At 30.1% G+C, this 57,671-nt stretch carries 55 protein-coding genes and 2 tRNA genes (2 of these 57 only partly in view); 30 read left to right on the top strand and 27 right to left on the bottom strand.

Annotation, left to right across the window (positions count from 1 at the left end; genetic code table 11):
* The 12 genes from ACOQN8_RS03725 to ACOQN8_RS03670 form a co-directional block, all read left to right on the top strand.
* Positions 1 to 1,304, top strand: the 3' portion of a protein-coding gene (locus ACOQN8_RS03725) for an SDR family oxidoreductase (protein ID WP_420551657.1). It extends 109 nt beyond the left edge of the window; 1,304 of the gene's 1,413 nt are visible here — the last part of the coding sequence; the start codon falls outside the window, past its left edge; it ends in the stop codon at positions 1,302 to 1,304.
* A gap of 81 nt (positions 1,305 to 1,385) precedes the next feature.
* The gene (locus ACOQN8_RS03720) at positions 1,386 to 2,846 is read left to right on the top strand and encodes a cryptochrome/deoxyribodipyrimidine photo-lyase family protein (protein ID WP_420551656.1); all 1,461 of its coding nucleotides are present in this window, start codon (positions 1,386 to 1,388) and stop codon (positions 2,844 to 2,846) included.
* Position 2,847: 1 nt separating this feature from the next.
* A complete protein-coding gene (locus tag ACOQN8_RS03715) occupies positions 2,848 to 3,267 on the top strand; it encodes a hypothetical protein (protein WP_420551655.1) in 420 nt (139 codons plus the stop codon).
* Positions 3,264 to 3,530 carry a TIGR03643 family protein gene (locus ACOQN8_RS03710; RefSeq protein ID WP_150899923.1) on the top strand — a complete coding sequence of 89 codons (267 nt, stop codon included), beginning with the start codon at positions 3,264 to 3,266 and terminating at the stop codon, positions 3,528 to 3,530. Before ACOQN8_RS03715 ends, ACOQN8_RS03710 begins: the two co-directional genes overlap by 4 nt.
* A gap of 2 nt (positions 3,531 to 3,532) precedes the next feature.
* Positions 3,533 to 3,949, top strand: coding sequence for a 6-pyruvoyl trahydropterin synthase family protein (locus tag ACOQN8_RS03705; protein WP_150899924.1), 417 nt, complete (start codon positions 3,533 to 3,535; stop codon positions 3,947 to 3,949).
* Complete coding sequence (gene folE / locus ACOQN8_RS03700; RefSeq protein WP_420551654.1) at positions 3,912 to 4,607, top strand: GTP cyclohydrolase I FolE; 696 nt, start codon at positions 3,912 to 3,914, stop codon at positions 4,605 to 4,607. The genes ACOQN8_RS03705 and folE overlap by 38 nt, the downstream gene beginning before the upstream one ends.
* Positions 4,604 to 4,828, top strand: coding sequence for a hypothetical protein (locus ACOQN8_RS03695; protein WP_150899926.1), 225 nt, complete (start codon positions 4,604 to 4,606; stop codon positions 4,826 to 4,828). Before folE ends, ACOQN8_RS03695 begins: the two co-directional genes overlap by 4 nt.
* On the top strand, positions 4,825 to 5,502 hold the full coding sequence (locus ACOQN8_RS03690; protein ID WP_420551653.1) for an SDR family NAD(P)-dependent oxidoreductase: 678 nt from the start codon (positions 4,825 to 4,827) through the stop codon (positions 5,500 to 5,502). Before ACOQN8_RS03695 ends, ACOQN8_RS03690 begins: the two co-directional genes overlap by 4 nt.
* A gap of 11 nt (positions 5,503 to 5,513) precedes the next feature.
* Positions 5,514 to 6,038: a CIA30 family protein gene (locus ACOQN8_RS03685; protein WP_420551652.1), complete on the top strand. Its 525-nt coding sequence runs from the start codon at positions 5,514 to 5,516 to the stop codon at positions 6,036 to 6,038.
* The gene (locus ACOQN8_RS03680) at positions 6,039 to 6,581 is read left to right on the top strand and encodes a glutathione peroxidase (RefSeq protein ID WP_370630554.1); all 543 of its coding nucleotides are present in this window, start codon (positions 6,039 to 6,041) and stop codon (positions 6,579 to 6,581) included.
* A 1-nt stretch (position 6,582) separates the two neighbouring features.
* Positions 6,583 to 7,068 (top strand): SRPBCC family protein, encoded by a 486-nt coding sequence (locus ACOQN8_RS03675; RefSeq protein ID WP_420551651.1) that lies wholly within the window; start codon positions 6,583 to 6,585, stop codon positions 7,066 to 7,068.
* A complete protein-coding gene (locus ACOQN8_RS03670; protein ID WP_420551650.1) occupies positions 7,058 to 8,353 on the top strand; it encodes a cryptochrome/photolyase family protein in 1,296 nt (431 codons plus the stop codon). Before ACOQN8_RS03675 ends, ACOQN8_RS03670 begins: the two co-directional genes overlap by 11 nt.
* 100 nt (positions 8,354 to 8,453) lie before the next feature.
* Here the strand turns inward: ACOQN8_RS03670 and alaS are convergent, their stop codons facing one another.
* A complete protein-coding gene (gene alaS / locus ACOQN8_RS03665; protein WP_299118310.1) occupies positions 8,454 to 11,069 on the bottom strand; it encodes an alanine--tRNA ligase in 2,616 nt (871 codons plus the stop codon).
* A 153-nt stretch (positions 11,070 to 11,222) separates the two neighbouring features.
* Here alaS and ACOQN8_RS03660 point away from each other — a divergent pair, with 153 nt between their 5' ends.
* From ACOQN8_RS03660 to ACOQN8_RS03650, 3 genes are all read left to right on the top strand, one after another.
* Positions 11,223 to 12,191, top strand: coding sequence for a M23 family metallopeptidase (locus tag ACOQN8_RS03660; protein WP_150899934.1), 969 nt, complete (start codon positions 11,223 to 11,225; stop codon positions 12,189 to 12,191).
* Positions 12,192 to 12,211: 20 nt separating this feature from the next.
* On the top strand, positions 12,212 to 12,541 hold the full coding sequence (locus ACOQN8_RS03655; RefSeq protein WP_150899935.1) for a MerR family transcriptional regulator: 330 nt from the start codon (positions 12,212 to 12,214) through the stop codon (positions 12,539 to 12,541).
* 98 nt (positions 12,542 to 12,639) lie between these two features.
* Positions 12,640 to 13,500 carry a hypothetical protein gene (locus tag ACOQN8_RS03650; RefSeq protein WP_420551649.1) on the top strand — a complete coding sequence of 287 codons (861 nt, stop codon included), beginning with the start codon at positions 12,640 to 12,642 and terminating at the stop codon, positions 13,498 to 13,500.
* Here ACOQN8_RS03650 and ACOQN8_RS03645 read toward each other — a convergent pair.
* The 17 genes from ACOQN8_RS03645 to msrB form a co-directional block, all read right to left on the bottom strand.
* Positions 13,483 to 13,854, bottom strand: coding sequence for a DUF423 domain-containing protein (locus tag ACOQN8_RS03645; protein ID WP_420551648.1), 372 nt, complete (start codon positions 13,852 to 13,854; stop codon positions 13,483 to 13,485). The two genes, ACOQN8_RS03650 and ACOQN8_RS03645, sit on opposite strands and share 18 nt — an antisense overlap.
* A gap of 64 nt (positions 13,855 to 13,918) precedes the next feature.
* Complete coding sequence (locus ACOQN8_RS03640; protein ID WP_420551647.1) at positions 13,919 to 17,623, bottom strand: ShlB/FhaC/HecB family hemolysin secretion/activation protein; 3,705 nt, start codon at positions 17,621 to 17,623, stop codon at positions 13,919 to 13,921.
* A 95-nt stretch (positions 17,624 to 17,718) separates the two neighbouring features.
* A complete protein-coding gene (locus tag ACOQN8_RS03635) occupies positions 17,719 to 18,297 on the bottom strand; it encodes a nucleotidyltransferase family protein (RefSeq protein WP_420551646.1) in 579 nt (192 codons plus the stop codon).
* A 4-nt stretch (positions 18,298 to 18,301) separates the two neighbouring features.
* Positions 18,302 to 19,321 (bottom strand): XdhC family protein, encoded by a 1,020-nt coding sequence (locus ACOQN8_RS03630; protein WP_420551645.1) that lies wholly within the window; start codon positions 19,319 to 19,321, stop codon positions 18,302 to 18,304.
* Positions 19,322 to 19,347: 26 nt separating this feature from the next.
* Entirely contained in the window at positions 19,348 to 20,478 is a 1,131-nt protein-coding gene (locus ACOQN8_RS03625) for an MBL fold metallo-hydrolase (protein WP_420551644.1), read from the bottom strand.
* A 3-nt stretch (positions 20,479 to 20,481) separates the two neighbouring features.
* Positions 20,482 to 21,153: an NAD-dependent epimerase/dehydratase family protein gene (locus ACOQN8_RS03620; RefSeq protein ID WP_420551643.1), complete on the bottom strand. Its 672-nt coding sequence runs from the start codon at positions 21,151 to 21,153 to the stop codon at positions 20,482 to 20,484.
* 5 nt (positions 21,154 to 21,158) lie between these two features.
* Positions 21,159 to 22,067, bottom strand: a complete 909-nt coding sequence (locus ACOQN8_RS03615) for a helix-turn-helix domain-containing protein (RefSeq protein ID WP_420551642.1) — start codon at positions 22,065 to 22,067, stop codon at positions 21,159 to 21,161.
* Positions 22,068 to 22,117: 50 nt separating this feature from the next.
* Positions 22,118 to 22,894: an SDR family NAD(P)-dependent oxidoreductase gene (locus tag ACOQN8_RS03610; protein WP_420551641.1), complete on the bottom strand. Its 777-nt coding sequence runs from the start codon at positions 22,892 to 22,894 to the stop codon at positions 22,118 to 22,120.
* A 100-nt stretch (positions 22,895 to 22,994) separates the two neighbouring features.
* Positions 22,995 to 23,600: an SRPBCC family protein gene (locus ACOQN8_RS03605; RefSeq protein ID WP_420551640.1), complete on the bottom strand. Its 606-nt coding sequence runs from the start codon at positions 23,598 to 23,600 to the stop codon at positions 22,995 to 22,997.
* A gap of 182 nt (positions 23,601 to 23,782) precedes the next feature.
* A complete protein-coding gene (locus ACOQN8_RS03600) occupies positions 23,783 to 25,348 on the bottom strand; it encodes a protein adenylyltransferase SelO (protein ID WP_420551639.1) in 1,566 nt (521 codons plus the stop codon).
* A complete protein-coding gene (locus tag ACOQN8_RS03595; protein ID WP_420551638.1) occupies positions 25,338 to 26,195 on the bottom strand; it encodes an alpha/beta fold hydrolase in 858 nt (285 codons plus the stop codon). Before ACOQN8_RS03595 ends, ACOQN8_RS03600 begins: the two co-directional genes overlap by 11 nt.
* Positions 26,196 to 26,200: 5 nt before the next feature.
* On the bottom strand, positions 26,201 to 26,470 hold the full coding sequence (locus ACOQN8_RS03590) for a hypothetical protein (protein WP_150899947.1): 270 nt from the start codon (positions 26,468 to 26,470) through the stop codon (positions 26,201 to 26,203).
* A gap of 6 nt (positions 26,471 to 26,476) precedes the next feature.
* Complete coding sequence (locus ACOQN8_RS03585) at positions 26,477 to 27,700, bottom strand: bifunctional alpha/beta hydrolase/OsmC family protein (RefSeq protein ID WP_420551637.1); 1,224 nt, start codon at positions 27,698 to 27,700, stop codon at positions 26,477 to 26,479.
* Positions 27,697 to 28,218 (bottom strand): peptide-methionine (S)-S-oxide reductase, encoded by a 522-nt coding sequence (locus ACOQN8_RS03580; RefSeq protein WP_420551636.1) that lies wholly within the window; start codon positions 28,216 to 28,218, stop codon positions 27,697 to 27,699. Before ACOQN8_RS03580 ends, ACOQN8_RS03585 begins: the two co-directional genes overlap by 4 nt.
* A complete protein-coding gene (locus ACOQN8_RS03575; RefSeq protein ID WP_420551635.1) occupies positions 28,197 to 28,436 on the bottom strand; it encodes a glutaredoxin family protein in 240 nt (79 codons plus the stop codon). Before ACOQN8_RS03575 ends, ACOQN8_RS03580 begins: the two co-directional genes overlap by 22 nt.
* 1 nt (position 28,437) lies before the next feature.
* A complete protein-coding gene (gene msrA / locus ACOQN8_RS03570; RefSeq protein ID WP_150899951.1) occupies positions 28,438 to 28,977 on the bottom strand; it encodes a peptide-methionine (S)-S-oxide reductase MsrA in 540 nt (179 codons plus the stop codon).
* Entirely contained in the window at positions 28,967 to 29,428 is a 462-nt protein-coding gene (msrB, locus tag ACOQN8_RS03565; protein ID WP_150899952.1) for a peptide-methionine (R)-S-oxide reductase MsrB, read from the bottom strand. Before msrB ends, msrA begins: the two co-directional genes overlap by 11 nt.
* A 189-nt stretch (positions 29,429 to 29,617) precedes the next feature.
* On the opposite strand from msrB, the gene ACOQN8_RS03560 reads away from it, so the two are divergent.
* Positions 29,618 to 30,823: a Pycsar system effector family protein gene (locus ACOQN8_RS03560; RefSeq protein WP_420551634.1), complete on the top strand. Its 1,206-nt coding sequence runs from the start codon at positions 29,618 to 29,620 to the stop codon at positions 30,821 to 30,823.
* A gap of 16 nt (positions 30,824 to 30,839) precedes the next feature.
* Here the strand turns inward: ACOQN8_RS03560 and ACOQN8_RS03555 are convergent, their stop codons facing one another.
* From ACOQN8_RS03555 to der, 3 genes are all read right to left on the bottom strand, one after another.
* Positions 30,840 to 33,230, bottom strand: a complete 2,391-nt coding sequence (locus ACOQN8_RS03555; RefSeq protein WP_420551633.1) for a GAF domain-containing protein — start codon at positions 33,228 to 33,230, stop codon at positions 30,840 to 30,842.
* A 143-nt stretch (positions 33,231 to 33,373) separates the two neighbouring features.
* Positions 33,374 to 36,148: an outer membrane beta-barrel protein gene (locus ACOQN8_RS03550; protein ID WP_420551632.1), complete on the bottom strand. Its 2,775-nt coding sequence runs from the start codon at positions 36,146 to 36,148 to the stop codon at positions 33,374 to 33,376.
* Positions 36,149 to 36,225: 77 nt separating this feature from the next.
* Positions 36,226 to 37,530 carry a ribosome biogenesis GTPase Der gene (gene der, locus ACOQN8_RS03545; RefSeq protein WP_272151547.1) on the bottom strand — a complete coding sequence of 435 codons (1,305 nt, stop codon included), beginning with the start codon at positions 37,528 to 37,530 and terminating at the stop codon, positions 36,226 to 36,228.
* Positions 37,531 to 37,633: 103 nt separating this feature from the next.
* Here der and ACOQN8_RS03540 point away from each other — a divergent pair, with 103 nt between their 5' ends.
* On the top strand, positions 37,634 to 38,143 hold the full coding sequence (locus ACOQN8_RS03540; RefSeq protein WP_420551631.1) for a GTP-binding protein: 510 nt from the start codon (positions 37,634 to 37,636) through the stop codon (positions 38,141 to 38,143).
* Here ACOQN8_RS03540 and era read toward each other — a convergent pair.
* On the bottom strand, positions 38,140 to 39,021 hold the full coding sequence (era, locus tag ACOQN8_RS03535; protein WP_235273537.1) for a GTPase Era: 882 nt from the start codon (positions 39,019 to 39,021) through the stop codon (positions 38,140 to 38,142). The two genes, ACOQN8_RS03540 and era, sit on opposite strands and share 4 nt — an antisense overlap.
* 142 nt (positions 39,022 to 39,163) lie before the next feature.
* On the opposite strand from era, the gene ACOQN8_RS03530 reads away from it, so the two are divergent.
* Both ACOQN8_RS03530 and ACOQN8_RS03525 read left to right on the top strand, forming a co-directional pair.
* Positions 39,164 to 39,236 (top strand) — tRNA-Met (locus ACOQN8_RS03530).
* Positions 39,237 to 39,494: 258 nt separating this feature from the next.
* Positions 39,495 to 40,175, top strand: coding sequence for a hypothetical protein (locus ACOQN8_RS03525; protein ID WP_420551630.1), 681 nt, complete (start codon positions 39,495 to 39,497; stop codon positions 40,173 to 40,175).
* A 139-nt stretch (positions 40,176 to 40,314) separates the two neighbouring features.
* Here the strand turns inward: ACOQN8_RS03525 and ACOQN8_RS03520 are convergent, their stop codons facing one another.
* Together ACOQN8_RS03520 and ACOQN8_RS03515 are read right to left on the bottom strand one after the other, a co-directional pair.
* Positions 40,315 to 40,470, bottom strand: coding sequence for a hypothetical protein (locus ACOQN8_RS03520; protein WP_420551629.1), 156 nt, complete (start codon positions 40,468 to 40,470; stop codon positions 40,315 to 40,317).
* Positions 40,471 to 40,637: 167 nt separating this feature from the next.
* A complete protein-coding gene (locus ACOQN8_RS03515; protein WP_420552804.1) occupies positions 40,638 to 40,790 on the bottom strand; it encodes a hypothetical protein in 153 nt (50 codons plus the stop codon).
* Between the two features lie 290 nt (positions 40,791 to 41,080).
* Between ACOQN8_RS03515 and ACOQN8_RS03510 the strand changes: the two genes are divergently transcribed.
* Complete coding sequence (locus tag ACOQN8_RS03510) at positions 41,081 to 41,836, top strand: energy transducer TonB (protein ID WP_272151739.1); 756 nt, start codon at positions 41,081 to 41,083, stop codon at positions 41,834 to 41,836.
* 32 nt (positions 41,837 to 41,868) lie between these two features.
* Entirely contained in the window at positions 41,869 to 44,787 is a 2,919-nt protein-coding gene (locus ACOQN8_RS03505; protein ID WP_420551628.1) for a TonB-dependent receptor domain-containing protein, read from the top strand.
* Positions 44,788 to 45,003: 216 nt separating this feature from the next.
* Here ACOQN8_RS03505 and ACOQN8_RS03500 read toward each other — a convergent pair whose 3' ends face one another.
* Positions 45,004 to 46,572, bottom strand: a complete 1,569-nt coding sequence (locus tag ACOQN8_RS03500) for a BspA family leucine-rich repeat surface protein (RefSeq protein WP_420551627.1) — start codon at positions 46,570 to 46,572, stop codon at positions 45,004 to 45,006.
* 196 nt (positions 46,573 to 46,768) lie between these two features.
* Here ACOQN8_RS03500 and ACOQN8_RS03495 point away from each other — a divergent pair, with 196 nt between their 5' ends.
* Both ACOQN8_RS03495 and ACOQN8_RS03490 read left to right on the top strand, forming a co-directional pair.
* Positions 46,769 to 48,676 carry a tetratricopeptide repeat-containing sensor histidine kinase gene (locus tag ACOQN8_RS03495; protein ID WP_420551626.1) on the top strand — a complete coding sequence of 636 codons (1,908 nt, stop codon included), beginning with the start codon at positions 46,769 to 46,771 and terminating at the stop codon, positions 48,674 to 48,676.
* Position 48,677: 1 nt separating this feature from the next.
* Complete coding sequence (locus ACOQN8_RS03490; RefSeq protein ID WP_420551625.1) at positions 48,678 to 49,316, top strand: response regulator; 639 nt, start codon at positions 48,678 to 48,680, stop codon at positions 49,314 to 49,316.
* A 70-nt stretch (positions 49,317 to 49,386) separates the two neighbouring features.
* Here ACOQN8_RS03490 and ACOQN8_RS03485 read toward each other — a convergent pair whose 3' ends face one another.
* Positions 49,387 to 50,796: an MBL fold metallo-hydrolase gene (locus ACOQN8_RS03485; RefSeq protein WP_420551624.1), complete on the bottom strand. Its 1,410-nt coding sequence runs from the start codon at positions 50,794 to 50,796 to the stop codon at positions 49,387 to 49,389.
* 119 nt (positions 50,797 to 50,915) lie between these two features.
* Here ACOQN8_RS03485 and ACOQN8_RS03480 point away from each other — a divergent pair, with 119 nt between their 5' ends.
* The 3 genes from ACOQN8_RS03480 to ACOQN8_RS03470 all read left to right on the top strand — a co-directional run bounded on the left by ACOQN8_RS03480 (position 50,916) and on the right by ACOQN8_RS03470 (position 53,082).
* A complete protein-coding gene (locus tag ACOQN8_RS03480; protein WP_420551623.1) occupies positions 50,916 to 51,878 on the top strand; it encodes an isopenicillin N synthase family dioxygenase in 963 nt (320 codons plus the stop codon).
* A gap of 34 nt (positions 51,879 to 51,912) precedes the next feature.
* Positions 51,913 to 52,866, top strand: a complete 954-nt coding sequence (locus ACOQN8_RS03475) for a sterol desaturase family protein (RefSeq protein WP_420551622.1) — start codon at positions 51,913 to 51,915, stop codon at positions 52,864 to 52,866.
* A gap of 143 nt (positions 52,867 to 53,009) precedes the next feature.
* Positions 53,010 to 53,082 (top strand) — tRNA-Met (locus ACOQN8_RS03470).
* Between the two features lie 57 nt (positions 53,083 to 53,139).
* Here ACOQN8_RS03470 and ACOQN8_RS03465 read toward each other — a convergent pair.
* Positions 53,140 to 53,385, bottom strand: a complete 246-nt coding sequence (locus ACOQN8_RS03465) for a hypothetical protein (protein ID WP_420551621.1) — start codon at positions 53,383 to 53,385, stop codon at positions 53,140 to 53,142.
* A 229-nt stretch (positions 53,386 to 53,614) separates the two neighbouring features.
* Here ACOQN8_RS03465 and ACOQN8_RS03460 point away from each other — a divergent pair, with 229 nt between their 5' ends.
* The 4 genes from ACOQN8_RS03460 to ACOQN8_RS03445 all read left to right on the top strand — a co-directional run.
* On the top strand, positions 53,615 to 54,241 hold the full coding sequence (locus ACOQN8_RS03460; protein ID WP_420551620.1) for a hypothetical protein: 627 nt from the start codon (positions 53,615 to 53,617) through the stop codon (positions 54,239 to 54,241).
* A gap of 81 nt (positions 54,242 to 54,322) precedes the next feature.
* Positions 54,323 to 55,549: a T9SS type B sorting domain-containing protein gene (locus tag ACOQN8_RS03455; protein ID WP_420551619.1), complete on the top strand. Its 1,227-nt coding sequence runs from the start codon at positions 54,323 to 54,325 to the stop codon at positions 55,547 to 55,549.
* 6 nt (positions 55,550 to 55,555) lie between these two features.
* The gene (locus ACOQN8_RS03450; RefSeq protein WP_420551618.1) at positions 55,556 to 56,473 is read left to right on the top strand and encodes a PorP/SprF family type IX secretion system membrane protein; all 918 of its coding nucleotides are present in this window, start codon (positions 55,556 to 55,558) and stop codon (positions 56,471 to 56,473) included.
* A 15-nt stretch (positions 56,474 to 56,488) separates the two neighbouring features.
* Positions 56,489 to 57,671, top strand: the 5' portion of a protein-coding gene (locus tag ACOQN8_RS03445; RefSeq protein WP_420551617.1) for an OmpA family protein. The gene runs 746 nt beyond the window's last position; only the first 1,183 of its 1,929 coding nucleotides appear in the window; the start codon lies at positions 56,489 to 56,491; the stop codon falls past the right edge of the window.

The raw sequence follows: 57,671 nt of genomic DNA, 5'->3' as shown, positions 1-57,671 counted from the left end.
TTCCTTTAGAGCTAAAAACTAAAAAAGAAATAGATTTTGTTGAAATAGATTTTCTAAAGCCTGAAAATCAATTACCAAAAGATATAGATGCAGCATATTATTTAATACATTCAATGTCTACCAGTAGTGACGATTTTGAAAGTTTAGAAGAAACATGTGCTAAAAACTTTAAAGATTTGGTAGAAAAAACAACATGTAAGCAGGTCATATATTTAAGCGGAATAGTAAATGACAATTCGCTTTCAAAGCACTTGCAGTCAAGATACAAAGTAGAACAAATATTAAGTAGTAAAGAATATGGTTTAACCACGTTTAGAGCGGGTATAGTAGTTGGAAGTGGAAGTGCTTCTTTTGAAATTATAAGAGATTTGGTAGAGAAACTTCCTATAATGGTCGCTCCAAGATGGTTACATACAAAAACACAACCTATAGCAATAAGAGATGTGTTATCATATTTAACAAAATCGCTTTTTAATGAAAAAGTGTATAATAAGTCATACGATATTTTTGGGCCTGAAGTGTTAACGTATAAGGAAATGCTGTTGCAGTTTGCAGAAGTAAGAAAGTTAAAGCGTATCATTATTACCTTACCAGTGTTAACTCCCAAATTATCATCATATTGGTTATATTTTGTTACTTCAACTTCGTTTAATTTAGCTAAGACTTTGGTAGATAGTATGAAAGTAGAAGTGATTGGGAGAGAAAGTAATATAAATGAAATAATAAATGTAAAACCAATTACTTATAAAGAAGCAGTTGATAGAGCTTTTGAGAAAATAGCCCAAAATTCAATGATTTCTAGTTGGAAAGATGCAAAAATAAGTGGTGTTTTTAAAAAAGAATATAGCGACTATATCGAGTTGCCTCATTTTGGATGCTTTAAAGATGTTAGGAGTAGGTATGTTAAAGATGAGCCAGAAACATTACATAAAATTTGGAGCATAGGAGGAAAAACGGGCTGGTATAGATTTAATACTTTATGGAAGATTAGAGGTTATATTGATAAGGTTTTTGGAGGAGTGGGGTTAAGAAGAGGTCGCAGACATCCTACAGAACTAGAACCTGGCGATGCACTTGATTTTTGGAGAGTATTATTAGCGGATCAACAGAATAAAAGATTGTTGCTTTTTGCAGAAATGAAATTACCAGGAGAAGCTTGGCTAGAGTATAAAATAGTGAAGAATAAATTATATCAAAGAGCGGTATTTAGACCTAAAGGAATATTAGGTAGAATGTATTGGTTTTTAGTACTGCCTTTTCATGGTTTTATTTTTAGAGGTTTAATAAATCATCTATCTAAATAGGTATATTTTTTTGAGTGTTAATTTTTTGTTTAAGAGTTTTTTAGTTATCTTAAACAAAATAAAAATTAAAGAGTTTAAATATTGGATAATAAAGAGAAAATAGTAGTAGTTTGGTTTAAGAGAGACCTTCGTTTACAAGATAACGAAGCAGTTTATAATGCTCTTAATTCTGATAAAAAAGTGCTATTTGTTTATCTTTTTGAAAATAGTCTTTTGAGTGATGAGCATTATTCAGAAAGACATTGGAACTTTATTAAAGAATCGATAAGAGATCTTAACTCTGAATTGTTGAAATACAATACAAGAGTTCTATCAGTGAAATCGGATGTGATTCCTTTTTTTAGGTATTTAAAATCACAAAAAAATATTACAGAAGTTTATTCGCATTTAGAAACAGGAATTTTAAAAACCTACAATAGAGATAAGTCATTTAAAAGATTTTGTGTAAACAATTTGATAGAATGGAAAGAGAATATCCATAATGGAGTATTTCGAGGTAGAAAAAATAGAGAGCATTGGAAAGAAGATTGGGAGTCATATATGGAAAAAGAAACCTTTTCTTTTACACCAACAAATGCAGATTTTATAAGAAGTGAAGAAATTGACCTTTTAACAAAAAACTTAAAAGAAGTAGACTTAAGTACGGAAAAGAGCAATTTTCAAGTAGGAGGTAGAGTTACTGGCATAAAATATATGCATAGCTTTTTCAATAATCGTTATAAAAATTATGCAAGACATATATCAAAGCCTAATGAAGCAAGGGAAAGTTGTAGTCGATTATCGCCATATATAGCGTGGGGAAATCTTTCAGTAAGAGAAGTTTTTCAACAAGTAAAAACAATAAGACCAAAAGTGCAAAATAAAAGAGCTTTAGATGCATTCGCTTCTCGATTGCGATGGCAAGCACATTTTATACAAAAGTTTGAAATGGAGTGTGTCATGGAAAGAGAAAGTATAAATAAAGGATTTCGAAAATTAAAAAAAGATGTAACAGAAAAATATGTAAAAGGTTGGAAAGAAGGTAAAACAGGAATCCCTTTTATAGATGCTTGTATGCGTTGTTTAATAACTACGGGGTATTTAAATTTTAGAATGCGAGCAATGTTGGTGTCCTTTTTTACACATAATTTATGGCAGCCATGGCAAGAAGCATCTAAATATTTATCAAAGTTATTTTTAGACTTCGAACCGGGAATTCATTTTCCTCAACTGCAAATGCAGGCAGGTGAAACAGGTATCAATACTATTAGAATTTATAATCCAATAAAAAACGGATTAGAACATGATCCAGATGCCATATTTATAAGTAAATGGGTGCCGGAGTTAGCAGATTTACCATTAATGTTCAAACATCAACCTTTTAAAATGACCGAATTGGAGCAAAAACTTTACGGTTTTAGTTTAGGAAAAGATTATCCAAAGCCAATAGTAGATGTAGAGGCATCAAGAAAAAAAGCATCGGATATTATCTGGGGATTAAAAAAAGATCCAGACGTAATAAGAGAAAGCTTAAGAATTATAAACAAACACATAATTAAATAATATGCTGTTCAATATAACATACGCGGATAAAGATGATTTGGCAGAAATCAATTCATTAGTAGGAAAACCTATGAGTTTTATCCAGTCGCTAAAGTTAAGAGGAGTAGGTTCGGGAAGAATGATTGTAGAGGAAGTAAGTACTAATCTCCAAAAAATATTAACCAAAGTGAATGAATTAGACTACGGTAGCATAGAGTTAAGACCTAATGGAGTAATAGTTTATATAACAAAGCAAATGAGAAGGTTTTGTTTGGTAGTGCCTTACTATAAGTTAGTAGTGTTTAATGATACATTTTTTAGTATTCACTCAGACAATAGTTTTATAAGGTTTCGTAAGGACATAAAATTTAAAGAAAATAAAAAGTTTATAGATAAAATGATGAATTTGAAGGGAGTAAAAACACAAAATCATTTTTTATGAATGAAAGAATGTTAGATAGAATAATAGAGATGGCTTGGGAAGATAGAACCACATTTGATGCAATTCAATATCAATTTGGTTTAAAAGAACAAGAAGTGATTGTTTTAATGAGACAACAACTTAAACCATCAAGTTTTAGATTATGGAGAAAGAGAGTTCAAGGAAGAAAAACAAAGCATGAACTTAAAAGAACCTTTATAAAAGGAAGGTTTAAATGTAGTAGGCAAAGGAATATTAGTAATAATAAGGTTTCGAAACGATAATTATGTTAAAACATAAACTAGGAATTACAAGAAAAGAACATTTTAATGCAGCACATAGACTGCATAACCCAAATTGGACTTTAGAAAAAAATAAAGAAGTTTTCGGAAAGTGTAATAATCCGAATTTCCATGGGCATAATTATGAATTGGAAGTAACAATAATTGGAGAAATTGATGAGGATACAGGTTATGTAATAGATACAAAAAAGTTATCTAAGCATATAAAAGAAGAAATATTAGAGCCGTTTGATCATAAGAATTTAAACATAGAAGTAGAAGAATTTAAAAAGTTGAATCCTACGGTAGAAAACATAGCAATAGTAATTTACAATAAGTTGCGAAGCGTACTTCGTAACGATTTAGAAATTAAAATTAAACTTTATGAAACACCAAGAAACTTTGTTGAATATCCCTACTAAAAGCAATTTTACAGGATTGAGTGTTGAAGAAATAGGTGATGATCATTTATACTTAGGAATAGAAACACCAATGGTGCCAGATGCTTTTTTGATTTCTAATGAAGAAAAGAAGGAAAAAATAGCAGGTTTGTTCAAGGAAATAATGGAAACTATGGGATTAGATTTGTCTGACGATTCTTTAAAAGGAACTCCCAAAAGAGTTGCTAAAATGTATATTGAAGAGATTTTTTCAGGACTAAATCCAGCTAACAAACCTAAGATAGCGTTATTTGATAACAAGTATCAATATAACCAAATGTTGGTTGAGAAGAATATTAGTTTTTATTCAAATTGTGAGCATCATTTTGTACCCATAATGGGAAAAGCACATGTAGCTTATATTTCATCAGGGAAGGTAATAGGGCTTTCTAAACTAAATAGAATCGTGCAATATTATGCTAAAAGACCTCAAGTACAAGAACGGCTTACTAACCAAATAGCAAGAGATTTACAAGAAATACTAGAAACAGAAGATGTAGCGGTTATTATAGAAGCAAAACATCTATGTGTCTCATCAAGAGGAGTAAAAGACGATTCTTCAGAAACAGTAACCTGTTTTTATGGAGGTAGTTTTAATACATCAAAGAAAATTGTTGAACTTCAAAATTATTTAAAATGAGTACAGTAAATTTAATTCAAGAAGCATTAGATTTTGAAAAAAATCATAAGAAGTTAAGAACTAGAAATGATAAAATTTTAGCATCAAGAAAAGCGAAAGAAATCATTTTATCAATAAATGAAATCTATAAAAAAACGAAAGATAAAAGCTTGATGGATATCATGAAACGCCTAACATTAATTAAACAAAAGGTAGAAAAAAGATTAAAAGGTAGGTTATGAAAACAATTGTAGTAGTAGGAGGAAGTAAGGGTATTGGAAAAGCAATAGTAGATAGTTTAAAAGAGACTACAAAAATTATTAATATAAGTAGAACTTCTACAGAAACACATTCCAATATTATAAACTATGAATGTGATATTACAACAGATGAGTTACCTGTATTGGAAGAAATACATGGTTTAGTTTATTGCCCTGGAAGCATCAATTTAAAACCATTTAAACGCTTAACTCTTGATGATTTTCAAAATGATTTTAATATCAATGTAAAAGGGGCAATAAAAACCATAAAAGCTTATGAAGACGTATTGTCTAAAAATAACAGTAGTGTAGTTTTTTTTAGCACAGTAGCGTCAAAATTAGGAATGCCTTTTCATGCTAGTGTTGCATGTAGTAAATCGGCAATAGAAGGATTAACAAAGTCCTTAGCGGCAGAATATGCTACAAAAATTCGCTTTAATGCAATAGCACCTACAATAACCGATACAACTTTAGCGGCAAGATTGTTAAGGAATGAAAAGCAACAAGAAATAATGAAAGAAAGGCATCCGTTGAAGAAAATATTAGAACCAACGGAGGTGGCAGATTTAGCTTGCTTTTTACTATCGAATAAAACAGCAGGAATAACTGGACAAATAATTCCGATAGATGCAGGAATAGTAAGTGTAAAAATTTAAAATAAGAAAAAATGAAGTGGTTAATATTAATAAGTGTTTTTTTCTTTGTTAGTGACGAAATTGTGGTTTTTGATAAAGCACAAAATTCTCAAAAATGGTATATCACAAACGATGTGGTTATGGGAGGATTATCGAAATCATCAATGGAGGTAAACAAAGAAGGTAAAGCAGTTTTTTCAGGAGAAGTGTCGACAGAAAATAACGGTGGATTTGCAATGACTAGATTACCTTTAGCTATCAATTTAGATGGTAAAAAATCAAAAATTGTGCTAAATTTAAAAGGTGATGGTAAAGAATATCAGTTAAGGTTGAAAGCAAGTAGAAGTCAACGTTTTTGGTATGTGCATAAGTTTAAAACTACTACCGAAAACCAAGAAATAGAATTACCTTTAGCAGACTTTTATCCGTCATTTAGAGGATATACATTAGATTTAGCGAATTTTTCTGGAGATCAGTTAAAGGAAATGGCAATACTTATAGGAAATAAAAAGAATGAATCATTCAATCTAGAAATAGAAAAAATAACCATCAGGTAAATGAAATTATTAAAAATAACAATACTTATGACACTATTTAGTTTTTTAGGAAATGCACAAACAAAAGAACCTAAAGAATCTTTGTATACGCTAAAAATAGAAGGAATATCAGGAGATGATTTGAATTTAAAGCAATACAAAGGAAAAAAGATATTGTTTGTTAATGTAGCTTCTAAATGTGGGTTTACAAATCAATATGATGGATTGCAAGAGTTGTATACAAAGTATAAAGATAAACTAGTGGTTATAGGATTACCATGTAATCAATTTGGCGCTCAAGAACCAGGTACACAAACAGAAATACAATCATTTTGTAGGTTAAATTATGGAGTCGATTTTCCTATGACAGAAAAAATAGAAGTAAAAGGAGAAAATCAACATCCAATTTATCAATGGCTTACACAAAAGTCTAAAAACGGAAAAATGAATTCTTCAGTAAAATGGAATTTTCAAAAATACCTTGTAGATGAAGAAGGTAGGTTGATAGATGTGTTTTATTCTATAACAAAACCTATGAGTAGTAAAATAACTAAACTGTTGTAAAGTGGTTCAATTCAAAAAACACTCAGGAATATATACTTTAACTACAGTACAGGTTTTAGATGTTTCTCTTGAAAAAGCATGGAGTTTTTTTAGTGCTCCTCAAAATTTAGAAAAGATAACACCATCACATATGGGGTTTCAAATAACATCTGAAGTAGATAAAAAAGCGTATGCAGGGCAAATTATAACTTATAAAGTAGGAATTTTACCAGGCCTAAAGTCTAGTTGGGTTACTGAAATAACACAAGTTAAAGACGAACAGTTTTTTATAGACGAACAGCGTTTTGGTCCTTATAAAATGTGGCATCACGAGCATTGGTTTGAAGAATTGTCAGAAGGAAAAACATTAATGAAAGACAAAATTTCGTATAAAATTCCATTTGGATTTTTAGGACACATAGCGCAAAGTGTTTTTATAAAAAGACAACTTAAAAATATTTTCGAACACAGATACAGTACTTTAGAAAAGTTGTTTAATGGAAAATAAGATAGTTGTTTTTTGGTTTCGTAGAGATTTACGATTGAATGATAATAAGGCGTTAAGTATAGCGCTTAGTTCAGGTTATAAAGTACTACCTATTTTTATTTTTGATGAAGATATTCTTGATAAGTTACCTAAGGATGATGCTCGTGTAAACTTTATTCATCAAGAGTTAAAAAATATAGATGAAACATTAAAACTGCATCAATCATCATTGTTGGTTTTAAAAGGAAAACCAATAGATGTTTGGCAAAAATTAATTGAAGAATATGAGGTAGCAAAGGTTTTTACAAATAAAGATTACGAACCTTATGCAATACATCGAGATGCTCAAGTACAGTCCTTTTTAAAAGAGAAAGGAATAGAGTTTAATTCGTTTAAAGATCAAGTAATTTTTGAAAAAGATGAGGTTGTTAAAGAAGACGGAACTCCTTATACCGTGTACACGCCTTATAAAAATAAATGGTTAAAGGCTTTTAAGGAAGAAGAACATACACAAGAATATAAACTTGAGTTTTCTAATTTTTTAGAGATTTCAAAAGCGTTTCCTGCTATAGAAACTATTGGGTTTAAAGAGAGTACTATAAAGGTAAAGCCTTATAGCTTAACCCAAATAGCCACTTATGATGAAACTAGAGATTTTCCTTCAAAAAACACGACTTCTTATGCTTCGCCACACTTGCGTTTTGGAACAGTAAGCGTAAGAAAAATGGTGAAAAAAGCACTTCAGTTAAATAGTACCTTTTTAAATGAATTGATTTGGCGTGAGTTTTTTATGCAAATTCTCTATCATTTCCCAAAAGTAGTTACTCATAATTTTAAGCAAAAGTATGATGCAGTTCCATGGAGAAATAACAAAGAGGATTTTGAAAAATGGTGTAAAGGAGAAACAGGATATCCAATGGTAGATGCAGGAATGCGAGAACTGAATGAAACAGGGTATATGCACAATAGAGTACGCATGATAACTGCTGGTTTTTTATGTAAGCATTTACTTATCGATTGGCGTTGGGGAGAAGCATATTTTGCAGAAAAACTATTAGATTATGATTTGTCTGCAAATAATGGGAATTGGCAATGGGCAGCAGGAACTGGATGTGATGCAGCTCCTTATTTTAGAGTTTTTAATCCATCAGAACAATTAAAAAAGTTTGATAAAAACTTAGTGTATGTGAAAAAATGGGTAAAAGATTTTGAAGAGCTTACCTATCCACAACCAATGGTAGCACACAAATTTGCAAGAGAAAGAGCAATTAGCACTTATAAAGAAGCCTTAGCAAGAGTTTTATGAGGCTTTACTTTTTGAAAATAATATTTTGATTCTTTTAAATAAAAAAGGTTCAAAGAAATACAAACTTTGAACCTTTTTTAATGATTTTATAAACTAGTAATTACACTACATATTCTTTAGCTTTATCTAATACTTTAGGTAAGCCTCCTGGGTTTTTACCACCAGCAGTAGCAAAGAAATTTTGTCCACCACCACCACCGTGGATATATTTTCCTAATTCACGAACTACTTTACCAGCATCATAACCACGCTCATTTGCTAACTCTTTAGAAATATAACAAGTTAACATTGCTTTTTCTGGAGTAGCTGAAGTAGCAAATAATAAGAATAGGTTTTTGTGTTCGCCACCTAATTCAAACATTAGGTTTTTAATACTATTTTGATCTAAATCTACTTTAGTAGCTAAGAACTGAACACCATTAACTTCCTCTAATTGATTTTTAATGTCGCCTTTCATGTTTTTAGCTTTGTCCTTTAAAAGCTGTTCTATTTGTTTTTTTAAGGCAGTATTTTCAGTTTGTAAGTTGTTTACAGACTTAGCAACATCTTTAGGGTTTTTTAATAACTGTTTTACAGCAGTAAAATTACGTTCAACATCTTCAAAGTATTCTCCAACAGCTACATTAGTAATTGCTTCAATACGTCTAATACCAGCAGCAACAGCTCCTTCTGATTTTATTTTGAAATACCAAATGTCACCTGTTTGTTGTACGTGAGTACCTCCACATAATTCCATTGATTGTCCAAACTTAATAGCACGAACACTATCTCCATACTTTTCACCGAACAATGCTATTGCACCTTCATCAATAGCTTGTTGCATAGGAATACTTCTTCTTTCTATTAAAGGTAAGTTTTCACGAATACGAGCATTTACAAATTCTTCAATTTCTTGTAGTTGATCTTTGTCTACTTTTGAGAAGTGAGAAAAGTCAAAACGTAAATAATCTGGGCTAACTAACGATCCTTTTTGCTCTACATGTGTTCCTAAAATAGAACGTAATGCTTGATGTAATAAATGCGTAGCAGTATGATTACTTGCAGATAAACGTCTAAATTCATCATTTACAACAGCCTTAAACGTTTCATTTAAGTTTTTAGGAAGGTTTTTAGTAAAGTGAATAATTACGTTGTTTTCTTTTTTAGTATCTACTACATAAATAACATCACCATTAGAAAACTCAATATAACCTTTATCACCAACTTGTCCACCACCTTCTGGGTAGAACGGAGTCATGTTGAATACCAATTGGTATTGATCTCCATCTTTTTTGGTAGTAACTTTTCTATAACGAGTTAGTTTTACATCAACACTAAGTGTATCGTAACCAACAAATTCTTCAACTTCATCTTCAATTAATACAATCCAATCACCAGTTTCACTTGCTGATGCAGCACGAGAACGATCTTTCTGAGCTTTCATTCCTGCATTGAATTCCTCTTCATTAATCTCGTATCCTTTCTCACGAGCAATAAGCTGTGTTAAGTCTAACGGGAAACCATAAGTATCATATAACTCAAAAGCTTTTTTACCAGAAACCGTTTTACCTTCAGTTGTTTCAATTACTCTATCTAGTAATAATAAACCTTGATCTAAAGTTCTTAAAAAAGAAGCTTCCTCTTCTTTAATTACATTATGAACTAATGAATATTGTTTTCTAATTTCAGGAAAAGCATCTCCCATTTGGTGAGATAAAGTTTCCGCTAACTTGTATATAAATGGTTCTTTTTTGTTTAAGAAAGTAAATCCATAACGAATAGCTCTACGTAAAATTCTTCTAATTACATAACCAGCACCATTATTGCTAGGTAATTGACCATCGGCAATAGCAAAGGCTACGGCACGAACGTGATCTGAAATTACACGAATTGCAATGTCTATTTTTTCATCTTTACCGTAAGAAATTCCAGTAATTGTTTCAACTTCTCTAATTAACGGTGTAAATACATCTGTATCATAATTAGATTGAACATTTTGTAAAACCATACATAAACGCTCAAATCCCATACCTGTATCAATATGCTTTGCAGGTAAATCTTCTAATGAACCATTAGCTTTACGGTTGAATTGCATGAAAACTAAGTTCCATATTTCAACAACTTGAGGATGGTCTTCGTTAACTAATGTTTTACCATCAATTTTAGCTTTTTCTTCAGCCGAACGAATATCAACATGAATTTCTGAACATGGACCACAAGGACCTTGATCACCCATTTCCCAGAAATTATCTTTTTTATTTCCCATTAAGATACGATCTTCAGAAATGTATTGTTTCCATAAATCGTATGCTTCTTGATCCATTTTAGTACCGTCTTTTTCGTCACCTTCAAAAACAGTTACATATAAAATGTCTTTATCTATTTTATAAACTTCGGTTAATAATTCCCAAGCCCAAGCAATTGCTTCTTTTTTAAAGTAATCACCAAAACTCCAGTTTCCTAACATTTCAAACATGGTGTGGTGATAAGTGTCATAACCAACCTCTTCCAAGTCGTTGTGCTTACCAGAAACACGTAAACATTTTTGAGAATCTGAGATTCGATTATTTTTTGGAGTGGCATTCCCTAAGAAAAACTCTTTAAAAGGCGCCATACCAGAGTTGGTAAACATTAAAGTAGGATCGTTCTTTAACACCATAGGTGCCGAAGGAACGATGTCGTGTTGTTTTGATTTAAAAAATTCTAAAAATTTAGCTCTAATATCCTGAGATTTCATACAACTCTAGTATCTTAATTCTGTTAAATTATCATTAAAAAACCGCTTTAGAAAAGAAGTTTTAAAACATTTTGTAAATTTGTGAGTTTCTAAACATAACCCCTTAAAACAAGTTGCTCGTTTAAAGAGCACAAAAATAGTACATTTAGCATTATGGCGAAAGTAAAATATTATTACGACCCAGAGACTTTATCATATCGAAAAATAGAAGCTAAAAAAAGCGAAACTTATAAGAAATCTTTTTTAGGAATTATAAGTGCTTTATTAATTGCATTTTTCGGTTTTATTGGGTTTAGCCAATTCTTAATGTCGCCTAAAGAAAGAGCTCAAAAGAGGGAGTTAGATAATTTAAAATTACATTATGAGTTACTTTCAAAGAAAATGGAAGAGAGTTCTAATGTTTTAAGAGAGTTACAAGAACGCGATAATAATATTTATAGAACTTATTTTGAAGCAAGTCCTATTCCAGAAGAACAGCGTAAAGCAGGGTTTGGTGGAGTAAATAGATATAAACATTTAGAAGGATTTGATAATTCTGAAATGGTAAAAAATGTGACTAAAGATTTAGATGTATTAGCAAAGCAAATGGTGGTACAATCTAAATCCTTAGATGAAATTGTTTCTTTAGCAAAAGAAAAAGAAAAAATGTTGGCTTCGATACCAGCTATTCAACCTGTGAAAAATGAGGATTTAAAAAGAATGGCTTCTGGTTATGGAATGCGTTTGCACCCAATATTAAAATCTTGGAGAATGCACAACGGTATGGATTTTACTGCACCAACTGGTACTCCAATTTTTGCTTCTGGAAATGGTAAGATTAAAAAAGCACATCGTAGTTCTACTTTTGGAAAAGTAGTTTATATAGATCATGGATATGGTTACGAAACTATTTATGCACACATGAGTAAGATTGTAGCTAAGAAAGGACAGAAAGTAAAACGTGGCGATTTAATCGGTTATGTTGGAAATACTGGGCGTTCTGCTGCTCCTCACTTACATTATGAAGTACACAAAAATGGGAGAGCTGTAAATCCTATTTATTATTACTATGGCGATTTAACTCCTGAAGAGTTCGTAGCAATGCAAAAAGCATCTCAACAAAAAGGACAATCTTACGATTAATCATTAATTGGCTATGAATAATGTATATTGATTTACCTGATAAAAGATATTATAAGATTGGAGAAGTAGCCAAAGCTTTTGGAGTAAATGTTTCTTTAATACGTTTTTGGGATAATGAATTTGAAGTAATTAAACCTAAAAAGAATGCAAAAGGGAATAGGTTATTTACCAAAGAAGATGTTGAAAACTTCAAATTAATATACAATTTAGTCAAAGAAAGAGGTTTTACTTTAGATGGTGCGAGGCAAAAACTAAAGAAAAATCCTAAAGAGGTTGTTAATAACCACGAAATTATTAGTCGATTAGAAGCGGTTAAAGCTGAATTGCAAAAAATCAAGAATCAATTATAATAAAAAATAGAAAATGTAGTTGCTTACTTTAAGTAATTAGATTGTTGTGTTTTTCTAACTCATACAATTTAGAAATTGTTAATTCAACTCATTTTATAATGATAAAAAAAAGCCTAATTCTACTATCATTTTTGTTAATTGCTAGTTGTCAAAATTTTGGACAGTTAAAAGTATTAGCCAGTTTACCCGATATTTTAGAAGAAGTTTCTGGAGTTCAAAAAATTAAGAATTCAGATTTATTATGGATGCTTAATGATAGTGGGAATGCTCCTGTTATTTACGGTGTTGATACCAAAGGAAATATTATAAGAGAAATAGTTGTAAACGCTAAAAACCACGATTGGGAAGATCTTACTTCTGATGATGAAGGGAACTTGTATATTGCTGATTTTGGTAATAATGGTAACAAGAGAAAGAATTTAAAAATCTTGAAAATTAAGAATGAAGATTTATTAAATAATGATGAGGTTGATGTTGAAAAAATAAAGTTCTCATATCCTAATCAGGAAAAGTTTCCACCTAAAAAGAAGAAACGTTTTTTTGATGCTGAAAGCTTGTTGTATAAAGATGGTTCGTTATACATTTTTACTAAAAGCAGAGTAAAAGGAAACTACGGAGAAACTAGTTTATATAAAATTCCAGCAGTAAAAGGACGTTACACAGCAAAATATGTTTCATCTTTTGAAGCTTGTAGCGATTTTCATTGTTGGATTACTTCCGCAGCAATATCACCAGATGGGAAAAAGATTGTTTTGTTAAATCACCAATCGGTTTATGTATTTACAAATTTTACAGGTGATAATTTTATGTCAGGAGATGTAAAAGAATTTCCTTTAGGACATGTTTCTCAAAAAGAGAGTGTTGCTTTTAAAGATAACAATACCCTCTTTATTGCTGATGAGAGAGACCATTTAGAAGGAGGAATGTTGTATGAGTTTAGCTTAAATAAAGCTCAATAACATCATTGCCCAACCAACAATTAATAATAAGCCGCCTAAAGGAGTAATTGGCCCTAAAAACTTCATTTTTTTACCTTTTGCATCAGACAATACCAAACCGTAAATGCTAAAAGAAAAAAGGATGATTCCTAAAATAAAAGACCAACCCATTAATTGATTTGGAGTAGAAAAGTTTGTACCTACAAAAAGCAATACAATTGCATGATACATTTGATATTTTACTCCAGTTTCAAACGATTTTAATTGATCGTCTGATAATATCTTTTTTAAAGCATGTGCTCCAAAAGCACCAAGAATTACAGCTAACATTCCGAAAATAGCTCCAGAAATTAATATAGTTTGTTGTGTTATCATAAGAAGAAAAAAGACTTTACGAATGCAATGTAAAGTCTTTATATTTTAAGTTAATAATTACGAATTAAAAAGAGAATCCAATTCCGAAGGCAAATCTGTCTTCGTTAGAGTTTCCTTGGAAATATGAGATATTCATGGTGAATAAATCGATACCACTTAACCAAACAGATCCACCATAACTTGTATGCCAAGTAGTAGAGTTTGGAGAGTATGGAGACCAAACACGTCCATAATCAAATCCTCCAGTGATTCCTATTTTCATTGGTATAATACCAGTGTTTAAGCGTCCAAAACGTAAACGTAAATCATTTGAATGGTAAAAGCTTTCTGTACCAGTAAAACGTTGACGATTAAAACCTCTTAAGCTTTTATCTCCACCTAAAGTTGCTCCTTGGTAAAATTCAAATCTATTTCCAATATTGATGTGAGTTCCAATTTCTGAAGCAAAAACTAAAGAACGGTTTTGTACTAAGTTTTGATAAAAAGCTAATGAACTTTTAATGTATCCAAAACGTCTATCAAAATCATCCGACTTTGTTTTAGCTCCAATAGATGCTTCAAAATTCATTCCTTTCGTAGGAAAACTAGCATTATCTACTCGATTGTGGGTAAAGCTTAATTCACCACCTAAGAAATAATTTGTATCGAAAATATTAATTGGTGATTGATTAAAATTGGTAATATTTCTATTTGGAGTGTTTTGAATTTCATAACCTTCAACAGAAGCTGATAGTTTTACAATACTACCACCTCTAAGCCTTCTTAATAATGAAGGAGTAAAGCTTAATTCGCTTCTTTTTACTCTATAAAAATCTAAATCCTCATCCATGTCTCCAGTAGGCATTAAGAATGAAGAGTCATTCCCCCATCCAAAGAAGTTGATAGAATAATTGTCGCTAGTAACTTTTGCTTTTAAATGTAAACTCCAGTTTCCAATAAATTCAGTAAACTCTCCATTGTATTCTACATCATAACCACTTGTTGATGAGTAATAATTTGCAGAAACTATATGTTGACTTCCAAATGGGCGTTTTTTAAATCCTTGTTTGGTATATGTAAGCGTAGCTCCGAAAAAGAAACCATCATCAGGGTTACTTCCTATATTAGGGAAAACTACGGTTGTGTTATTGTTAATATCACGGTGATTGTACGTGTTTTTGAAATAATTATCAGAACGTAAATCGGCAGTTTCAGAACTTGGATTTACCGTGTTTTTCTTCGATTTGTAATCGTAGATTTTTGTTTTCTTGCTCCATCCAGAAACTTTAGAATCATCTGTATAAACATCATGATCTTGTCCTCCAATGATTCGTAGTAAAATACCATCATTTACATCTCCTGAAATTAAAAATTCATCATCACCATTTAAACCATATAATTGTACTTCTTTAGTTTCTTTTGTTTTAAATGTACGATTGTAAATTTCGTTATCTTTTCTAAATACAGTTACATTGGTTTCATCATCATTTAAACGTTTGATAATAAATTTATCTTTTTTATCAGTTCCAACTACATAAACAATTTTTGCTTGTTTTTCGTAATAACGTTTAGCTATATCTTTTAACTTGTTTCTACGTGCTTTTATTTTAGCTATGGTTTCTTCACCATCAATATCATAAATAGATTTAGGTAATTGTTTAATAGCATTTTCAATTACTTCATCGGTTAAGTTCTTTTGAATGTAATCGGCTTGTTTATACCAATCGTCTAGAGTTAATTTATTTAAAAATTCAGCATCAAAGAATCGAGGGTAATTGTTGTACCATTTCATGTCTTTAATATCATCTTCAAAAGTTTGCATGTTTTTTACTAAAGGAGCAAACTGTTGAAAAAGTGGAATCATAACTCCATCAAATTTAGAAAAAGGTTGATCTCTATCTCTTGGAATAGGGCGATAAAAAGTTTTTCCATCATCAGTTTTAAAAGAAGCCCAGCGCCATTGGTCTTCGTGCCTATCCCAGTCACCAATAATCATGTCAAACAAACGAGAACGTATAGCCCAATCTTGATCTACTGAGTGTTTACCATTCTTTCTTATTTTCTCTAAAACATCAAAGGTGTTTACTATTTTCTTTGAGTTTCCAAAGTTGTCTAATTCGCTCCTATCTCCAGCAGGACGTTCTTCTAGTAAGTATAAACTTCCTCCAAAAATATCATTGTATTGCCCTAAAATTGGTTGTTTAGGCATGTAATATAACTTAGGATTGGTATGGTAAATATTTACCGATTTAGCCATATCTGGAATAACAAATGCTGCATAAGGATGCGACATGGTAAAGATATCCTGAACTACATCTACTAAAAATGTACCTTTTAAAATACCACCCATAATACGACTTCCATCTTTTACAATAGATCGTAAAACATATTGTTTACCATCTGGATTTTCTAATCGTAGTGAGTTGGTTTGGTTTCCTCCACCTCTTCGAATTGGTTTTAAACCACCGTAAACTTTGTCAAGTTCTAAAACAGGAACTTTTACCTTTTTGCCATATTTTTCTCTATGTAAATCTCCCCACATAAATTTATGGAAGCCACTTACTTCTGTACTTTCTTTATCATAAATAGATGTTTCTACGAATTCTTTGTGAGCGTCATATTCTGGGAAGCTATTATACTCTTGTGTTTTTTTAGGTTTTATAATTTCCTTGCTAAATAATAATTTGTTTCCATCTTTTTCATTTGCCGAATAAAATTCAACAATAGCAGAACCATCTGTATAATAATTTAAAATAGCATATCCATGATTTCCATAAGTAAATTGAGCTCCATAGTTTGCTAAGGCAGCTGACTCTTTTGAACCTGAACCGCTAATTATTTGTTTGAATTTCCCGTAATTAAGAATGTTTTCGTCTACTGGGTTGTCTTCAATATATTGTAAATTGTGTTCATGACCAGATACAAAAACAATATTTTGTCTAAAATCACCAGCAATAGTTTGTAGTTGTTTTACAAAATCAGTGTAGTTTTTATTAAAAATATCGGTTTGAATTCCTACATGAGTACGTAATCCGTTTTTTAATGTTCCTAAAATAGGAAATGGTTTCATATGGTCTTTAAAAGAATAACTTCCTCCATGAGGTCCATTACTAAACATTGGGTGATGCATTGCTACCACAACATTTTTGTAACGGTTCTTTTTAAATAACCCCCAAACTTCATCAATAAAACGTTCACGTGTTTTAATATCACAGTCTTCGTTAATAGTAGGGTGTTTGTCCCAATCGGCAATAAACCAACGGCTATCAATAATAATTAATGTTATATCGTCGTTTATTTCAACCTTTTTTAAGCCACAACCATCTTCTGGTAAAAAAGAATTTTTACCTAAGGCTTTTTCTACTATTTTTTCTTGACGCTTTAATCCTTTTAATCCGTTGTACCAATCGTGATTCCCAGGGATAAAAATTGGTTTCCCTTTGAAGTCTTTTACAGCATCAATTTGTGTTTGTATTCTATGTTCAGCTAAGGCTCTTTCTTTACTACTTTTTTTAGGTACTCCATAAGGATATACATTATCACCCAAAAATAAAGCTGTCGAATTTTTATCTGATTTGTTTAAGGCTTCTTGAAAGTAGGTTAATGACGGGATTGTTTTTCCCATTTCTGCATTACCTGCATCTCCAATCAAATAAAAGGAATGTGCTATTTTTTTATTGGTAGTTACTGTTTTTGGAGCTGTCTTATCAGCATACTTTGCATTGTAAGAAGCACAACCAATCAGCAACATAATTGTTATAAAATATAGAAATGATTTTACTGAATTCATGGTTCGGTGTTTAGTAGTGTAAATTTACCTCTTTTTTACCATTAGAGCTACAAAGTGGCTATAAAATAAACGGTTTTAGTAGCTTGTTTTAAATGCTAAGAATCGATTAAGTTTTTATAATCTTTAAGTGTATCAATATCAATCAAATTAGTTGGAGGCATTTTAATAATTGCAGAAAGATTTTCTTTTAAAAAAATCTTTGCACCATTGTCTCCTTTTAATGTTTTTAAATCATTAAAATATGCTTTTGGAAAAACTACAGGAACTCCTGCTTTTTCATTATAGTTTGAAGCTATAATTTTTTCTGGATTTTCAGAGGATATTTTGATTAACTCATTAAGATATTCGCTTGTAATATTTGGTTGATCTACCAACATAATCAATACATTGTCATAGTTTTCTTCAACTTGAAGTATGCCTGCAATTATACTTGAGCTTAGCCCTTTTTTATAATTCGGATTTGTAATAATAGGAACTTCGTTTTTCTGTACTATTTTCTCTAAAGTTTTTTTATTAGCTCCCAAAACACAAAAAACACTATTAGCATTTGATTGTGTTGCGGTTTTAAGAGACCAACCTAAAAGAGTTGTTTTTTTATATGGGAGTGCTTGTTTTATAGTTCCCATTCTTGATGAACTTCCTGCTGCTAATAAGATAATTGCGGTTTTTTGCATATAGTTAACTATGAATTCGACCTGTTACTTTTTTTAATGAGAACACCTCTTTTTTACGAATTACTGATAGTATTTCTGCTAAAATAGACAAGGCTATTTCTTCGGGTGTTTCTGCGCCAATGTTTAATCCGGCTGGGGTATGGATTTTTTCAAGGAAATTGTCGGATACTTCAGGAGAAAATTCAAACAGCTCATTGAATAGTTTTTCTCGTCGTTTGGCTGCTCCTAAAATTCCTATATAAACAGGGTTTTGTTCTTGTAGTTTAATTAACCAACGTAGGTCGTATGTGAAATTATGATTCATAATAACCACAGCTGTATCTTGGTTAATGTTTTTCAAATCGATAACTTCTGGAGTTTGTGCTATTACCGATTTTGCTCCTGGAAAATCAGATAATTGTTTTGGGTCTTTAATTGATGTAACTACATCAACTTCCCAGCTTAGTTGTACAGCTTGTTTGCATAGTTTTACAGCATCGTGTTCTCCTCCAATAATTAATAAACGAAATAAGGGAGATAAGGTTTGAGAGAATACTTGTAAATCTTTAAAGTTTGCAGGTTCATTTCCTTCAAAAAAAGAAAAATTTTTATTGTTTTGAAATTTAATTATAGAACTAAAATTACCATATGCTTCATCTTCTTTTTTATAAAAAGATTGAATATTAAATGATTCTCTATTTTCTAAACTGTTGGTAAATACATTTATAAATTCTGAAGAAATTTTGAAAGGCTCTAGTAGTATATATAAAATACCTTCACAACCTAATCGATAGCGACCATCGTAAGTTATTATTTTAGATACTCCAGTTTCAAAAACTGTTTGTGCTCTTCTTTGTACTTCCTTTTCTACACAACCACCACTTACTGCACCTATCATGTTTCCATCGGAAGAAAGTAACATCCTAACACCAGGTTTTCTATAGGAAGATCCATCTAAATCAACTACAGTAGCCAAAACATTATGAATGTTGTTTTGTTGGTTTCGTATAGTTTGTTGAATAATTTCTTTGAATTCGTATGTCATAAGCCATCAATTTACAAAAAGTATTTTTATTCGTTATTCCACCATGTTGAATACGCTTTAATTTTATCTTCAATTATGATTGGTTCACCTATTTTAGGAACAACTAAAGGTAAGTTGAGCTCCGCTGCTTTTTTTGAAACCCTTATAACAGGATCGTTCCAATCGTGCATAGCTAAACGAAAAGCTCCCCAGTGAATAGGCATCATTTTTTTTGCTTGTACATCTATTCCTGCCTGTACAGTTTCTTCTGGCATCATATGTATTTCAGGCCACATTTTATTGTATTGTCCACATTCCATTAAGGCTAAGTCAAAAGGACCATATTTGTTTCCAATTTCTTTAAAATGCGAATTGTAACCGCTATCTCCACTGAAAAATAAATTATCTGTTTCAGTTTTAATAACCCAAGAACTCCATAATGTACTTCCGTTATTTTCGAATCTTCTTCCCGAAAAATGTTGGGAAGGAGTACAAACAAATTTTATGTTTTTATAATCAATTTCTTGCCACCAATCTAGTTCAGTAATTTTATTATCAGGTATTCCCCAAGCTTTTAAATGTGTACTAACTCCTAAAGGAACGATATAATGTGCTACTTTATTTTTTAAACGTTTAATAGATTCATAATCTAAATGATCGTAATGATCGTGTGAAATTAGAATAACGTCTATTTTGGGAAGCTGTTCAATTTCAATTGGAATTTCTTTATTAAATCTTCGCTGTGCATCTCTTGAAATAGGAGAAGGCATTTCTGTGAGCATTGGATCTATTAGAATGTTTTTATTATTGGTTTGTAATAAAAATGCTGAATGTCCAAACCAAAGAAGTCTAGTTGCTTCTTTATAATTAGCAATATTAGTAGAATCAGCTTTTAATATTGGAAGTTCTTTTTTAGGTTTAGCATTCGGAAATTTTTCAAACAACATTTGTTTTAAAATACCTATGGTTTTGTCAAATGTCATTTTTTGCTCTATCCCTCCAATATTATGAAATTTACCGTTTTTATAGTTTTTAGATTTTACATATTCTGCTTGCAATTCTTTTGAAACATTTCCTCCAAATACTGGATTAAAATTAACAAATAGTAGGTATGCAATTATAAAAATTGCAATTATTGAAATAACTGCGATTGTCATTTTTTTTAAAAGTTTTTTCATGAGTTAAGAAAGCTTTTCAGCTAAGACATTTATGTCTTTATTTTCTAAATGTTTTAAGGTTTGTGTATGATGTAAAGAGTTTATCATCGCTAAACCGATTTTTGTAGTAGTTGTAATGTTTTTTGATTTTTTCATTAAACCAAAAAAAGGAGTTAGAAGTATATAAATAATACTATACCAGTTGGTTCTCGATTTGATTCCTTTTTCTGGAATGATGGCTCCAGGGCGAAATGCATAAGCATCTTTAAATCCTTTGTTAAAAATATAATTTTCAGTTTTCCCTTTTACACGAGCCCACATACTACTTCCATTTTCTGAGCTATCTGTTCCAGCACCAGAAACGTAATTGAAAACCATATTTGGATTTATTTTATGCAAAACATCAGCAAAAACCTTGACAATATTGAATGTAATTTGTGTGTATTTTTCTTCGTTCATTCCTACGGAAGAAATCCCCATACAAAAGAAACAAGCATCATAGCCTATCAATTTATCTTTGATAGATGTTAGTTGTGAAAAGTCTTTTAGTAAAACTTCTTCTAACTTTGAGTGTTGGATATTTAAAGTAGAACGATTAATAACCAATACTTTTTCAATATTGACATCATCTAAACATTCTAATAATACGCCTTTTCCTACCATACCGGTAGATCCCGTAATAATTACTCTTTTCATGATTTTTAATTTTGAGATCTGTATTTTGCGGGGCTTGTTCCTGTTTGTTTTTTAAAAAGTTTGCTGAAATGTTGTGGGTATTCAAAACCTAAATCGTAAGCAATTTCACTAACAGAATCTGTTGTGCCTAATAGTTTATTTTTTGCTTTGTTTACTACAAAAGCATAAATATGATCTTTAGCACTTTTCCCTGTTTCTTTTTTTAATAAATCACTTAAATAGTTTGGAGACATGTTTAATTGTTCGCCACAATACTTTACCGATGGAAGTCCCAGTTTTGAAGGTTTGTCTGATGAAAAATATTCACGAAGTAATATTGCGAGTTCTGTTACATGATCTTGATGAAGATTGGTACGAACATAAAATTGACGGTCGTAATAACGATTACAATAATCTAAAATAAGTTCAAGGGTAGATATAATTAACTTCTGACTATGCTTATCGATATTCTGATTAATTTCTAATTCAATTTTTTGTACTAAGTCGGTTAATATATCTTTTTCCTCTTCAGATAAGTGTAGTGCTTCGTGTACTTCGTAATCAAAAAATGAATATTGATTTATCGTTTTACCTAATTCAGATTTCCTAATTAAGTCTGGGTGGAATATTAGGGTCCATCCTTTAGCATCCTTGGCTACTTTTTTTTCTTCTATTGAAACTACTTGATTAGGTTTAGAGAAAACCATTGTTCCTTCTTGAAAGTCATAATTGTTACGTCCATATCCCATTACACCTTCAATACCATCTTTTAGAGATACTGTAAATAGATCAGAATTATATTTAATACCATAAAATTGACTAAAATCTGGGAAATCTTTAGCCCACATAATGGCAATTAATGGGTGTTTCGGAGCTGGTGAACCAAAGGTTTTATTAATTTCAGTAATAGATTTTATATGAATTATTTCTTTCATGTCTCTTTAAACGCTAATCAAGTTTTAATTTATAATACAATATACACTATTTAGACTTCTTGCATTTTGCGTATTTGTTTTAAGATGGTCTTTTTAGGTGTAAAAGGAATTGATTTCATCATTAACTTTTGGCTAAAAGTTAATCCAGAAACAACGTCTAATTTCCCTTGTTCCATTGCTTTATAACCATCTTCAGCTACAGATTTTGCAGTTACAGTTTTTTCAAATAATCCTGTTTCATCCATGCCAGAAGTTTTTGCAAATTCAGTTTCAGTAGCGCCAGGCATTAAGTTGGTTACAGTAACGTTGGTATCGTGCAATTCTTCTGCAATAGCATTACTTAAAAAAGTAACATATGATTTAGTTGCAAAGTAAATAGCTTGTAAAGGCCCAGGCATAAAAGAAGCTGTTGATGAAGTATTTAAGATTTTACCTCTATTGCGAGCTACCATTGCTGGTAAAAATAAATACATTAACTCTGTTAAAGCAACCATATTTAAGTTTATCATTTGTTGTTGACGTTCCCAAGGCAATTCATGGAATTTACCACGTAAACCAAAACCTGCATTGTTTATTAAGAACTCAACCTGAACGTTCATTTCTTGAATTTCATTATATAGTTCTTTAACTGCATTTGGTATGCTTAAATCTTTAGCTATGGTTATAACGGTGATGCCGAATTTTACTTCTAATTCAATTTTAAGTTCTTCTAATTTATCTAACCTTCTAGCAACCAGAATTAGATCTCTTTTTTTTTGAGCATGAATTATAGCTAATTCTTTCCCAATTCCACTACTAGCTCCAGTGATTAATGCTACTTTTTTCATGATATATGTTTTTATGTTTTATTTAATTGTTGTTTACAATGCAAAATTATTGTACATGAGTGGGTTAGGTGTATATATATTACAGATTGATGTATACATTTTACTGTTTAGAAGCTTCTTTTAGTAATCTACTTGCAATTCCAGCGGGTCCTTTAGGAAACCAACCTTTTAATAACCATTTTGGTACTGAGCCAATAGGAACAAAATCTGCCGAGATGATAACTTTAGTGGAATTGTCATTAATTTTTTCAAAACTGTATTTGATGTTATATGTTTCCATACGTTTTACATCTGTAGTTTTATAACTTTTAGGAGCTGAAGTTCCTGTAAAAGCAATTGTAGTATTTGTTTTAGTTGTTTTAAAATTTAGGACAGCATCACTATTAGGCATTGGCCAAGGAGCATCAAAATAATAATAGGTAGTCCATTCGGTATCGGATGTTTTCTTTACTTGTTTGCTTTTTGTAGTGTTTTCTAAAAATTGTTTATGGTTTTCTGAAACGGAAAAATAGTTTTCAATCTTTTCTATTGAAACATCTCCTTTGGTTTCTGCTGTATAATAAATATGTGTTTTGCCATTGTTTTTTACAATGTCATATTTAACAACAGTTTTTCCATCTTTTGATGTTTTTGTACTCCAGTTTCTGTTTTGTGAAATTCCATTAATTGTAGTTAATAGGAATATAAAAGCTATTAGTTTTTTCATTGGTTTTAAATTTTACGATTTTAACTTTCAGTTATTTATGGTGTAAAATTATAATGGTTTGATAGGGTGTATGTATACATTTTACTGATGCTTGTATATATATTACAGATGTAAGATTGGAGCATAAAAAAACACCTCATAATTTCAAAGAGGTGTTTTTGTAATAATATTAATTTAGTGTTTTACGAACTACAGCTTAGCATAGAACAACCAACTTTATGACGTGCCCATTCTGGTCGTTTTGCAAACCATTTTTCGAATTCTGGTTGTTCTGAATAAGGGTTTTTAAATAATGTGTAGAATTCATCAATTAATTTATAATCGCCTTTATCAGCGTCATCTATTGCTAATTGAGCCATATAGTTTCTAAAAACATATTTTGGATTTACTGAATTCATTTTTTGTTTTCTTTCAGTGTCAGAACTGTTTTCTTGTTGTAATCTTTTAAAATATCGATTAAACCAGTCTTCCCAATAATTTTTTATTTCTTGAGTAATTTCATTGGGTGTATAAAAAGCATTTTCAACTTTTTTGAAAGCAACATCAACATTATCTTCAATAGAAACATTGGCTAGTTTTCTAAAGAAAATAGTCATATCTGTTTCTGTTAGTTGTAATGTTTCCTCTAAACGACCAATTAATTCTTTATCGTCTTTATGTTCAGAAAATATTCCAATTTTAGACTTCATCATTTGAAGATATTTTTCACTATAAATATCAGAATACTCATCTAATATTTTTTGCAAAGGATCTACTTCTTCAATAATAGGATATAAGGCATTGGCTAGTTTGAATAAATTCCACAGTCCAATATGTGATTGATTTCCGTAACGATATCTTTTATGTTGCCTGTCTGTAGTATTAGGAGTCCATCCAAAATCATAACCTTCTAACCAGCCATAAGGTCCATAATCTATAGTTAACCCTAGTATTGACATGTTGTCTGTGTTCATTACACCGTGAACAAAACCAACACGTTGCCAATGTACAATCATGTCTATTGTACGATTGCGAATTTGCGTTAAAAAGTCAAGATATTTTTGTTTTCCTGTTGATGTAATCTCTGGGTAAAAATGTTTTATAGTGTAATCAACTAACTCTTGAAGTATTAAATACTGTTTGCGTGCAGCTAGAATTTCAAAATTTCCAAAACGAATAAAACTTGGCGCTAAACGTGAAACAATAGCTCCTTTTTCATAAGCAGGATTTCCATTGTATAATACATCACGTAAAACTTGATCGCCAGATAAACTTAGAGATAAAGCTCTAGTAGTTGGAACTCCTAAATGAAACATTGCTTCGCTACATAAATATTCTCTAATTGACGAGCGTAATACAGCTAATCCATCGGCAGTTCTTGAATAAGGAGTTTCTCCAGCTCCTTTTAATTGAATTGCCCAACGCTTATTATTGTGTACAACTTCAGTTAAATTAATAGCACGTCCATCTCCCAACTGTCCAGCCCAATTACCAAATTGATGTCCGCCATAACACATTGCATATGGATGTGTGTTTTCTATAACTTCATTTCCAGTAAATATATTTAGAAATTTGTTAGAGGAAGCATCTTCTGAAGTTAGACCAATTGCTTCTAACATTTCTTCGGAAACATGCAATAATTGTGGTTTTGCCGTTTTTTTAGGTTCTACATAAGAAAAACAAGCATCTAGAACTTGTCTGCGTGAATTTTCTAATATCTTATCAGCAGGCAATTCAGTATTAAAAGTATCGTGGTTTTTAAGCTTCATTATCTTGAATAAATGAATGGATAAAATTACTAATTTCTTCTGGTTTTTCTTCTTGTATAAAATGTTTAGCGTCTATTTGATGAATGTTCTTACGATTAATTTTTAAATCTTTTGAAACTAACATTTCTTGTGGAGTCCATTTTAAAAACTCATCTTCCTTTCCCCAAATAACCATGGTAGGTATTTGTAGTTTGTTTAATACTTCTTTATAGTTAGGAAGGTTATGACATGTTCTAGAAAAAAAATAATACATAGCTTTATTTTTACCTTCTAACAATGGTTTTTGATATCCTTCTAAATCTGTTTTGGATAATGTGTTCTCTACAAGTCCCATTTTAAAAAGGTTTTTGATGAGGAGATTGTTCGTTATTTTAAAGGTGTATAACGACATTACTATTTTAGTAAAAAGATTTTTTCCAAATCGCATAGGAGGCTTGAAGCCTTCGGTATATATTATTGTGTTTAAAATTACAAGTCTTTTTATTCTTTCAGGGCTCAGTTTACATAATTCCCAAGTCCATAAACCACTTGCATCATGAAAAATATGTGTCCATTCTTTAATTTTTAGAAAATCCATTAATGCTAAAACTCGCTTTGCTTGCTTTTTTTCAATATAAGCATCATAACTTTTGGGTGAATCACTTGTTCCAAAACCTAGCATATCAGGAGCTATAACTCTGTATCCTTTTTTCACTAATAATGGAATCATTTTTCTATATAACCAACCAGAAGTTGGAATTCCATGGAGTAGAAGCAAGGTAGGTCCAGTTCCTTGATCTATATAGGCTATTTTCCCATCTTTAGTGTTGAAAAATTGTTGAGATTCTCTAAAATCAGAATAGTCCATTGGTGTTAATTTTTATAACTTACATTACAAGTTTCGCATATTAAAATATCTTCTTTTAAGGTAATTTTATCAAGTTTAGAGGCTACTTCATGAATGAAATTATCATATGTATTATGCTCTGGTGTAATATTATTTACTTTAATCTTCTTGTAAAATTCTCCTTCCCACTCCTGTTTTCCCCAGCAGTTAGGGCATACTCCTTCAGGAGCATTTAAGGTGTTATTTCCTTCTGTTCTTGTTTTAAAATAGCTTTTTAAATTGTTTATTAGGTTCATAATTTGTTAATTTTCTATGATTGTTGTGTTAAAAATTACTTGGCTGGCTAAAGTTTTATGTACCGGACATTTAGAAGCAATTTCTTTTAATCGTTCTTTTTGTTGTTCATCTAAATTGCCAACAAATTTTAATTTTTTACTAATATGATCTAGGTATTTAGGTTTTTCTATTTCAATTCCTAAATCATCACTATGTTTTCTAGAATGAGTAACATAAACAAAGACTTCTTGTAAATCCCATTTTTTACGTTCTGCATATAATTTCAAAGTCATAGCTGTACAGGCAATTAGTCCAGCGTTTAAATATTCGTAAGGAGAAGGACCAAAATCATCACCTCCTACAGAAGCAGGCTCGTCTGCAATTAAAGTATGATTCTTAGATTGAATTGTTGTTGTGAAATTATCTTCTACCAAATTTAGATGACCAACTAGCTGTTCTCCTTTAGTTTCTAGCATTGTATTTTCTTTTTGAGGAAAATAACGAGCTACCCATGTACCTATAACATTACCTGCATAGATACTGTCTTTTGGGTCAGATAATAAATGATCAGCATTATCTAAGCTAATAAAGCTTTTAGGGTGATGAGCGTTTAAATAAAGTTCCTGAGCATTATTAACCCCTACAATTGTATCTACAGGAGAGTGTAAAATTAATATAGGTTTGCGAAGTGATTTGGTAACCTCTGCTAAGTTTATTTTATCGAAATCAGAAACAAACTCTTGATTAATTTTAAAAGGTCTTCCTCCAATATTTACTTCAACTGAATCTTCATTTTCTATATTTTCAATTCCGTGAGAAAATAAATGTTTTACATGTGCTACATCTGCAGGAGCTCCAATAGTAGCTACCGCTTTTATATTCTCTAATTTAGAAGCAGAAACAATAGCGGCTGCACCACCTAATGAATGTCCTATTAATAAACATGGAGCTTCAAAATGCTCGGTTATATAGTTGTTTACAGCAATAAGATCATCAACGTTTGCTGAAAAGTAACTTTCAGAAAAGTTTCCTTCGCTTCGTCCTAAACCTGTAAAATCAAAACGTATGACTCCAAAACCGTGTTTTGTTAGAGAACGACTAATGTTTTTAACAGCTCCTAAAGCACTACTACAAGTAAAACAATGTGCAAAAATAGCATAGTAATTAGGTTTTTGATTTACTGGTAGTTCTAAATAAGCTTGTAGCTTATAGCCTTTTTTATTGGTAATATTAAGTTTTGTTATTCTCATAATGATGGACTTGCATGATTTAGCTTATTTCTATTTACATGTTTGGAAAAATTAGCTAAAAGTGTTTTTAATTTTGGGTTGATAAATTTTTCGCAAAAAGGTTTTTTAACATTTGAATAGTAGTAGTTTATTAACCTTTCATCTGAAGCTTTAAATTCTACAAAATCTAATACCTGTGTAATTATTTTTTGATGAAAGCTTTTTTGTAGACTTTTTATTATTTGAGTAGCATCTAACTTTTGTTCTTTTGAAAATACATAAACTGCCGATCTGTATTTTTTTCTCATTGAATGTTGTGATGTGCTCTTATGTGTATGAAGATGAATTTCAATTAATGTTTCTAAGGAAATTTCTTCTGGATTAAAGTGTACAATAACTGCTTCTGAAAATGTATTATCTTCATTAGTAGAAACAATAAAACCTTGTTCTACTTTATTTACGCCTACTAAAGATTGAAACACGGCTTCTGTGCACCAATGACAACCTCCTCCAAATGCTATTTTAGTTTTTGTAACCATTTGTTTAACTCTTTATCTGTCGGATTTCTAAGTCTTTTCTTACCAATGGTAATTGTAGGGAAGTTTAATCTTCTGCTTTCGTATAAATTGCGCAATTCTTCAGCATATAATTCGTTCTTTTCAACATCGAAAAACGCGTAACTTATGTTACGCGTTTTTAAATAATTTTGATAGTATTGTGTCTTATGACAACGTTGTGCTCCGTATAATTTAATCATACTATTTCAGTTTATCTGCATGTAATTTTCTGAGTTTTGACAACTTTGGTGTAATAACAAAACTGCAATACCCTTGTGATTGATTTCTAGCGTAATAATCTTGATGTTCCTTTTCTGCTTCGTAAAAAGTAGCTAAAGGACTTATCTCTGTAACAATTGGGTTTTCATAAAAAGGAGCAACCTCTTTAGAAACTACTTCAGCGATTTCTTTTTGTTCATCATTATGATAATATATCACCGATCGATATTGAGTTCCTCTATCTGCACCTTGTCTATTTAGTGTTGTAGGATCATGCGTTGTCATAAAAATGATTAATATTTCTTGATACGAAATAATATCAGCATCAAAAGTTATTTGTATAACCTCTGCATGTCCTGTTAAACCAGAGCAAACTTCTCTATAAGTTGGATGTCCAGGTACATTTCCTCCTGAATAACCAGACACGACTTTTAGAACTCCTTTTATTTCTTGAAATACTGCTTCAGTACACCAAAAACAACCACCACCAACAGTGGCGATTTGTATGTCTTTATTTTCCATTGTTGTCCTCCATTTCTAGTTGCATAGATTCTGAGTTAATACAATAACGTAATCCACTTGGTTCAGGGCCATCTGGAAAAACATGTCCCAAATGAGCGTCACAAGTGTTGCATAAAACTTCTACACGTACCATTCCAAGTGTGGTGTCGCGATGGTATTGTATAGCGTTTTCTTTAATAGGCTGTGTAAAACTAGGCCATCCTGAACTTGAGTTAAATTTAATTGTTGAATCAAATAAAGGAGTGTTACAGCAAATACAGTTGTATTGTCCTTCGTCATAAACAGAACACAATTCACCTGAAAAAGGACGTTCAGTTCCTTTTAAACGTGTAATTCTAAATTGTTCTGGAGTTAATAGTTGTTGCCATTCAGCTTCAGTTTTTTCAACTCTTTTATTTGGAGTTGGATTTCCGTTGACAGCAAAATGAATAATGTTGTTCCAAGTTAGCATATTATAGTCCTTTCTGTTTTAATTAAAAATATGAAAATTTTGAACAAAAAATATAGTACATAATCAATTATAATTTTGATCTTGTACTATATCTTAAAGCATTTAACAATAAGGTAGTCGTACTAAACTCAATAAACTTACGTTTAACTAGAGTTAAATATTATTTTTAATTTAGCAAAAACCTTTTTGATGGAAAATTTATTAATTGAAGCGGAGAATTTTGTAGTAAACTTTTTGAATGAAAAGTTGAAACCTTCATTTGTGTATCACAACCTTTTTCATACGCAACGCGTAGTTGAAAAAACTAAAGAATTGATTGAAGGGTTAAAAGTTGAAGAAGCTTCTGCTAATAATTTAATTTTAGCAGCATGGTTTCACGATACTGGATATACTGTATCTATGGATAATCATGAGGAAGAAAGTGTGAAAATAGCTGAAAGTTTTCTTAAAGAGAAAAGTGTTTCTGAAGCTATTATTGCTGAGGTTTCTGGTTTAATAATGGCAACCAAGATGGGAACTAAACCTAAAACCGAAGGGGAAAAAATAATTCGCGATGCGGACTGCGCGCATTTAGGAAGTAAGAACTTTAGTGATTATACTTCTTTATTAAGAAAAGAGTGGGAGTTAACTAAAGATCATGTTGTTTCTGATATTGAATGGAATGAAGAAAATATTAAGTTTATGACTAAGCATCGTTTTTACACAGATTTTGCTGCCAAAAATTGGAGTAAGACCGAAAGTAAAAACCTAGCTCAATTATTAAAAACTCAGAAAAAAATAAAGCAAGAAAATACTAAGCTTAAGCAGAAAAAAGACGAGCTAGATTTTAAAAAGAATAAGGTTGAGTTACCAGAAAGAGGTATTGAGACCATGTTTCGTGTAGCTTTAAGAAATCATATAACTTTAAGTGATATTGCCGATACAAAAGCTAATATTTTATTATCAGTTAATGCTATTATTATTTCTATGGCATTATCTACGTTGATTCCTAAGTTAGATAATCCGTCAAATCATTATTTAATAATACCTTCAATAGTATTTATTGCATTTACTGTAGCGTCTATTATTTTATCGGTCATGGCAACAAGACCTAATGTAACTGAAGGCAAGTTTACAAAAGAAGACGTAGCAAATAAAAAGGTGAATTTATTATTCTTTGGAAATTTTCATCAAATGAAATTACCTGAATTTGAATGGGCTATGGATGAAATGATGAAAGATCGCGATTATTTGTATGGTTCACTTACCAAAGACTTATACTTTTTAGGATTGGTTTTAAACAGAAAGTATAAATTGTTAAGAACTACGTATACCGTATTTATGATTGGTATCATAGTAAGTGTAATGGCATTTGCAATAGCGTTTCAAATACAAGAAGTAGCTGCTGCTTCATAAAATAAAATGGATGAGTTTATGCTTTAAACTCATCCATTAATTGATCTATTGTGATTGTTTTTTGACTGTCAAATTCTTTTTGATAAATAACTTCAACACGTAAGGCTTTTAAACCAGATACTCCTTGTAGATCTTCTAACTCTAATTTTTCAATTTCTCCTAATTGATTTTTAGACTGTAAATACTTAATGTACTTTAAGTATTCATCAGCATCTTTATCTTGAGAGTATACAATAGCTATCTTACCTGGAACAGTTAAACGTTCATTTGTGTTTTTTATATGTGCTTTATCGATACGTTTTTTTATAATCTCATAGCGAATGTTGTAAGCACCATCTACATCAAATTGCTTTTCATCCATTCTAAATTTAATAGCTAACGGATTACTATGTACTAAAATTAATGAGGCTACCTGTAAATCGTGTTCCATAGATTTACGTGCAGTGTGTGCAACGTTTTCCATTTCGCACATAACTTGTAATTGCCATAATCTTAAGTTGTATAGATATAAGTCATCGTACTTTCTTGTCTTTGTTAAAGACTGTCCTATATACATATTGTATTCAACACCATCAGTTTTATAGCGTTCAAAATAGTGAGGAAACATTTTTTGTGCATCTTCTTGTTTAGAGTCTATAAACTTAGCAAGTTTATTGTTTAATAAAGTCACACTGTGTTCGTAAGCTTTACGTTTTTCATACACTACTTGTAAATTGGGGTCTAAACGATCCATATAAGTATTTACTAAGGAATGTAACTCACTATTTATTTCTTTGATATGATTAAAAACAGGATATATTTCTCGTTTTAAAAAATCTAAAATACCAATTTCGTCACCAGCTTTTAATCCAATTTCTACCTCATGTGAGTATTCTTTTATACGGAACATTAATTCGTTGTAAATAGGTAGTTTTTCAGATTTACAAGCTTCTTTTAGGACTGAAATCCCTAAGTTAAGTTGAGTTGTTAAATCTTCTTTTATAGCATTGTTTCTAGCTATAGACGATCCTTTAATGTCAGATTGCCCATAAAGAGGATAAACGTTATCAAAAACAATCTGGTCTAGTTTAATATCTTCTTCTTTGTTGAAAATATCAGCCTGATAATTTTCAGCTGCTTCATAAAAACGCCATTTTACTGAAGGATGAATAGAAGTGTAATGTTCCTGAATGGTTGCTTCTAAAACATTTTGATATTCATCAGCAGAACGCTCAATAGCAGCTTCGAAAACTGGAATTAAATCTTTTAATTTTTGTTGATTTAATGAATTTAATTCATAAGGTCTAGGAGAAGCAATTTCTATTAAAGCAAGATCATCACTATTAGAAGCTTTTATTGGAATTAATAAAAGACTACCAATGTTTTTTTCTTTTAAACGTTTGTAGAAGAAATTTTGATTAGATTGTTTGCCGTATTTTTCAATATCAGAAATAGCAATAGTCTCAGTTTGATGAAAAACTTTTTCTAAAATATAATCACAGAAAAAAAGATCGCAATTAATTGCACATTCGTCATTTAAAATTAGACTTTCAGATTTTTTTATACGTGTTGACTCTAATTTAGAATGAGATGTATCAAAAAGTGAAAACCCAGTAGTTAAATCTTTAATGTTGAAAAATTCACGTAAGTCTTTTTGAAGTTTTTCATTAATACTATCGTCATGTTTTTCTAACAAGGTGTTTCTGATAGAAGAGATCGTTTCGTCAGCAGTTACATCAAATAAATTCATGATGCCAAAGCCTTTGAATATATATGAATTCGGAGGGAATTTTTCTCTCCAAACATCAGAGTTATCAAAATTATCTAACAATATTTTGATATCTTCTTCTGTAAGTTTAGGTGCTTTTTCAGTTGGAGTTATTTCCATAAAATCGCCATTAAAAGCAACGCGATAATGTTTTGTAATTCCTGCTGTTTTATCAGGTATATCAAAGAAAAAAGGTCTTTTTAAATCAATGTGAGTGTTATACACTAATCCTAAAATTAGAGTACAAGCCATAATATACATGGTGCCTTCTTCAAAATCTCTAATTCTTAAATCATAATCTTCCCCAGCGTTTTGAATAATATTTTCAAATCTCTCAGTGAATTTAAAAGAAGTGAAAGTAAAAGGCATTGTAGCGGCTTTTATCTCATTATTAGTTAACATAAGAGGGAATAAATTTTCCAATAAAAGATCTATGATGTCTTCATATTTTTTTAATAAAGACAAGTCAGAAAATCCGGTAATAAGTTCTGGATATTTTTGAATTTCCTTCATCATGATGCCTGCTGAGGCATGATAAGGGTGGTCTTTTTGTTCTTCACTAGCAAAACCACTAATCATTTGGTAGATTTTTTCAAAGCTAACTTTAAGTTGCATTGGTAATTCTACGTTCTTTAAATCTTTTGGTTGCCTTATTTTCATTTGTTTCCTTTCTTTCTATCTGCAAATTTACAAAATTGTATACAGTTTGTCGTTTTTTGGCTGTTTTGCTTTCGGAAATGATGCATATAACATCAAAAAAGCCATTATTGTTAAATAATGGCTTTTGTAATAATAATTAGTTTTTAGAAATGAAAATCATATTTTCTAATTTTTCCTTTTTTACCTAGGCTGTTAAACTTCCAACTAAAACCAAGCAAAAAATATTGTTGTAAAACGGTACTCTGTGAATCTTCTACATAATTAGATATAGCTCTACGTTGTGCGTTTGTATTTTGGTTTAATAAATCGTAAGCTTTTAAACTAATAGTACCTTTGTCGTTTAAAATAGAGTATGCTAATGTTGCATTCCAAAACCAAGCAGCTTTATCAAAACCAATTACATTAGGGTTGTAGGTATATCTAATATCATTTCTCCATTCAAGTTTTTTGGGAAAATTTGTCCTTGTTAATATTCGTAATGAATGTCTAGTGAAGTCTTGATTTTGATTAGTGTTTATATCGTACTTTGTTCTTGAAAAAGAGATATCATATCTAGTTTCTATAGAAACAAGTTTATTCCAATTTAAGGTGATTCCAAGATTTGGTCTTAGCGCTGTTGTTCTTGCTCCTTCTTTTACATTATTTAAAAGATTAAAGTTTTTGTAAGCACTTATATTAGCACCAGCTCTAAGTTTTATATTAGTAATAGAGTCTAGTTTTACTTTTTTAGTGTAGCTACCACCACTCCAAATATCATAGCCTCCATCAATATTTTCGTAAGTGGTATTTCTACGTAAATCAGCATCGATTGTAGTGTTTGAAACGATTTGGTTTTTATACATACTACCACTTATATAAAACCAAATTCCTGTTCCAGCCTGCCAATTAAATTTGTTAAAATTAATATACATTCTGTGGTTTTGTGTAGGTTTTAATTCTGGGTTTCCTGTAATAATATTTGAAGGATTATTTACATTAGAAAACGGTTGTAGTTGATTAAGGTTTGGAACTCTGTTATTTATACGGTAGTTAAAAGATAATGAGGCTTTAGAGTCAAACCTATATCTGAAGTTAGATCTTAAAGATAAATTATTAAACTCCTTTTTTAAGCTTAAGTTAGGTCTAAGTTTATCTTTATTTTCTAAGGTCCTGTTTACTAACCCTGTTTCAACATTAAAGCGCCATTTTTTTGTGTTGTATACAAATTCTATGGCAGGAGTTTTAACTATGTCGTTATAAGTGAAATCTGAACTTAAATCTTGATTAAAATCTGAATATTGTTGAGTTGTGTTATTAAAATCAAAGGTTCCTCTTTTATTATCTCTTTCATCTTGTGTGAAAGTATATTTTGTGTCTAAAAAGAATTTTTTAGCAATTATAGGAAGCCTATAAGTAATTTTAGAATTTAAACTATTTAAGTTGTTAGTTGTTGTACTTTTTTGATCTCTATTTTCTATACTAGGATTAGTTCCCAAAATATTGATTGTAGATCTATTAAAGTCTTCAGAATCAGATTTATCAACTTGATTAATAATGTAAGCTTTAATGAATGAACCGTTTTTTCCTAGCTTTTTTGTAATATCTATTTTATTCCTAAAATTATTGGCTGTAGATTTTGAGTATGAGCTACTAGTAAAACTATTGGTTAGTATTCTGTTTTCGTCTAAAGATTCCTCTTGTGTATTATTATTTCCTTCTCTTTTATTATAAACAAAAGAAGGTTTTATGTTTATGAGAAAAGTAGAATCTATTTCTATATCTAGCTCAGTGTCTATACTATGGTTATGATTTTCATTATCTGAGTTTGATGAAGATGTTGTAAAATATTTTCTATCAGGTAAAGTGTATTCTCTATTATTTTTTGATTCATTATTGGAAGTACTTCCTGAATAAAAATAATTAGCATTAATGTCTAGTCCTTTTCCGTATTCATCTGCATATGTAGCTCCAGCTGTTTTAGATTTTATAATTCCACTTCCACCACCAAAATTTCTTCCGTTGATGCTAAAGCTTCCATTTCCGCTAATCCAAGTGTTACCACCACTTCCAAACATTTTTTGAATTTCACCAAAACTAAAACCAGGTGAGTTAATGTTGTTTGAGCTAGCAAGAACACTAAATCGTTGATTATTGTTAAAGCGGTTAACCATTGTAGCTGCTTCATAGCGTTTATCTGTTCCTCCACCGGCTGATACTCTACCAAACCAACCTTTATTATTCTCTTTTTTTATGGTAAGGTTGATTGTTTTGCTTTCTGAATCACCTTTTTCCCCTGAGAATGCTTCAGATTTCGATTTTGTATCAGTAATTTGAACTTTTTCTATAATCTCTTTAGTTAAGTTTTTGGTTGTTATACTAGGGTCATTTCCAAAAAAAGGTTTTCCGTTAACTAAAATCTTATTTACTTCTTTTCCGTTTACGGTTATTTTTCCTTCTTCATCAACTTCAACACCAGGTAGTTTTTTTAATAAGTCTTCAACATTAGCATCTTTTTTGGTTTTAAAAGATTTGACATTAAATTCTACGGTGTCTTTTTTTATTGTAATAGGAGCCCTAGACTTAACAATAACTTCGTTTAATAAATTGCTACTCTCTTTTATGTTGATAAGTCCTAAGTTGAAATTTGTTTTTTTATCTAATGAAATTAGTTTGGTGTAATTATCCATTCCTACAAAAGAAATAAACAGTTTTAAATCTTTGTGAAACGATTTACCTTCTAGGGAGAAGTTTCCTTTTTCGTTAGAAATCGTGTATGAAATAACGGAAGAATCTTTAACTCTTTCTAAATGGATAGTTGCAGCTTCTATTGGTTTCTTTTCTTTAAAAGAATTAATCTTTCCAGTAATTTTAAATTGATAGGATTGAGCTGAAATATTCCCAATAAGAAATAACCCCAAAATAAAAAGTAGTTTTTTCATAGTTCTTGTAGCAAAAAATTAAATAGCGTACAAAGAAATAAAAAAACTACTGTTAAAAAAGTTAATTTATGTTAAACCTATTTTTGTCTAAAATAAATGCTAATAGGCACACCATTAAAGTCATAGTGTTCACGTAATTGATTTTCTAAATAACGTTTATAAGGGTCTCTAATATATTGAGGTAAATTAGCAAAAAATGCAAACTGTGGTGTATGCGTAGGTAATTGCATACAGTATTTGATTTTTATAAATTTCCCTTTAGTTGCTGGAGGAGGATTATGTTCTATAATTTCCAGCATTGTTTCGTTTAATTTACTTGTTTTAATGCGTCGTTTTCTGTTTTCATAAACTTCAACAGCACTTTCAATAGCTTTAAAAATACGTTGTTTGTTTAATACTGATATAAATACGATTGGAACATCAGTGAAAGGAGCAATTTTCTTTCTAATATGCGCTTCAAAATCACGCATTGTATTCGTTTCCTTTTCGATTAAGTCCCACTTATTAACAAGTATAACGATACCTTTTCTGTTTTTTTCTGCTAGCCAAAATATTTTTTCAACTTGACCTTCAAAATCACGAGTAGCATCTACTACTAAGATAGCAACATCACAATGTTCAATGGCACGTACAGCACGCATTACAGAATAAAACTCTAAGTCCTCTTTAACTTTCGATTTTTTTCTAATACCTGCAGTATCTACTAAATTGAATTCAAAACCATAACGGTTGTATTTTGTATCAATAGAATCACGTGTAGTACCAGCTATGTTTGTAACAATGTTTCTGTCTTCGCCAATTAAAGCATTGATAAAAGAAGATTTTCCTGCATTAGGTCTTCCAACCACAGCAAAACGTGGTAATTCATCTTCAGAAGTTTCTTCTTCTTCAGGAAGGGCTTCAGCTACAGCATCTAATAAATCTCCTGTACCGCTTCCGTTTATTGAAGAAATTGTATGATAATCTCCTAAACCAAGATTGTAAAATTCAACAGCATCAGCATCACGCATCGCGTTATCTACCTTATTTACAGCCATAAAAAGAGGCTTTTTTACTTGGCGTAATATTTTTGCTACAGCTTCATCCATAGGAGTAATTCCTTGTTCCACATCAACTACAAAAACAATAATATCAGCTTCATCAATAGCTAATTGAACTTGCTTACGTATTTCTCCTTCAAAAATATCATCTGATCCTACTACATATCCTCCAGTATCGATTACAGAAAATTCTTTTCCGTTCCACTCAGATTTACCGTAATGACGATCTCTTGTAACACCACTAACAGAATCTACAATTGCCTCACGGCGTTGTACTAATCTATTAAATAAAGTGGATTTTCCTACATTGGGTCTACCAACTATGGCAACAATACTACTCATTTTGCAAAAATTTGTGCAAAGATACAATTTACAGTATGAACTTTATAAGAATTTCATATAGTATAATGTTTTTACTAAATTGTAGGCAAATAATATATAAGATATGGATGATAAATTGTATAATCAGGTTTTTCTAAAACCAAGATTTCAAATTGAATTTGAGATGAATTCAGAGGTTTTATTGGGTGAGATTAAAAAGAATTTATCTGAAGTATCAAAGTACAGAACCAAACTTGTAGACAACCATTTGGTGATTGATGTTCCTGATAAAGAAAATCATTTTTGGTCACCACAGTTACATATTGAAATTGAAGATGTAACTGATTTAACTTCTAAAGTTAAAGGGTTGTTTGGCCCGAAACCTCAAGTATGGACACTCTTTATGTTTTTGCATTTTTTTGTGGCTACTGCTTTTCTAATTTTCGGAATTATAGCTTACAGTAATTGGTCGTTAAACAAATCGTCAATATTACCTATTGTAATGTTGGTTGTATTACCTATAGTTTGGGTGTTGTTATATTTTGTGGGAACCATAGGTAAAGCCACTGGTAAAAAGCAAATGGATGAACTGAAAGATTTTACAAAAAAACTATTAAAAGAAGTAAAAGGTTAATCTTTATAACCAAATCGTTTTAATTGTCTTTCATTAGAACGCCAGTTCTTATTCACTTTAACATATAAATCTAAAAACACTTTTTTATCAAAAAACTGCTGTAAATCTTTTCTTGCTTCAGTACCTACACGTTTTATGGCTGTTCCTTTATGACCAATAATAATACCTTTTTGGGTTTCGCGTTCAACCATAATTACAGCACGAATTTTTATGATTTTTTCTTCTTCTACAAATTCTTCTGTTTCTACTTCAACTGAATATGGAATTTCTTTTTTGTAGTGTTGAAGAATTTTTTCACGAATTTTTTCATTCACAAAAAAACGTTCAGGTTTGTCTGTTAATTGATCTTTTGGATAAAAAGGTGGAGCTTCAGGAAGTAATTCTATAATTTTATAAAAAACAGTTTCAACATTAAATTTCTCTAACGCTGAAATTACATAAACAAAAGAATTAGGTACCTTGTTTCTCCAATAGGCGATTTTCTCTTCAACTTCTTCTTGTGAAGATTTATCAATTTTATTTAATAATAATATAACTGGAATTTTACTATTAATAATTTTATTAAAGAAGGCTTCGTTTTTTAATTCTTTTTCTCCTACTTCTACCATGTAAATTAAAACATCAGCATCTTCAAAAGCAGATTTTACAAAATCCATCATAGAAGCTTGTAATTCATAGGCAGGTTTAATAATTCCAGGAGTATCAGAGAAAACGACTTGATAGTCCTCATTATTTACAATTCCTAAAATTCTATGTCGGGTTGTTTGTGCCTTAGAAGTAATAATTGATAGTTTCTCACCAACCAATGCGTTCATTAAAGTTGATTTTCCAACGTTTGGGTTCCCGATAATATTTACAAATCCTGCTTTATGTGTCATGTTGCAAAGATAAGCTGTTTTAAGTTAGAAATGTTTGTTTTTTATATGGCTGTTCTTGTTGTAGTTAACAGTTTTATTAATTTAAATGTTACTTTTTGTTTGGTGATAAAGAATAAAAAGCTGTATATTTGCAACCGCAAATCGCGGGATAGAGCAGTAGGTAGCTCGTCGGGCTCATAACCCGAAGGTCACAGGTTCGAGTCCTGTTCCCGCTACTAAAAAAGAGCTTCAAGAGATTGAAGCTCTTTTTTAGTTTAATATGGTTCTATATTGTTTGTTATAAATTGTAATTATTGAGTGTATATAAAGTTCTATAAACTAAGTTAAGGTTTAAATAATAACTATCTGTATCTTTTTAAAAGGCGTTTACAACTCTCTCTTAAATGTTATTTCATTTTTTTATTATATTTAATGATAATAAATTTTAGCCAGATACGGCATAAATATTTTGATCAATCAAAACTTAAATTTAGATGGTACGACAAGAAATACAACATTCAGATTATCGAATTAGAAAACTCATAGGTCTCTTGGGTTTATTACTCCCATTAATTTTATTATTCTCAGGAGGTGAATTATTATCTTCTATGAGTCATTATTACTATAAAACTTTATCGTCTTTATTGTTTATAATTATATTATCAACTTTTGGATTATTCCTAATTTCTTATAAAGGCTATAAAATTGATAAGGAAACAGAAAAAATAAGTGATGACTTTATAACAAATATAGGAGGTATTGCGGCTTTAATTGTTGTGTTTGTTCCTACACATTGTTCTGGTAGTAAGAGTTTTTTTATAGATAAATTATGTAGTAATAATTTATTACCACTACTAGGGCATAATAACGATTTTAAAACATTTATTCATTTATTGTCTGCTGGTATCTTTATTCTATCAATGGGCTGGGTGTCTAAATATAAATTTACTAGAGGAGAAAATAAAACGTATAATAAGGTTTATCGTTTATGTGGAAATATTGTTTTCGGGTCAGTAGCTATTTTAGCTATAATAATGATAATTAGTTTGTTTAAAAAGGAATTTCAATTAACAAATTACGATGTGTTTATTTTTGAAACAATAGCAGTAATACCATTTTCTATTTCTTGGTTAATAAAAGGACAAACCATTAACTATTTAAAAAATATATTTTAATTTAAATAATTTCTTGGCATTCTATTTCGAGGGAATTCATTAAACCATTCATTGTTAAAATAATTCTTATTAAGTTAATTTGCTTTATAAAGAATCTCTTTTAGTATTCTGTATTATCACATAATCTTTATTAATTGATTTACTCGAATGAATCAATCTCTATCGAATTAATTTCTTTAGGAATATTTCTTCCTGCTCTACGATCTTTAGGAAAATAATCCCTTCTATTTTGTTTGATTATCTTCGATAATGGATTGATGATAAGCAGTTTTACTATAGTTAAAAAACTCTTCAAAATTGTATAAAATAGAAAGTTGTGAGTTAGCAATGGAATACTTTCCTAATAAATGTTTATTATTTTTACTTTCTGAACCTAATTAGAGAAAATAGATATTGCTACTGCTACGCTTTACCTTTTTCTTAATTTATTGACTAGATATGTTTCTGTTATTTTCATCTACCTCAAAGGCAATGTAACTTGCTCTCCTTAGCTTTGCTAAAAAGATAGTTATTAAGTTTTCTAGAACTAGAATGTGATTTTTTTACTCTATGTTCATTACTATCCCAGAATTTAATATCTATTGATTGATTTGTATGGATATACTTTGCCTTGATGTTGTTAAAATTGTAGAAAAGTTTTCAATTTAGGACGCATAAGGTTTATAAAATCAGGATTAATTGTTTTTTTAGAATAAAGTTGTGGTATTGGAAGTTTAGGTAGTGGGAAAAAGGAGGGGGCGGGTATCATGTTGTTTTACAGGTATGTATGGTTTGCTGTGATTCATGAATTTATTTGTAATCTAAAGAAAGAGCAAAGAATGTTAATTTTAAGGAGTCTATAAAAGTTTTTTGTATGTTTGCGCGCTTAAAAAAAGTATACTCGATTTTATAAAATTCCCCTTAAAATGAAAATAAAATTTTTTATTGTACTTGTCATGCTTTGTGTTGTAAATTTTTATGGACAACAGGAAGTATGTGAGTCACCAGATGAATCAACTATAGATGTAAATAGTATCACAAAATGTACTATCGAACCCATTAAAAATTCTAAAAAAAACTCTAATAGGCAAATCAAAGTTAAAGTTTCTGCAAGTAAACGATTTTTAAAAAGAAGAAAAATCGCTAAAAAGAGAGTGGCTCAGAATATTGAGTCTGTTAAAACTGTTGGAGTTAGTCAAGTTAATAGTATTTCAGAAGTAGCTGAGATAATTCAGAAAGATAATCCAGAAGATAAGGCTGTAACTTTAAAAAATAGTATAACAGCTTTAAAGGAAAGGTTGTCAAAGGAGGAAGTAGAAAAGGCTTTGAAACTTTATTACGTGGATAAAATACCTACTTTTAAAAATTGTGGAGAAGTTAAAAAAAATGATGGATTAGAGTGTTTCAATACTGAAATGATTAATCATATTAATAAGCATTTTAGTTATCCAAGTGAAGCTGTGAGGAATCAAATTCAAGGAGAAGTCTGGGTTCGTTTTATTATTGATAAAAATGGATATGTAACTAATGTTAAAACGCTAGGGCCAGACAATGGTGAGTTACTCAACGAAGAAGCTAAAAGAGTTGTTGCTAAGTTACCACGATTCAAACCTGCTAAAAACGAAGGAGAACTAGTGTCGGTTAAATATGGTTTTCCTATTAATTTCTCATTAGAAGAATAATTCAAAAATTTTATTACAATAAAACTAAAAAAATGATAAAAAAGCAATTACTTGTAATTGTTTTTACTTTTGTTGTGTTTATAAATTACGCACAAGTAAAAATAAATGGAGCCGTTTACGATGAATATTTAGAACCATTTTATAACGCAAAAATTACAGATGGAAATAAAGTAACTACATCAAATGGAGAAGGTGTTTTTTCAATTTTATCAGATGGCAATTATCCTAAAACTATTAGAGTTTCTGCTTTTGGATATAAAACAGAAACAATTGTTGTTACTTCAGAGAAAACAGTAAACATTATTCTTAAAGAGAATATTTTATTAGATCAAGTTGTAGTTTCAGCTTCAAGAGTTCCAGAAAGAATTCTTGAATCACCAGTTACAGTTGAAAGATTTGGAGCGGCTGAAATAAGAAAAACTGCGTCTAATTCTTTTTATGACGGATTAACCAATTTAAAAGGAATCAACTCAAGAGAGGTAAGTTATGGTTTCAAATCAATAAATTCTAGAGGTTTTGCTGATTTTACAAATACTAGGTTTGTACAATTAATTGACGGTATGGACACGGCTGCTCAAGCATTAAGTTATAGTACAGGTAATTTTTCAGGAGTATCGGAGTTAGATATTCAAAGTGTAGAAATATTACCAGGAGCATCTTCTGCTTTATATGGAGCAAATGCTTATAATGGGATTATGCTTATGAATACCAAAAACCCATTTGATTATACAGGGATTACTACTATGTTTAAAACTGGATATACAAGTCAAGACATAAGTGGTAATAACCCTTTTTATGATGCATCTATTAGAATGGCGTATAAATTTAGTGACAAATTTGCGGCTAAAGTTAACGTGTCATATTTTTCTGTTAAAGAATGGTCTGCTGCAGATTATAGAAATAAAGAGATTGATTCTAACGAGTTAATTGACGGTACCGAGTCTACCACTCCTCAATACGATGGTGTTAACACTTATGGAGATGAAGGATTTCAAAGCTTAGGTTTAATAGATCAAGTTAGTCTTAATTTAGGTATACCTAGAACTCTACTTTCAAGAAGACAAGGATATACTGAAAGACAACTTATTGGAGGAGATTTTACATCTAAAAATATACGATTTTCTGGGTCGTTATACTATAGACCATTTGGGGATGAATCTTTAGAAATTCAATTGACATCTAGACTTTCATTAAGAGATAATTTGTTTCAGGGTAATGATACTCGATTAGTTCAGAGAGATTATTATATAGGGCAACATAGATTAGAAGTAAAAGGAGATAATTTTTATGTTAGAGGATATTATACTTCTAATGATTCTGGTAGAAGTTATGACTTAGTAAGAACAGGAGGTAATATTCTTAATGAAGCTGGAGTTTTTTATCGTAGATATGCTGAGGATTTTTATGAAAAATTTTATGATCCTTTGAACCCAACCTCTATAAGTGAGGCAAGAAAATATGCTTTTAGGAATGCTTTTGTGCCAGGGACAGAAGAATTTAATCGTTCTCTAAATCAAACAACAAGTACTTTAATTTCTAATGGAGGAAGTGCTATTTTTGAGAAAAGTAACTATATTCATGCTGATGGAAATTATAATTTTAAAACCCTTTTAAACAATTGGGCAGATGTACAAGTAGGAGCATCTTTTAGGAAGTTTAATCCAAATTCTAAAGGTACCCTTTTTAATGATGGTAAGGAGAAAATTAAATTGAATGAATATGGTTTTTATACTCAAATTCAAAAAAACATATTAGATGATAGGTTAAAATTTACTGGATCTATCCGTTATGATAAATCAAGAAATTTTAAAGCTAATTATTCACCTCGTATTGCCATCAATTATTCTTTAGGAGAAGAAAAAAATCATGTGTTAAGAGCATCTTATCAAACAGGTTTCCGTAATCCAACCTTACAAGAACAATACTTATTTTCTCAATCAGGAATAAAAACTAATGTAGGTACTGTTGGAGAAAATTTAAATAGAATTTCTTACGGAAATATTCCTTTCTGGGATTTTGATCCAGCTGTTGGTTGGGTATTAGATACTAGAACTATGAATGGTAATGAAATTTTAGATAATGCACTTTTAACCAAAGCTTATTATACTGAAAATATAGCTGATCGTAAATACATTAAATCTGATTACAAATCTGTAGTTCCTGAAGTTGTTAAGACAATAGAGTTAGGTTATAGAAGTATCTTACGTTTAAATAATAAGACTAATTTAGATTTAGATTTTAATACTTTTTATAGTAAGCATAATGACTTTATTTTTACACAAGATGTTGTAGTTCCTAATGCAGGAAAAGTTTTTCCTTATGGAAATAGAAAGTTATCTAACCAAGAAATTGCTGATATAACAACTAGTCCAGATAGTTTTTTAAGTAATATTCAAGATAATGTTGTTGTTTTAGATCAATTAGCTGCTATTTCGTTTAATGATGCGATGTTTAATGGAGTAGCTCAACCTTTAGGAGAGAGCTCTGGAGTACGTGAATTTAATATTGTAACTAATGCAAAATCAATAGTTGATTCTTATGGTTTTGGTATAGGGATGCATACAAGATTGTTCAAAAATTATGATGTAGGTTTAAACTATAACTTTATTGATTTTACTTTTGATGATAGAGATAATGGTTTCTTTGAGCCAAACTTTAACGCGCCTAAACATACAGTAAAGGTACAGTTTGGTAATGAAAAATTATTTAAGAATTTTGGGTTTAATATTGATGCTAGGTGGCAAGATAAATACAGATGGGTATCTACTTTTGTTAAAGGAGATGTTGATGCCAGAACAGTAATTGATATGCAGTTAAATTATCAATTACCATCTATAAAATCAAGAATTAAAGTTGGTGGAACAAATTTATTTGGAAAAGATTATTTTGTAGCCCCAGGTTCTGGTCAAATAGGACAGTTATATTATATTTCTTGGGTAGTTAATAATTAGTACCTAATTTTTTTAATAAATATTAATTAAAGTACACGAAAGCTTATAAGACTTTATATATAACAAAATAGTAAGGTTTTGAGTCTTTTGTAAAACTCATAAAACAAAGGTATTGGTTTGAGTCCAGTTCCTGTTACTAAGTAAAAAAGCTTCACAGAAATGTGAAGCTTTTTTATGTAAATTATGATTTGATGAAAGATAATTTTGAATTAAAACTTAATTACAAGTTATTCCAATATCATAGTTAAATTCCCATCCGTAATTATTAGTTAAGTTTTTTCTAGCATTTACGACATTAACATTGTCATTGCAAAACTCTAATCCTTTAGCGTTGAATTGTAATCCATTTGGAATTTGAGCTAATTGACTCCAGCCAATAAGCGTCTTTCCATAGTTTTCTTTTGATAGACCTGAGTTTATAAATAAGTATTGTCCTTTGTTAGTTTGTAAGTTTTTAATATTCCATTTACCTAAGTCTTGATCAAATACTTTAGCGTTTGAAAAGATATAGTTCATGTCAACTACTGAGCTTACATCCCAAGTTTCTAGTGGTTGATTAAAAGATTCGGTATTAGAAAACATAGCCGATATATATTGAACTTTGCTTACATCCCAATTACTTAAATTCTGATTAAAAGATTTAGCTCCTCCAAACATATTTCTCATATATAATACGTTGCTTACATTCCAATTATTAATATCTCTGTTAAAATCTGTTGTGTTCACAAACATATATCCCATGTTTGTTACATTTTTTACATTCCATTGATCAATATTTCCATTGAATTTTACTGAACCAGCAAACATTGATCTCATATTTGTTACGTTACTTACATCCCAATTATTTAAATCTTGATTGAAAATTAAAGCACCTTCAAACATGTGACTCATATCTTTTACATTGCTTACATTCCAGTTATTTAAGCTTTGGTTAAAAGATTCTGTTCCTCCAAACATGCTTGACATATTGGTTATGTTACTTACATCCCAATTGTCTATAGCTCCATTAAATAAACTGTTTTTATAGAATAATTGAGAGAGAGAAGTTACTTTAGATAAGTCAGGAGTGTCTTGAGCATTATATTTCATGCTACCCCAACCAAAGAATGCATATTCTAAAGATTCCCATTGTATTGTTCCCCATTGTTCAATACTATTAAGATGATATCCAATAGTATTAGACCCTTTTACAGTACTGGTTAAAAAAGGATATTTTCCTTTAATGGCAACAGTGTATATTCCGGGTTTTTTAAATACATGAGTTGGGTTTGAAATGGATAGTTTTTCAATGGTTCCATCCCCCCAATCTATTGTATAATCAAAAGTATAATCTTTTGTTTCTCTATTTATTACTAATGAGGCATTAGCTTTGGTTATTTTCCATGTAAGGATAAAAGATTCAGGATCTTCAAATAATGTTTCAATAACGTTTTCTACCTTAATTAAAATTTTTTCTTCAACTATTTCAGTCCCATCTGTTACACTTATGGTTATGGTATGTTCTTGAGTGGTTTCATAATCAAGAGTTTTTCCAGAAGATAAGCTCAATATTCCTTCTTTTGTTATTTCAAATAAATTATTGTTGTTGGTAACAATTTTAAAAGTAAGTTCTGTATTTTCTTTATCATTTGCTATTATTTCTCCTATTGTTTCAGTATCAGTTATACTTTCTTTTACAATGAAAGTTTGACTTTTTATAATTGGAGGAGTATTTATAACTGAAGTGTCATTACAGCTTAATAAGGTTAATAAAATAAAGGGGACTAGTTTTACAAGAGGTTTCATTTTTATTCTAGTTATCTGTTTTTTTGGTAAAATTAGTGCGCTTAATGATTCTAAAAATCATTAGAAATGAGTATTTTTAGATTAAAACTTAAGGAAATCAAGATGCTTTGAGTTAAACAAAAAATCTTCTTTGTACTTTTAACTATAGGTTAAAAAAACAGTTTAAATGACAAGTGTTGACAAAAGGGAGAATGTTATGAAAATAGTAATACTTATTGTTTTTATAACTTTTAATTGTTTTTCACAAATAAGAACAGAAAAGGATGCTTTATTGGATACTTTATATTCTTATATGTTAAAGAATAAAGATAGAGAGTTTCGTGAAAAGATATATGATTTTTTACTTAGAAACCCTAATGATACTGCAATCAATATAAAGACATTTAATCTTTTAGGGCAATTTCATAATAGAAAAGATAATTTAGACTCTGCATCGTATTACGCAAATAAAGTATTGAGGCTTACAAAGGATAAAAAAGATACTTTTAATTTATCGAGAAGAGCTGGAGCATTTATGACATTAGGTGTTTTAAATAAGAAAAAAGGCCTTGTTGAAAACGCTGTGAAATGGCATATAAAAGGAGTGGAAGCTTCAATGAGAGCAAATGATAGTTCATATTTGTTTATACATAAGCATGGGTTGGCTGAAATATATAGAAATAGAAAGGAGTATGATAAAGCTCTTGAGTTATACGAGTTTTGTTTATTGAATAAGTATAATCCAGATGTAGTATTAGGTTCTTATATAAATATAGGCGTGTTGTTGGCAGAGCAAAAGAAAATTGAAAAGTCTGAGTATTATTTTAAACAAGGGTTATTCTTAGCGAAGAAAGCTAAGAATTTAGTTGCAGAAGCCATTATCTATTTAAATTTAGCTGAAAATTACCATTATGAGTTTGAAGATTATGATAAAGCAATCGTTAATTACAATAAGGTTATAGAAATTTCAAAAGCAAACAATTTTATTTATTATCAATCTATGGCAGAGATAGGGATAATAGGTGTTTACATATTGCAAAACAAATTGCTTAAAGCAGAGAGAGAATTAAGTAATAAATTAACACTTGCTAAAGAGAAGAAGTTATTTAAACTTCAAAATACAATTTATGAGAATTACGAAAATCTATATTTAAAGCAAGGAGATTATAAGAAAGCATTCTTTTCTATAAAAGAAAAAGTAAAATTATTAGATTCTGTTCAAAAAATACAGAGGAAAGAAGAAATAAGAGTATTAGAAGCTAAATTTAATTCAGAGCAAAAAGAACGAGAGTTGGTTTATTTAAAAAACGAGAGTAAACTTAGAGAGAATGAATTGAAAGTTTTGAAGAAGAATAAAAAATTGATAACTATATTCTCAATTGTTTTTTTTGTTTTAATGTTAGTAATAATCGTTGTTTATTATCAAAAATGGAGGATTCAAAAGAAAACCATTGTTAAGCAAGCTGAATTAAATAAAGAAAAGGTACTATCTATTTTAAAAGACCAAGATTTGAAAATAGTTAAAGCAAACTTGAAGGGGCAACTAAAAGAAAGAAAAGAAGTAGCTAAAGAACTACATGATAATTTAGGGAATACTATAGCGGGTATTAAACTTCAAGTAAATGCTATAAAAACAAATAATTTACAGTTAGATTCTGTTATCGAACAATTAGATGATTTATATGGTGTTGTTAGAAGTTTTTCGCATGATCTTTTGGTGAAGAAATATGTGAAAGACAATTATGTAAAACAAATAAAAGGCTATTTAACCGAAGTAGGTAAGGCAAGTAACATAAAAACATATGTACATTTATTTCCTGAAGAAGAAATAAATGAATTGGATGTTGATTTACAATATGATTTTTTTTCTATGATTCAAGAGTTGGTGACTAATACAATAAAGCATGCTAACGCAAATCAGGTAAGTTTAGAAATTAACGTTTTAGAAAAAAGTTTGAATATTATTTTTGAGGATGATGGAATAGGCTTTATCCCAAATAAAAAAGTAGCAGGAATAGGCTTAAAAAATTTAAAAGATAGAATAGTTTCGAAAAAAGGAAGTATTAACATAGATAGCTTGATGGGGAGAGGCACGATTATTAATATAGAAATACCAATGCAATAAAGTGAGCAAAATAAGAATAATAATAGCTGATGATCACACTCTCTTTTTAGAAGGGTTAAAAAATTTATTACGAACAAATAACCAGTTTGACGTTGTAGATGCTGTAAATAACGGAATTGAATTATTAAGTGTTTTAGAAAGAGTAAAAGTAGATATTGTTATTCTTGATATTAGCATGCCAGAAATGGATGGCTTAGAAACATGTAAAATATTAAGGAATAAATATCCGAATATAAATGTTTTGATATTAAGTACTCATAATCATATGCAATTAGTTACACGTCTAATAAAACAAGAAATAAGAGGGTATTTATTAAAAAATATAGTGCAAGAAGAGTTGTTTATTGCACTAGAGGAGATTTATAAAGGTAATACATATTTTGTCAAAGAAATTGCAGATAAAAAAACAGAAAGTGAAAGGAGAATAAGGGTAAATAAAAACAATATAACAGAGTTAAGTAAGCGAGAAAAAGAAATTCTGTTATTAATTGTAGAAGAATATACAACTCAAGAAATTGCAGATAAAATGTTTATAAGTGTTAACACTGTTAATACACATAGAAGAAATTTATTATCAAAATTAAATGTTAAGAATACTGCAGGATTAGTGAAATATGCCTATGAAAATGGAGAGATATAGTTGCTAGGCTTTTTATTTTTAATATAGAAAAACTGATTCTTTAACATTCTAAAGAATCAGTTTTTTACTATTAATGACAAAGACAAGTAGGGCAGTTTTTCCTACATTTCTCAAGTGGAATTGTGCTTTTTAAAATTTCAGAAAATCCACCATTAATATTAGTTAGTTTAGAGAATCCATGTTGTTTCAAAATTGAAATAGCAATTACTGAACGATATCCGCCAGCACAGTATATAAAATAAGATTGGTTTTTATCTAGTTTGTTGAATTGACTTTGAATATTACTTAAAGGTAAATGAATAGCGTTTTTAACAAAGTTGTCATTTATTTCTCCAATACGTCTTACATCAACAAAAGAATTATTTTCAAGTAATTGTAGAGAATCAGCATCTATACAATCAATTGATTCGGTATTATGTTTACTTTTTAACCAAGAGTTTATTCCCCCTTCTAAATATCCTAAAACATTATCATAACCAATTCTTGCTAATCTAATTACAGTTTCTTCCTCTTTGCCTTTTGGAGCAACGATGATAATAGGCTGTTTAATGTCTTTTATAAGTTCTCCAACCCAAGGAGCAAAGCTACCTTCTAATCCAATAAAAATAGAATTAGGAATATGATGTTTTATGAAGTCGCTAGTAGTTCTAACATCTAGTATGAGTGCGTTTTTATGAGTTGTATAATCTATAAAATTATCTAAGGAAATAGCTTGAAGGCTGTCTTTTATTATTAAATCTATTGGTTTATTAATTTGTTTGTTCATGGAAGCATTTTTCGGAAAATATTGAGGGGGAGTAGATAAACCGTCCAATACTTGTTTAATAAATTCGTCTTTAGATAAGTTAGGGTCTAAAGCATAGTTTACTAATTTTTGATTAGCAAGAGTGTCGTAAGTTTCAGAACTCATATTTTTTCCACAAGCCGAACCTTTACCGTGATTTGGATAGATAATTATATCTTCAGGAAGCGTCATGATTTTATCATGTAAGGAAGAAAATAGTTTACCTGCTAAATCTTCTTTTGAAACATTAGAAGTTACAGCTAAATCAGGTCTACCAACATCGCCTATAAATAAAGTATCACCGGAGAATAAGCAATGTTCTTTGTCGGATTCATCATATAACAGATATGATGAAGATTCTAGAGTATGCCCCGGAGTATGCAGTAAACGTATAGTAGTATTACCAATTTTAAATATCTCATTGTCTTTTCCTTGATAAAATTCAAAATCAGCAATAGCAGTTGGACCATACACAATAGTAGCGTTAGTTGCTTTGGCTAAGTCTACATGACCAGAAACAAAATCGGCATGAAAGTGTGTTAAAAAGATGTATTTCAGTACTGCTTTATCAGCTTTAAGCATTTTTAAATAAGGAGTTGTTTCTCTTAATGGATCTATTATGGCAGCTTCACCGTTTGAAGATATATAGTAGGTGGCTTCTGCTAAACATTTGGTATATAACTGTTCGATTTTCACTTGTCAAAAAATTTAATCCAAAGTAACAACGAATGCTTGTGTTGTAACATGATAATTATCATGCTTTAATTGATGAGTGTTAAGTTTATTTGTAGCCTGATAATTAATATAAATACGAAGTGGAGAAAAACGAAATTAAAAGAGTTGATTATTTAGATTTTATATCAACAGATGAGAATAAGAGGAAGCAGTTTATTAAGGATTTTGGTGATTCATTTTCTAATATGGGATTTGCAATCGTTGCGAATCATGGTGTATCAACAGACTTAAAAAAAGATTTATACGATACCATCGAAACCTTTTTTGCATTGCCAGATGAAACTAAAAAAGAATTCGAAAACGAAGAGTTTGCTGGGCAACGTGGATATATTTCTAAAAACAAAGAAAGTGCAAAAGGACAAAGTGTACCTGATTTAAAAGAGTTTTTCCATATTGGTCAAGAAGTAGAAGCGATTAATGAATTTAATTATCCAGAAAACATCTGGCCAGAAAATATGCCTGTATTTAAAGAAAAGGGCTTAGAAGTTTTTAAAACCTTAGAAAATACAGGGAAAAATTTATTAAAAGCAATTGCCTTATACTTAGAGTTACCAGAAGATTACTTCAGTGATAAAATAAAAAATGGAAATAGCATTTTGCGTTTATTACATTATTATCCATTATCAGAAGGGGCTATAGTAAAACATAAGGATTCTGTAAGAGCAGCCGCTCATGGAGATATTAACTTAATAACATTATTAATGGGAGCAAGTGCTGAAGGATTGCAAGCACAAACTTTAGCAGGAGAATGGATAGATGTAATGCCAGCTCCAGACGAGATAGTGATTAATGTAGGGGATATGTTGGCACGTTTAACTAATAATAAATTAAGATCAACGATACATCAAGTGGTAAATCCAACCAACTTGGATAAATTAAAGAAGCCAAGATATTCAACACCATTCTTTTTACATCCTAATCCAAATATGGACTTAACTTGTTTAGAAAGTTGTATTACTACTGAAGCGCCAAAACAATATGAAGATATGACAGCAGGAGAGTTTTTAACAGAGCGTTTAGTTGAGTTGGGATTAAAAAAATAGTGATTGAAAAAAGGAGAATTGAAATATGTAGTAGATGTTAGATTATATTATTAATATCATTCAGAAAGGGCTTAATATGCCCTTTTCTTATTTCCAGAACCCAAGTAAGAGAATTTATGTCTTGTACTTATTTACTGCTATGATTCTAGCTCTTTATACCTTTAAAAAAATAAAACCTAAAGTAAATTTTGTTCAATATTTACTTCCTAAAAAAATATGGTTTAGCAGTTCAGCTTTTATTGATTACTATTTAATCTTTATTAATAGCTTTATTAAGTTATTATGCATAGCTCCGTATTTGATATATGGACTTTATATTGCTTTTTATACCAATGAGTTTTTAATCAATCAATTTGGATACCCTAAAATGGCTATAAATAGCATTCAAATTCTATTGCTTTATACATTTACACTAACCATACTTAATGATTTTTTTAGCTTTTTAATACACTATGCAATGCATAAGATCCCTTTTTTATGGGAGTTTCATAAAATTCATCATTCAGCAACTAGTTTAACGCCAATTACACAATACAGGCTTCATCCTGTAGAATTGATTATAAACAATATTAGAGGGATTATTATTTTTGGACTTACAACAGGCCTTTTCGAGTTTTTGTCAGGTAACTCTGTTCATAAAGTCATGTTTTTAGGAGCCAATATTTTTAGTTTTTTCTTCTTCGTTTTTGGAGCAAATTTAAGACACTCTCATGTCAGGTTTACCTATTTTAATTGGTTAGAGTATATTTTTATTAGTCCTTTTCAACATCAAATTCATCATAGTAATAATGAAAATCATTTTAATAAAAATATGGGAGCCAAACTTGCTATTTGGGATTGGATGTTTGGTACTCTAGTACGTTCAGAAGAAATTAAAAAAGTAAAGTTTGGATTGGGGTTAAAAGATGATGAAAATTACAATACATTAACTAAGAATCTCTATAAGCCATTTTCAAATTTATTGCAAAAATTAAAGAAAACTTTTTAATAGAACTTTTTTATAAAGGTATTGTTATGGTAAAATATACTTTATAAATGCTTGTTTTTAATGGTTTTCCATATTTTGTTTGAGAAAAACGGAATTATATTAGGAATTAAAGAATAAAAAGCGTTATATTTGCAACCGCAAATCGCGGGATAGAGCAGTAGGTAGCTCGTCGGGCTCATAACCCGAAGGTCACAGGTTCGAGTCCTGTTCCCGCTACTAGAAACCGATTCATCATTGAATCGGTTTTTTTATGCAAAAATATTTAAAGTTTTACTAATAGATTTTTTTATTCTTTTTTATATAATCAATTTCGTTAATTACTCGAGTATCACATCTAGAAAAAAGAGAAAATTTAAATACTTTTTTAAACCCTATTAGTTTATTATTAGAAAAAACCTCTTCAAAACCAATTTTAGAAAAATATCTATAATGCCCAAGTGTAAAAGTTGAAGGTCTATAAGCTATGGTAAGAGACCATATAATTGCAATAGTGATAAGAAGAGTTGTTGTATTTTTCATTTTAATTTTTTAAATAATAGCTTTTTTCAGTTATATGTTGTAAAAGTATAGGTATGGTTCAAAAAAACAAAGAATTCATTTTATATATGCTTTAAAATAATATTAAGGGTTTTTCCCCTAAATTTTAATTTATTTTTAAAAAAAGTGTACGAATACAGAAAAAAATGTATTTTTGCCGCAAGAGTACTATTTCCCCCCTCAGTTTAATAACAATTATTGTCTATTAAATATGAGGAATTTTGTCTTTATATTAGTATTCTTGTTTTCTGCTTCAGATTCGTTTTCCATAATTGGAAGGCAAATTTTTTCACAAAACAAATCTTCAAAATTAGATGTAACATCGTTTACTAACGATGCCGTTGTTTCAAAAATAAAATTAATTGGAACTTCAGAGACATCAACATTCATTAATAATAACCTAAAAAATGTATTAGCTTTTTATAATATTATAACTAAGGAGTTTTCTTATTGGAAGAAAGTAAAATACATTAAAGTTGACCATAATTATGATGTTCTAAGATTAAGATCTATAGCTACTAATGTTTTTTTAAATTTAAAAAAGGAAGCATTAGCATTTATAGATAAAAAAGAGAATATCATCAATATTAATTCATCAAAAGTAATCACCAACACTATAACCTTACCTAAACAGAATTTCCACGATTCTTTAGTGATTACAATTTTTGGGAAAATGATGGCTTTGAATACCTTAAATCAAAGTGTTTTTCCATACATATCTAGAGTACACTTAACATACTGCCAGTACTTTTTCTCCACTCCTGTACATGCTTTGTTAAAAAAGAGAAATGACAAAGATTCCCTGTTTAATAAGCTAATGTTTAAAGCAAATAGCTAACCTGATGTTTAAGAAATAACAGAATGGTTAAAGGGAAAACCAATTCTGTGTTTCAAAATTTAATTCACTAAAAAAAGAAGAATGAAGAAACTGAGTATGGTCATTATAATTATGGTGTTTATTCGTAGCACTTGTAGTTTTGGGCAAACAATTAACGAAGGAGATTTATACGTTACTCCGAACACAACAATTTCATTAGTTAATGATTTTGAAAATACGAATACAGGCAACTTCGTAAATGAAGGAGAGATGTATGTTTATGCCGATTTTAAAAATGATGGTCTCGTCGATTTTTTAACTCCTAATGGTACGGCTAATTTTATTGGAACGGATTTCCAACAAATTTCAGGAAGTGCAGTAAGTCGTTTTAATAATGTGTTATTTAATAATACATCTAATGCAATTCCATTCCAATTATCAGGAAGATTAAATGTATACAATGAAGCAGGTTTTTCTTCTGGTATTGTTGATAACACAAATTTTAATGGGACGATAACTTTTGAGCAAAATGCATCGCATAGCAATACTTCCAATACTAGTCATGTTGATGGTTATGTACACAAAGAAGGAGATACTGAATTTGAGTTTCCTGTAGGAGATAAAAACTTTTACAGAGCATCAAAAATATCAGCACCTCTTGATACTAGAGAGATTATAAAGTCTAAATATTTCTTAGAAAGCAGTAATACATTATACCCACACAACTTAAAAGTAGGTGTAATTAAATATATCGATACAAATGAGTATTGGGAAATAACACAAGAAAACGGAAATTCTAATGTAATTGTTACGCTTACTTGGAATAACAATACAACTTCTTCTGCTATTACACAGGCAACTTCAAAAACGGCTATACATATAGTTCGTTGGGATCCTACACAGGGGTTTTGGGTAGATGAAGGTGGAATTGTAGATGAACTTACAAATTCGGTAACAACAGTTTCAGAAGCTACAGGTTATGGAGTCTTTGCATTAGCACTAGTTAAAGAAGAGCTAATACTACCAGGTGGTTGTTTAACAGTATACAATGGATTGAGTACTAATGATGATGGTAAAAATGATGTTTTAGAGTTTAACTGTATAGAAAATTACCCAGATAACACAGTTAAGATATTCAATAAATCAGGTGTCAAAATATTTGAAACTAAAGGATACAATAATAAAGATAAATCATTTAGAGGATACTCGGATGGAAGGCTAACTCTAAACCGAAATGACAAGCTGCCAAAAGGAACATACTATTACATTTTAGAATATAAATACAATTCTGAAATGGTAAAAAGAGCAGGATACTTATTTATAAACTAATTAATTATGAAGGATTTTAAAGTAATTATTGTGTTGCTTGTTTTGTTAGCTAATTACTCAATGTATTCTCAACAAGATTCACAGTTTACACAATATATGTATAATACCATTTCTATAAATCCAGCTTATGCAGGAACAAGAAATGTATTAAGTATTAATGCGCTACACAGGTCGCAATGGCAAGGAATACCGGGGGCACCAATAACGCAAACATTATCTATTAATACTCCAATGGGAGAAAGAACCGGACTAGGTTTATCTGTATATAGAGAAGAAATAGGCCCGTCGGTAGAAACATCTTTTGCGGCAGATTTATCTTATATATTGCCTTTAAATGATTATGATTTAAATTTTGCTTTCGGGTTAAAAGGAGGGCTACATATTATAGATGTAGATTATTCTAAATTAAATATTAAAAACCCGATAGATGAACCTTTCCAAAATAATCTAAGAGAAACTTCACCAATAGTGGGTGTTGGAGGTTATTTATATACAGAAAAATGGTACGTAGGCTTATCGGTACCTAATTTACTTTATACAAAACATTATAAAAACTCATCAACCTCCAATGTTGCAAAAACACAACATTTTTACTTAACAGGAGGATATGTTTTTGAACTAACAGATAATTTAAAATTTAAACCTGCAACACTTTTTAAAGTAACTAATGGAGCACCATTAGTGGTAGACTTATCAACTAATTTTTTAATCAATGAAAAGGTTACGTTAGGAGCATCGTATAGATTGAGTGCAGCGATAAGTGCTTTAGTAGGTGTACAGATATCAAACTCTTTATTTATGGGATATGCCTATGACTATGATACTACTGATATTGGAAATTACAATTCTGGTTCTCATGAAGTATTCCTAAGGTACGAATTCTTCAGAAAAGTACAAGGAAAGATTTCTCCAAGATTCTTTTAATTAAAAAAATATCTAATGAAATATAACAATACAATAACTTTATTCGCAATTGCTTTTTTTACGCTGTTAGGAGTAACAGCTCAAGAAAAAGAATTAAAAAAGGCAAATGAAGAATATGAAAACTCCGCATATATAAATGCGGCAAAAGCGTACTTAAAAGTAGTTCAATCTGGGAATGAATCGTCGGAGGTGCTATTAAAATTAGGAAATACCTATTATTTTAATGCAGATTATTCAAAGGCTGCTACGTGGTATGAAAAATTATATAGCACTAAAGATGCACAAGAAGATAAAAGTTATTTATTAAGATACTCGCAATCTTTAAGAGCTATTGGAGAAAAACAACAAGCAGAAAAAATTTATAATGAATTTTTAAAGGCTTCAGGTTCTTTAGACAAAAATCTAAAAAACAGTGAAGATTATCTGAATATTATTGAGTTAAACTCTAATCGATACAAATTAGATTCTTTAGAGATGATAAACTCAAAGTATATGGATTATGGTGCTTTTTTAAGAAACGACACCTTATACTTTTCATCTGCTAGGAATACTAGAACTAGTATTGGTAGAATAGATGCTTGGGATAATGAACGTTTTTTAGATATCTATACAGCCGTTTTAGACCCGAAAAGTAATCATTATTCAAAACCAAAACTGCTTAAAGGGTCTGTAAATTCTAAATACCATGAATCATCAGCTGTTATTACGAAAGATGGTAAAACCATGTACTTCACAAAATCTAATAATACACCTTTAGATAAAAATAGTAAAATAGCAAGGTTAAAAATTTACCGAGCTACAAAAGATGCTAATGGAAATTGGGGAAATATTGAAGACTTAACCATTAATGGAGATAGTTATTCAACAGCACATCCAGCGTTATCTCCAAATGAGAAGATACTTTATTATGTTTCAGATATGCCAGGTTCTTATGGAGAAACGGATATTTATTCAGTAGATATTTATAATCAAGGAACGCTAGGGAAGCCTAAAAATTTAGGACCTAAAGTGAATACAAAAGGAAGAGAGTCTTTTCCGTTTATAACTTCAAAATATGAGTTGTATTTCTCGTCAGATGGACATTTTGGATTAGGAGGTTATGATGTGTTTTATTTCGATTTAGCATCTAGAAGACAACAATTAATAAATGTTGGAAAGCCTATTAATAGTTCAAAAGACGATTATGCTTTTTCGATAA

This window comes from Tenacibaculum aiptasiae (genome assembly GCF_965221665.1).
GTDB lineage: Bacteria > Bacteroidota > Bacteroidia > Flavobacteriales > Flavobacteriaceae > Polaribacter > Polaribacter aiptasiae.
This window is presented reverse-complemented; position numbering and strand designations above follow the sequence as displayed.

Excerpts from the sequence above, each read along its gene's own strand:
- ACOQN8_RS03595 (WP_420551638.1), bottom strand. The coding sequence starts at position 26,195 with ATGGACTATTCTGATTTTAGAGAATCTCAACAATTTTTCAACACTAAA.
- ACOQN8_RS03590 (WP_150899947.1), bottom strand. The coding sequence starts at position 26,470 with ATGAACCTAATAAACAATTTAAAAAGCTATTTTAAAACAAGAACAGAA.
- ACOQN8_RS03605 (WP_420551640.1), bottom strand. The coding sequence starts at position 23,600 with ATGAAAAAACTAATAGCTTTTATATTCCTATTAACTACAATTAATGGA.
- ACOQN8_RS03525 (WP_420551630.1), top strand. The coding sequence starts at position 39,495 with ATGGTACGACAAGAAATACAACATTCAGATTATCGAATTAGAAAACTC.
- alaS (WP_299118310.1), bottom strand. The coding sequence starts at position 11,069 with ATGAAATCTCAGGATATTAGAGCTAAATTTTTAGAATTTTTTAAATCA.
- ACOQN8_RS03550 (WP_420551632.1), bottom strand. The coding sequence starts at position 36,148 with ATGAAAAAACTACTTTTTATTTTGGGGTTATTTCTTATTGGGAATATT.
- ACOQN8_RS03510 (WP_272151739.1), top strand. The coding sequence starts at position 41,081 with ATGAAAATAAAATTTTTTATTGTACTTGTCATGCTTTGTGTTGTAAAT.
- ACOQN8_RS03625 (WP_420551644.1), bottom strand. The coding sequence starts at position 20,478 with ATGAAAAAACTTTTAAAAAAAATGACAATCGCAGTTATTTCAATAATT.
- ACOQN8_RS03640 (WP_420551647.1), bottom strand. The coding sequence starts at position 17,623 with ATGAATTCAGTAAAATCATTTCTATATTTTATAACAATTATGTTGCTG.
- ACOQN8_RS03560 (WP_420551634.1), top strand. The coding sequence starts at position 29,618 with ATGGAAAATTTATTAATTGAAGCGGAGAATTTTGTAGTAAACTTTTTG.
- ACOQN8_RS03505 (WP_420551628.1), top strand. The coding sequence starts at position 41,869 with ATGATAAAAAAGCAATTACTTGTAATTGTTTTTACTTTTGTTGTGTTT.
- ACOQN8_RS03690 (WP_420551653.1), top strand. The coding sequence starts at position 4,825 with ATGAAAACAATTGTAGTAGTAGGAGGAAGTAAGGGTATTGGAAAAGCA.
- ACOQN8_RS03660 (WP_150899934.1), top strand. The coding sequence starts at position 11,223 with ATGGCGAAAGTAAAATATTATTACGACCCAGAGACTTTATCATATCGA.
- ACOQN8_RS03650 (WP_420551649.1), top strand. The coding sequence starts at position 12,640 with ATGATAAAAAAAAGCCTAATTCTACTATCATTTTTGTTAATTGCTAGT.
- ACOQN8_RS03620 (WP_420551643.1), bottom strand. The coding sequence starts at position 21,153 with ATGAAAAGAGTAATTATTACGGGATCTACCGGTATGGTAGGAAAAGGC.
- era (WP_235273537.1), bottom strand. The coding sequence starts at position 39,021 with ATGACACATAAAGCAGGATTTGTAAATATTATCGGGAACCCAAACGTT.
- ACOQN8_RS03555 (WP_420551633.1), bottom strand. The coding sequence starts at position 33,230 with ATGAAAATAAGGCAACCAAAAGATTTAAAGAACGTAGAATTACCAATG.
- ACOQN8_RS03635 (WP_420551646.1), bottom strand. The coding sequence starts at position 18,297 with ATGCAAAAAACCGCAATTATCTTATTAGCAGCAGGAAGTTCATCAAGA.
- msrB (WP_150899952.1), bottom strand. The coding sequence starts at position 29,428 with ATGCTAACTTGGAACAACATTATTCATTTTGCTGTCAACGGAAATCCA.
- ACOQN8_RS03695 (WP_150899926.1), top strand. The coding sequence starts at position 4,604 with ATGAGTACAGTAAATTTAATTCAAGAAGCATTAGATTTTGAAAAAAAT.
- ACOQN8_RS03600 (WP_420551639.1), bottom strand. The coding sequence starts at position 25,348 with ATGAAGCTTAAAAACCACGATACTTTTAATACTGAATTGCCTGCTGAT.
- ACOQN8_RS03715 (WP_420551655.1), top strand. The coding sequence starts at position 2,848 with ATGCTGTTCAATATAACATACGCGGATAAAGATGATTTGGCAGAAATC.
- ACOQN8_RS03580 (WP_420551636.1), bottom strand. The coding sequence starts at position 28,218 with ATGGTTACAAAAACTAAAATAGCATTTGGAGGAGGTTGTCATTGGTGC.
- ACOQN8_RS03710 (WP_150899923.1), top strand. The coding sequence starts at position 3,264 with ATGAATGAAAGAATGTTAGATAGAATAATAGAGATGGCTTGGGAAGAT.
- ACOQN8_RS03455 (WP_420551619.1), top strand. The coding sequence starts at position 54,323 with ATGAAGAAACTGAGTATGGTCATTATAATTATGGTGTTTATTCGTAGC.
- ACOQN8_RS03705 (WP_150899924.1), top strand. The coding sequence starts at position 3,533 with ATGTTAAAACATAAACTAGGAATTACAAGAAAAGAACATTTTAATGCA.
- ACOQN8_RS03685 (WP_420551652.1), top strand. The coding sequence starts at position 5,514 with ATGAAGTGGTTAATATTAATAAGTGTTTTTTTCTTTGTTAGTGACGAA.
- ACOQN8_RS03465 (WP_420551621.1), bottom strand. The coding sequence starts at position 53,385 with ATGAAAAATACAACAACTCTTCTTATCACTATTGCAATTATATGGTCT.
- ACOQN8_RS03500 (WP_420551627.1), bottom strand. The coding sequence starts at position 46,572 with ATGAAACCTCTTGTAAAACTAGTCCCCTTTATTTTATTAACCTTATTA.
- ACOQN8_RS03475 (WP_420551622.1), top strand. The coding sequence starts at position 51,913 with ATGTTAGATTATATTATTAATATCATTCAGAAAGGGCTTAATATGCCC.
- ACOQN8_RS03575 (WP_420551635.1), bottom strand. The coding sequence starts at position 28,436 with ATGATTAAATTATACGGAGCACAACGTTGTCATAAGACACAATACTAT.
- ACOQN8_RS03615 (WP_420551642.1), bottom strand. The coding sequence starts at position 22,067 with ATGAAAGAAATAATTCATATAAAATCTATTACTGAAATTAATAAAACC.
- ACOQN8_RS03645 (WP_420551648.1), bottom strand. The coding sequence starts at position 13,854 with ATGATAACACAACAAACTATATTAATTTCTGGAGCTATTTTCGGAATG.
- ACOQN8_RS03460 (WP_420551620.1), top strand. The coding sequence starts at position 53,615 with ATGAGGAATTTTGTCTTTATATTAGTATTCTTGTTTTCTGCTTCAGAT.
- ACOQN8_RS03680 (WP_370630554.1), top strand. The coding sequence starts at position 6,039 with ATGAAATTATTAAAAATAACAATACTTATGACACTATTTAGTTTTTTA.
- ACOQN8_RS03655 (WP_150899935.1), top strand. The coding sequence starts at position 12,212 with ATGTATATTGATTTACCTGATAAAAGATATTATAAGATTGGAGAAGTA.
- msrA (WP_150899951.1), bottom strand. The coding sequence starts at position 28,977 with ATGGAAAATAAAGACATACAAATCGCCACTGTTGGTGGTGGTTGTTTT.
- ACOQN8_RS03610 (WP_420551641.1), bottom strand. The coding sequence starts at position 22,894 with ATGAAAAAAGTAGCATTAATCACTGGAGCTAGTAGTGGAATTGGGAAA.
- ACOQN8_RS03450 (WP_420551618.1), top strand. The coding sequence starts at position 55,556 with ATGAAGGATTTTAAAGTAATTATTGTGTTGCTTGTTTTGTTAGCTAAT.
- der (WP_272151547.1), bottom strand. The coding sequence starts at position 37,530 with ATGAGTAGTATTGTTGCCATAGTTGGTAGACCCAATGTAGGAAAATCC.
- folE (WP_420551654.1), top strand. The coding sequence starts at position 3,912 with ATGAAACACCAAGAAACTTTGTTGAATATCCCTACTAAAAGCAATTTT.
- ACOQN8_RS03495 (WP_420551626.1), top strand. The coding sequence starts at position 46,769 with ATGAAAATAGTAATACTTATTGTTTTTATAACTTTTAATTGTTTTTCA.
- ACOQN8_RS03540 (WP_420551631.1), top strand. The coding sequence starts at position 37,634 with ATGGATGATAAATTGTATAATCAGGTTTTTCTAAAACCAAGATTTCAA.
- ACOQN8_RS03585 (WP_420551637.1), bottom strand. The coding sequence starts at position 27,700 with ATGAGAATAACAAAACTTAATATTACCAATAAAAAAGGCTATAAGCTA.
- ACOQN8_RS03670 (WP_420551650.1), top strand. The coding sequence starts at position 7,058 with ATGGAAAATAAGATAGTTGTTTTTTGGTTTCGTAGAGATTTACGATTG.
- ACOQN8_RS03630 (WP_420551645.1), bottom strand. The coding sequence starts at position 19,321 with ATGACATACGAATTCAAAGAAATTATTCAACAAACTATACGAAACCAA.